Raw genomic sequence first — 57293 nt, 5'->3', positions numbered from 1 at the left:
ACGTTCAATTCGACGCTCCTCCAGATCGCGGTCGCCGTCGGCATCGGACTCATCATCTGGCTTGTGGCCTCGTTCCTCATCCGGCAGGTCGTCAAGCGCGTCCTCGCCGGAACCCAGCTCACGAAGCGACGTCTCTTCCGCTGGGCCGCGCCCGCCCTGCGGGCCATCGACACAGAACGCCGCGCCCAGCGGGCCAAGACGATCGGCTCCCTGCTCAATTCGGTCGTGATCGTCGTCATCACGACCATCGTCATCATCTACGTGCTCAAGGCCCTCGGCGTCGACATCGCTCCGCTCCTGACGAGCGTCGGCATCCTCGGCGTCGCGATCGGCTTCGGCGCCCAGCAGCTCATCCGCGACTTCCTCGCGGGCATCTTCATCACGCTCGAGGACCAGTACGGCATCGGGGACGTCATCTCGACGGGCGCCGGCGAGGTCGTCGGCACAGTCGAGAGCGTCGGGTTGCGCATCACGCGCGTGCGCGGCGAGGACGGCGCCATCTGGTATCTGCGCAATGGCGAGATCCTGCGGGTCGGCAACCGCTCGCAGGGAACCTACGTGCCTCCGGGCGAAAGCGGGCCGGCAGTCGGCGACGAGCCCGCCCCGCCAGGCCCCGACCAGCAGGGCCAGCACGCGGCTGAATGAAGCATGGCCAGCGACTAGCCTTGAAGAGGCGCGACATCGAGGGAGAGCGGAATCAGTGACCGAGAATGAGCACGGGCCGGAGGCTCCGCAGGGCCTCGCCCGCAGAAACCTCCTCAAGGTCAACGACCCCTTCGCGCGCGAGGACTTCGCCAACACGTTCTACGCCGAAATCGGAGGGCACGAAGCCTTCGTCAAGCTCGTCGACGTGTTCTATGAGGGCGTCGCGCAAGACCCCGTGCTCCGGCCCATGTACCCCGACGAGGACCTCGGGCCCGCCCGGCGACGCCTCACGATGTTCCTCGAACAGTACTGGGGCGGACCGAACACGTACAGCGAGGAGCGCGGGCACCCCCGTCTGCGCATGCGGCACATCCCGTTCAAGGTCAACCCCGACGCCCGCGACCGCTGGCTCCACCACATGCGCGCCGGCGTCGAGGCGCTGCATCTCTCCCCCCTGCACGAGGCGACCCTGTGGGACTACCTCGAACGGGCCGCACATTCGCTCGTCAACACCTTCGAGGACTGACGAGGCCGGATCGCGCTACGAGCCGAATTTCGCGGCGCGGGCCCGCGGCACGCGGCAGAGCACGTGGCCGCGGGGCGAGCTGAGCCGCACCCATGCGCCCGAGGCGAAGAGGCGCATCGTGTCGCCGGGCACGAGGAAACCGAGTGCCTCGGCCGCGAACGCCGCCCCCGAGGGGACGCCTTCGACGCCGTCGACCTCGCTCCCCCAGACCGTCGCGCGCGCGCCGTCGACCATCGCCTGCCCGGGCTGCTCGGGGACGAGCGACGCGACCCTCGCCATGCCCTCGGCGGCAGCAGCCGCGAGCACGTCGCTCGAGACGTCGCCCGCGGGGGCCCACGGACCGCGCGGCGGGCTCACCGCAGCCCACGCTACGTGGACGGACGACGGCGGGACGTCGAGGAGCGTCTCGTCGTCGCCCATGCGGGCCAAGCGGTCGGCGACGGAAGCCATGGACACCGTGGCATCGACGTCGGCCGGCCGCGCCAGTGGGATCGCCCGCATGCCGAGGACGGTCGGCGTCGCTTCCCCGAGCGCACGCGGCGAGAGCACGCACACGTAGGCGGCGAGGACCTGCCCAACCGTCTGAAGCCGGACGGCTCCCCCGGAGTCGACGGCACGCGCGCGGGCCAGGAAAGTCCTGAGGTCGGCAACCGCCTCGCGGTCCCCGAGATCGAGTGATGTCTGGAAGTCCGCCGCGCTCACGATGCGCCTCCTTCCGAAACGCTCACGGGAGCTGCCGCATCGGACGGGAGCGGCGGGCGGCGTCGGAACGGCACCGCGGGGCCGCTGTAGTCAGCGAAGGCCGCCCGTAGCTCGGCGGGAAGGCGGACGGGGCGCCCCGTCGAGCGGCTCACGAGCACCATCGAGGTCGCGGCATACGCGTAGACGGCGCTCCCATCGCGTTCGGCAACGGAGTACCCGAGGTCGAAGCTCGAGCCGCCGATCCTTGTGACCCAGAGATTCACGCCGATCGGCGTGGGGCGGTACATGAGCGGCGCGAGGTACTCGATCTCATGACGGCCGACGAGGGTGAAATTGTCGGCGGTCACGCAGTCGAACATTGTCGCGGGAGCGGCCGCATCGAACATCGTCGCGGTGCCGGCCGCCAGCGGCTCCCTGAGCCAGTGCACGCGGGCGTCCTCGAGGAACTGGAGGAATCGCACGTTGTTGACGTGGCCGTAGGAATCCACGTCGCCGAAGCGCATCTGGAGTGGGAGTTGGAAGGTGGACGGCATGGTTCCATCTTCCCGCACGGTCGGCGGCGGCCGCGAACCGTGGCTTGTTGAGCGGCTACCGGCGAGTTTAGGGTCGTGCCATGACGTCCCCCGCCCGCCAGACAGGCCCCACCGAATCCCTCCTGACGCTGCTCGACTTGGATGATCTGGGCGGCGCCCGCACTGACAAGGACGTGTTCGTGGGGCCGAGCGAGCGGCAGCCGAGGCACAGGGTCTTCGGCGGCCAGGTCCTCGCACAGACGCTCATGGCCGCTTCCCGGACGGTCCCGGCAGACAGGCTCGTCCATTCGATGCATGGCTATTTCCTGCGCGCGGGCGACGCCGATGAGTCGATCACGTTCGGCGTCGAGCGGCTGCGCGATGGACGTTCGTTCTCTGCCCGCCAGGTGCACGCCTATCAGGACGGGCGGCCGATCCTCTCGATGATCGCCTCGTTCCAGACCGAGTCCGAGGGCGTGGACCACCAGACGCCCATGCCCACGGACGTCCCAGACCCGGAATCCCTCCCGAGCACGGCGGACCTGCTCGGCAGCATCGACCATCCCATCGCGCAGTACTGGGCCTTCGACCGCCCGTTCGACGTGCGTCATGTCAGCCCCGCCGTGTACATCTCCGCGGCGGGCGAACGGGTCGCGCGGAACGCCGTCTGGATGAAGACGTTCGGCCCTATGCCCGACGATGAGCGCGTGCACCGGGCCGCACTCGCGTACGCGAGCGACTACACGCTCCTCGAACCGATCCTGCGCCGGCACGGCCTGAGCTGGGTCACGCCGGACATGAACGTCGCGAGCCTCGACCACGCGATGTGGTGGCACCGCCCCGTCCGTGTCGACGAATGGCTCCTCTACGTCCAGGAGTCCCCGAGCGCGCACGGCGCCCGCGGGCTGGGGGTGGGCCGCATCTTCACGCGCGACGGTGCGCACGTCGCGACCGTCGGCCAAGAGGGCATGATCAGGGTCCCCCTCCCCTAGCCTCCGCTCCCGTTCAAGGGTCACCTACCGCGGGTTCCCCACCGTCCAAGGGTCACCTCCGGCGGGTTCCCCACCGTCCAAGGGTCACCTACCGCGGGTGCGCACCCGCGTTAAGTGGCCCTTGGACGGAGGGCACCGGACGACGGCGGAGGCCCGCCCCCGCCGCGGGGGCCCGGCTCCGCCCGCGGGGGGATGCCGCCCTCGCGCCGGCCGCACCTAGGCGACCGCGCGAGCGCACGCGTCAGTCGCGCGTGAGCTTGCGGTGCGTCACACGGTGCGGCGCGGCGGCGTCCGGGCCGAGGCGCTCGATCTTGTTCTCCTCGTACGCCTCGAAGTTGCCTTCGAACCAGTACCACTTCGATTCGTCCTCGTCCGTGCCCTCGTAGGCGAGGATGTGGGTCGCGACGCGGTCCAGGAACCAGCGGTCGTGGGAGACCACGACGGCGCAGCCAGGGAACTCGAGGAGCGCGTTCTCGAGGCTCGAGAGGGTCTCGACGTCGAGGTCGTTGGTCGGCTCGTCGAGAAGGAGGAGGTTGCCGCCCTGCTTGAGCGTGAGCGCGAGGTTCAGACGGTTGCGCTCGCCGCCCGAGAGGACGCCGGCCTTCTTCTGCTGGTCCGGACCTTTGAAGCCGAACGCCGAGACGTACGCGCGGGACGGCATCTCGACCTGGCCGACCTGAATGTGGTCGAGCCCGTCCGAGACGACCTCCCAGAGCGTCTTGTTCGGGTCGATGCCGCCGCGGCTCTGGTCGACGTACGAGATCTTGACGGAGTCGCCGACCTTGAGGTCGCCGCCGTCCAGCGACTCCATGCCCACGATCGTCTTGAACAGCGTGGTCTTGCCCACGCCGTTCGGACCGATGACGCCGACGATGCCGTTGCGGGGCAGCGAGAACGAGAGCCCGTCGATGAGCACGCGGTCGCCGAAGCCCTTGCGGAGGTTCGAGGCCTCGATGACGAGCTGGCCGAGCCGTGGTCCCGGCGGGATCTGGATTTCTTCGAAGTCGAGCTTGCGCGTGCGCTCGGCCTCGGCAGCCATCTCCTCGTACTTGGCCAGACGGGCCTTCGACTTGGTCTGTCGGCCCTTCGCGTTCGAGCGGACCCACTCGAGCTCCTCAGCGAGGCGCTTCGCGAGCTTGGCGTCCTTCTTGCCCTGGACTTCGAGGCGGGCGCGCTTCTTCTCGAGATACGTCGAATAGTTGCCCTCGTACGGGTAGAGGCGGCCGCGGTCGACCTCACAGATCCACTGCGCGACGTGGTCGAGGAAGTAGCGGTCGTGGGTCACGGCGAGGACGGCGCCGTGGTACTTCGCGAGGTGCTGCTCGAGCCATTGAACGCTCTCGGCGTCCAGGTGGTTGGTCGGCTCGTCGAGGAGGAGGAGGTCCGGCTTCTGCAGGAGGAGCTTGCAGAGCGCGACGCGGCGGCGCTCACCACCTGAGAGGACGCGGACGTCGGCCTCGGGGGGCGGGCACCGGAGCGCGTCCATGGCCTGCTCGAGCTGGGAATCGAGGTCCCACGCGTCGGCCGTGTCGATGGCTTCCTGAAGCTTGCCCATCTCCTCGAGGAGAGAGTCGTAGTCCGCGTCCGGGCTCGCCATCTCCTCCGAGATCGCGTTGAAGCGCTCGAGCTTGGCGTGAATCTCCGCCACGCCCTCCTGGACGTTCCCGAGGACCGTCTTCTCCTCATTCAGCGGCGGTTCCTGGAGCAGAATGCCCACGCTGTATCCCGGGGAGAGCCGGGCCTCACCGTTGGACGGGGTGTCGAGCCCCGCCATGATCTTGAGAATCGTCGACTTTCCCGCGCCGTTCGGGCCCACGACGCCGATCTTGGCGCCGGGGAAGAACGACATGCTCACGTCGTCGAGGATCACCTTGTCGCCCACGGCCTTCCGGGCCTTGGTCATGGTGTAGATGAATTCCGCCATGGTCCTTAATCTATCGGCTCGTCTGGTCGAACTCACACCTGCTACACCGGCCCAAGGCCCGGAAGGCCTCGGGGTTGCACGTAGGGAAGCACGCGCTCGGCGAAGCGCTCCTTCGGTGGCAAGCGCATTCCGCCAGCGGGTATCCCGATGCCATAATCTGGCGAAGGATGAAGGAGGTGGCCCATGGCAGCCGTTACCCTGAGCGAGGTGGCGCGGGCGGCAGGCGTATCCCCGGCGACGGCGTCGCGGGTCCTCAACGGGTCCACGCGGATCCCCGGGGCAGAGGTCGCCGAGAGGGTCAGGGCCGCCGCGACGTCGCTGGGATACATTCCGAACGCACAAGCACAAGCCCTTGCACGGTCGAGCACGGGCCTCCTCGGCCTCATCGTGCACGATATCGCCGACCCCTATTTCTCCTCGATCGCCCGCGGGGTCCAGTCGGGGGCCCGCGAACTCGGCAAGACGCTGCTTCTCATCTGCACAGAGGGCACCCCAGCCGAGGAACGCCTCGCTGTCGAAGTCTTCACATCACGCCGCGCCGATGCGATCGTCCTGGCAGGCAGCCGTTCGTTGAAGGACGACGACGCCGCCGACAATGCCGCGCTCCTCCGCGAAGCCGAGCGCTACCTCGCCAACGGCGGCCGGCTTCTCCTCGTCGGACACCCGCTGGTCTCCGAGAGCCATCGCCCCGACGCCGGCCGAATGCCCGGCACGTCCGATTCCCCGAGGGCTACTGCACCGACCTTCGCGAACCCGCTTCTGCTCGCCATCCCGAACGAGACCCTCTCCCGCGAGCTCGCCCGCACACTTGCCGATCGCGGTTTCTCGCGATTTGCGATCGCCGCCGGCCCCGACGGCCTTCTTACCTCCGATCTGCGTGTAGCCGGCTTCCAGCGGGGCCTTGACGACAGCGGATTCCCTGAATCCGCCGTCTATCGGTCATCCTTCAACCGCGACGGCGGCTTCGAAGTCGGGCTGGCCCTCGAGGGGGCCGTTCGGGACGCCGCCGCCGAGGGCGGTCGCCTGTGTCTCTTCGCCGTGAACGACCGGATGGCAATGGGCCTCGTGGCTGCTCTGAGGCAGCGGGGCCTCGAAGCCCCCGCGGACTTCGCCATCGCCGGCTTCGATGACATCAACACCCTCGAAGACTTTGTTCCGGGCCTCACGACCGTCCGCCTGCCGCTCGAGGAGATCGGCCGCTCGGCCGCCCTTGCCGCGCTAACAGGCGAGACCCCGCCACCCGCCTACGGCGAGGTCGTCCTCCGCGAGAGTACGGCCGAGCCAGGCTGACCTGAATCCCGGCTTGAACGCCCGCCCGGCGAGCCAGCCCCGCCCGCGTCCTAAAACAAGTGCCGCCCACGAGGCCAGGTGAGCGAGCCCTCACACCGGGATCAGCATGTTCGCTCCCGACGGGGTTTCGGCGGAGCCGACGGCTCCCTCGGACCCCAGCCGCTCGTCGTCGTCCGAATCGCCAGCCGGGTCCCCGCCGTCGTCCGCGAACCCCGCGTCGTCGTCGCCCTCGATCTCTCCAGTGGTCTGATCAGGCGGCAGCTCTCCTGTGCGGAGATCGACCACTCCGACACCGTCGACAGCGACCCGCTGGACGGGCGCCTCACTGCGCTGCGAGTCCTGCTGGTTTCGGGAGAATTTCGCGGACCCCCAGTAGAGGTCGTGGCCGATGGATTCGGCCTCGACCTCCGCGGAATGGAAGATCCGGCCTTCCTTCTCCCATTGCTTGAGCCGGAGCCGCCCGACCACGATGACCCGCTGACCCTTCTTGAGGCTCCCGCACATGTTGCTCGCAAGCTGCCGGAAGCCGACAACCGTGTACCAGTTCGTGTGCCCGTCTACCCATGCCCCGGCCTCGCGGTCGTAGCGCCGCTCTGTGGCCGCGAGCCTGAAGCTCGAAACGATGTCTCCGCCGTGAGTCGTGTTCGTCCGCGGATCCGTCGCGACAAACCCTCGAACCGTCATAGTGTCGCCCATAGCCTGCCCTTTCTCGAAGTCGTTCCCTCCGCCCCCACCGGGCACTTCCAGCCTCCGACCGCAGGCATGCGAGCACCACCCCATCCCGGGCCCATGTGGATGACGCGCGGGGAGCAATCGTGTGGAGGGAAAGACGCCGAGTCAAGACTGTGCACACCGACCTGTCATGAGCCAATTCAGTGCACTCTGCATATAGGACGGGTTAACGTCTCTGTCTAGCCTGTTCGACACCAGTCCCCCCCAGCCCATAAGGACCCCCCATGGTGAGCACGGTTCACGCTGACGACTTCGCCCTCTCCCGCGTGGCATCGGGAGCCAGAAAGCCGTGGTTTGGCATCGCAGTGCAACGCTTCGGACAGGTTTCCGCCCTGTCGCAATTCCTCCTCGGCGCGACGCTCGGCTACAGCATGACGTTCGGGGAAGCCGCCCTCGCCCTGCTCTTCGGCTCGATCATCCTCGAGGTCATCATGTGCATCGTCGGGATCATCGGCCAGAAGGAAGGGCTCAACACCGCGCTCCTGGCCCGCTGGACCGGCTTCGGGGAGATCGGGGCCTCCCTCGTCGGCCTCGCCATCGGCATCAGCCTCATCGGATGGTTCGGAATCCAGTCCGCCATCTCCGCCAAGTCCCTCGACGCCCTCATGCCCGGGGCGCTCCCGATCTGGCTCTGGAGCCTGCTCTTCGGGCTCGCCGTGACCGCGATCGTCGCATGGGGCTTCGTCGGCATGCAGTGGCTCGCGAACGTCACGGTGCCGCTCTTCCTCGTTCTTGTCGGCTGGTCCGTGCTGAGCGAGCTCTCGCGCCACGACTTCGGGCAGCTCCTCACCGGACCGGCACCCGGCCCCGTCATGAGCGTCTGGCAAGGCACGGGCATCGTTGCCGGCGGGCTCATCGTCGGCGCGATCATCACCGCCGACATGACGCGCTACAACCGCTCAAAGGCCGACGTCGTGAAGCAGACCGTCGTCGGGGTGTCGCTCGGCGAGTTCGTCATCGGCCTCGCCGGCGTGCTCCTTGCCCATGCGGCGGCGAGCGGCGACATCGTCGCAATCGTGACGTCCTCGATCGGCTTCGTCGGGCTCATCATCGTCATCACGGGCACGCTCAAGATCAACGACTGGAACCTCTACTCGTCGACGCTCGGCCTCGTGAACTTCATCGCGACGACTTTCGGCCGCAATCTCCACCGCGTGACGACGACGATTGTCCTCGGCGTCGTCGGCTCGATCCTCGCGGCAGCGGGAATCCTGAGCCAGTTCACGGGATTCCTCCTCATCCTGGGCGTCGCGTTCCCGCCGATCGCCGGGATCATGGTCGCCGAGTACTTCGTCGTGAAGCGCTGGCGCGACGATCTCGACGTGTCGCGGGCCGCCGGGGTCCTCCCGCCCACCGCGCCGCGCATCGTCCCCGCCACCATCGTGATCTGGCTCGTCTCGGCGATCGTGGGCTACATGACCACGTGGGGCATCCCGGCCCTCCTGAGCCTCGTGCTGTCGATGGTGCTGTATATCGTCGCGGGCAAGCTCGGCTGGGTGGGCGGCGTCGGCATCGCCGAGACCAAGCAGACAGCAGCAGCAGCAGCGCCGGCCGACGCCATCGCCTAGCATCACACCACGACCGAAAGCGAGAATCATGCACATCGGCATCGACGTCGGCGGCACCAACACCGATGCCGTCCTCATGGACGGAACCAAGACCCTCGCGGGCGTCAAGCACTCGACGACCCCAGACGTCACGGGCGGGATCGTCCGCGCCATCGAGGACCTCCGGGCCCGGCACACGTTCGAGGGCAGCGACATCAGCGCCGTCATGATCGGGACGACGCACTTCATCAACGCCCTCGTGCAGGCCAAGCGCCTCGCGCCCACCGCAGCGCTGCGCCTGGGGCTCCCCGCGACGAAGGCGCTCCCGCCGCTCGTCGATTGGCCCGAGGTGCTCACGCACGCGATCGAGGGCCGCAGCTACCTCGCGCACGGCGGCTACGAGTTCGACGGCCGGCCCATCTCCCCGCTTGACCCCGAGGAGCTTCGCAAGCACGCGGCGGACATGAAGGCCCACGGTATCCGCTCGGTCGCGATCTCCTCGGTCTTCAGCCCCGTGAACCACGACCTCGAGGTCGAGGCCGCCCGCATCCTGGCCGAGGAGCTCGGGCCGGACGTCGCGATCTCGCTCTCGCACGAGATCGGCCGCATCGGGCTGCTCGAGCGCGAGAATGCGACGATCATCAACGCGGCGCTCCGCGAGCTCGCGTCCGAGATCGTGGACGGTCTCACGGCCGCCGTGCGCGCACAGGGCATCGACGCACAGATCTTCCTCAGCCAGAACGACGGGACGCTCATGGACGAGGACTACGTGCGCCTCTACCCCGTCGCGACGTTCGCCTCTGGTCCCACGAACTCGATGCGCGGCGCCGCCGTCACGAGCGGCCTCTCGACGTGCGCCGTCGTCGACGTCGGCGGCACGACCGCAGACATCGGCCTCCTCATCAACGGGTTCCCGCGGGAGACGGCCAACGAAGTCAAGGTGGCAGGCATCCGGACGAACTTCCGCATGCCGGATGTCCTCTCGATCGGCATCGGCGGCGGCAGCATCGTCGACCCGGACACGGCCGAAGTCGGCCCCGAGTCCGTGGGGTACCGGCTCACGACCGAGGCGCTCGTGTTCGGCGGCTCGACGCTCACGGCGACGGATATCGCCGTCGCAGCGGGCCGCGCGAGCATCGGCGACCCCGCCAAGGTGGCCCACCTCGACCCCTCACTCGTCCGGCGAGTCCTCGACCGCATCGCCGAGCGCGTCGCGGAAGCCGTCGACCGGATGCGGACCTCGCCCGAGCCGATCCCCGTCGTCGCCGTCGGCGGCGGCTCGATCCTACTGCCCGACGAGCTGTCGCTCTTCGGCGCGGTCCACCGGCCCGAGAACTATGCGGTGGCCAACGCGATCGGCGCGTCGATCGCCCAGGTCGGGGGCGAGATCGACAAGGTCTACGCCATCGAGCCGGGCCGGCGCGAGGCCATGCTTGCCGACGTGCGCGCCGAGGCCGCGGACAAGGCCGTCGCGGCGGGCGCCAAGCCGTCAACGGTCGAGATCGTCGACTTCGACGAGGTTCCCATCCCGTACCTTCCCGGCAACGCGACGCGCGTGCGCGTCAAGGCCGTCGGCGACCTCGACATGGGGGTGTGACATGATCCGCACGATCGGCGTGGCTGACATCGAAGACCTCGCGCGCGGAGCCGCCGTCCTCGGGACCGGCGGAGGCGGCGACCCGTACATCGGGGGCCTCCTCGCCGCCCAGGCCATCCGCGAGCACGGAGACGTGACCGTCGTGACACTCAACGAGGTGCCCGACGACGCCCTCGTCCTCACGGTCGCGATGATGGGGGCTCCAACGGTCATGGTCGAGAAGCTTCCGAGCCTCGACGAGGTGACAGCCCCGGTCCACGGCCTGGCCACCTACCTGGGGCGTCCGGTGACCCACATCGCGTGCGCCGAGGTCGGGGGCGTGAACTCGACCATCCCGATCGCCGCGGCCGCGGCACTCGGCCTGCCACTCCTCGACGCGGACGGCATGGGACGCGCCTTCCCAGAGCTGCAGATGGTCCTCCCGACCCTCTACGGGATCACGGCGTCCCCGCTCGCCTTCAGCGACGAGAAGGGGAACATCGGCGTCCTGCAGACGGTGGACAACACGTGGACCGAGCGCATAGCCCGCGTCGCGTGCGTCGAAATGGGCTGTTCGGTCATGATCTCCGGGTTCCGCATGTCCGGGAGCCAGTCCCGCGAGGCGCTCGTCCCCGGCTCGCTCACGCGGTGCATCGAGATCGGGCGGGGCATCGCGGCGGCGCGCCGCGAGAAGGCCGACGCGGTTGCGCGCACGGTCGAGCTGCTCGGGGGTCGCGAGATCTTCGCGGGCAAGGTCGTCGACGTCCACCGCGCGACGACGACGGGCTTCGCCCGGGGACGCGCCCGGATCGACGGTGGGGAAGCGCAGCTCACGCTCAGCTTCCAGAACGAGCACCTCATCGCCGAGGCCGACGGGACGACGCTCGCGACGACGCCAGACCTCATCATCGTGCTCGAGCACGATTCCGGGGAGCCCATCACGACCGAGGGCCTCCGCTACGGCCAGCGCGTGCGCGTCCTCGCCGCGCCGTCCGACGAGCGCTGGCATACGACGGCGGCGCTCGCCATGGTCGGCCCCCGGTACTTCGGGTACGACTTCCCCCCGCATCGATTCGACGGAACCCCCGAGGTCATCGCGGCTGCAGAGGCCGTCGCGTGAGCTGGCAGCTCACGGCCGCCGACCTCCCGGATCTGGCCCGAGGCGCCACCCTCCTCGGAACCGGCGGCGGAGGCGATCCCTACATCGGTTCGATGCTCGTGCGGCGCGTGCTCGGGGACGGCAGCATCACGGTGCTCGACCCCGAAGACCTCGACGACGATGCCTTCGTCATCCCGACCGCCCAGATGGGCGCCCCCACCGTCATGGTCGAGAAGATCCCTGCCGGCACCGAGCCCACGCTCGCGCTCAGGACCCTCGAGTCGCATCTCGGACGCGCCGCCGACGCGACCATGCCCATCGAATGCGGCGGGATCAACTCGATGATCCCGCTGGTCGTCGCAGCCGAGACCGGGCTTCCCGTGGTCGACGCGGACGGCATGGGCCGAGCGTTCCCCGAGCTGTCGATGGAGACCTTCGCGGTCTATGGGGTGCACGGATCGCCGCTCGCGCTCGCTGGCGAACGGGGCGAGCGGGTCATCATCGACACGGGCGACGACGATCGGCAGATGGAGTGGCTTGCGCGCGCCGTCACGATCCGCCTCGGAGGCGTCGGCCACATCGCCGAGTACGCCATGTCCGGCGCGGAGGTGAAGCGCACCGCCGTTCCCCGCACGCTCTCGATGGCCCTCGCCCTGGGTCGGGCCATCCGGCTCGCGCGGGAAGCCCACACGAGCCCGTTCGACGCGATCGCCGAGACGCTCGCGCCGACGCTCTATTCGCACGTGCGCGAACTGGTCGTCGGGAAGGTCACGGACGTCGAGCGGCGCACCACAGAGGGCTTCGCGAAGGGCCGCGCGGCCATCGCGCCGCTCGACGCGCCGGAGGAGACTTTCGAGATCCTCTTCCAGAACGAGAACCTCATCGCGCGCCGCGGCGGCGAACTCGTCGCGATCGTCCCGGACCTCATCTGCGTCGTCGACCACGAATCGGCGGAGCCCATCACGACCGAAGGCCTCCGCTACGGCCAGCGCGTCCGCGTCCTCGGCATCTCGACGCCTGCGATGATGCGCACGGCAGGGGCGCTCGCGGCCTTTGGCCCCGCGGCGTTCGGGCTCGACGAGGAGTTCGTGCCGGTGGAGGCCTCCCGCGCGATGCCGCACCTCTAGGCTGGGGGTGTGCCCACTGTCCTCGACCGGAGCCAGCTCCCCGCCCTCGCGCGCGGATTCTCGCTCCTGGGCTCTGGGGGCGGCGGCACGACGACGATGCTCGAGCTCATGCTCGGCCGCGCCGCGGCGTGGCCGATCTCGGTCGAAGATCCGCAGGATCTCGATCCGTCCACGCCGTGCCTCGGCGCGGCCTTCGTGGGATCGACGATGCTCTTGGGCGAGCGGCTCCCGGGCGACGCACCGTTCGCTCCCCTCATCGCCGCCGTCGAACGCTGGCTCGGGCAGCGGATCCCCGCGGTGTGCTCCCTCGAGGGCGGAGGGCTCAACGGGCTGGTCCCGCTCGCGTTCGCCGGCGAGCGCGTCGTCGTCGACGCCGACTGCACGGGTCGCGCCGTGCCGGGCCTCGACCAGATGTCGCTTTTCGTGGACCGTGTTCCGGGCGTCGTCGTCGCATGCGACACGGGTGCGGGCGGCGTCATGCTCGTGTCGACGCCGCGGGCGATCGACGCCGAGCGGATCATCCGCTCCGCGATCATCCAGGCCGGCGGCACGGGCGGCGCGGTGTTCGCCGGCTTCACGGTGGGTGACCTCCTCGAGCACGCCATCCTTGGCAACCTTCGCCGAGCGCTCAGCCTCGGGCAGGCCTACGCGGCGTCCGCCCAGATGCCCCTCCACCAGCTGGCCGCCGCCCTCGGAGGCCGTCTTCTCGGGCACGGACGCATCACGGCCGTCGAACCCGACGCGCGCGATCCCCACGTCAAATGCATCGAGCTCGCGGGGGCGAGGGGCGAAGTCCAGCGGATCGTCGCACGATCGGAGACGCTGGCCTTCCTCACCGACGGGCGGCTCGAGGCGTCGGCGCCGGCCGTCATCGCCGTCCTCGACGCGGTGTCCCGGGAAGTGCTCGAGGTGACTGACCTCACGTTCGCGCGCCCTGTCGCGGCGATCGAGCTTCCCGCGCCGCCGTGGTGGGCGGCCGAGCCCACACGGCTCCGCAAGGTCGTCCCCTCGGCCTACGGACTCGACGAACTGGATCCTCCCGCATGAGCGGGCCTCTCCGCCTCCGCGCACTCCTCGCGCACCCGGCCAACGGCCGCCTGCGCTTCGTTGCGGGGCCCGACGATGCCGCATGGGCTGGCGTCGTCGTCGGCGCCGACGAGAGCGAGCTGGCGAACGACGACGACGGGAGCCTCGCGATTCTCACGGCGGCGGCGCCGTCGGCGCCCTGGCAGCAGGACGCCCTCCTGCGACGCGTGCGCGACCGCGGCTACCGCGGCCTCGCGCTCCCCCACGCCGAGGACTTCGGATCGGGGGCACGCGCCATTGCGCTTCGCCTCGGGCTGACCCTCCTCGATGCGGCACGGCCCGTCGAGCTCGCCAAGGCCTGCTGGCAGCTCGTCGAGGCCCGGGACGCGCTCACTCTCGACTATGTGCGCCGCATTGCCCGCTCCTTCGCCTTCGCCGCTGACGACCTTCCCGGGCTGCTCCGCCATCTGGCGGCCAACCTCGGCCACGGACTCGCGGTCGTCGACGCGTCGGGGATTCTCCACGAGGCAGGCGGCCGGCTCGGGGACGCGCTCCGGGCAGGGATCGCGACCGGCACGTGGATCGACGTCGTCCGCTCCGGTGAATCCGCGGCCGCGTCGGTGCGGATCGACAGCCCCACGCGAACCGGGCTGCGCCTCGTGCTCTTCGGCGACGGACTCGACGACGCGCAGCTGCAGGCCCTCGCCGTCGCCGCCGAAATCGCGATGCCCGCAGTCGCGGCCCGGATCCTCATCGACGACGTCGCGGCGGTCAACGACGCGGCAGTCTCCTCGGGGCTGCTGCGCGACTTCCTCGACCTGCGCGGCGTGCCGAACGCCGAGGTCGAGCGGCGGATGCTCGACCGGGGGTGGCGCACGGGGGGCCATCACCTGGGCTTCCGCATCCTCGGGCGAAGCCGCCTCGATACGTTCCAGCTTCTGCGGCTCGTCTCGCGCGAAACGGGCGTCCTCGGCCTCGCGCCGGCCCACGCGACCACGAGCGGCCGTGGCGTGAGCGGCTGGATCACCTTCGCTGATCCGCCGGGCCCGAAGGACGTCGAAGCCGCTGTGTCTGCCCTCCGTGACCTCCACACGAGGGTGCGACGCTCGTTCAACGTCGCGACCGGCGTCGGCTCCGTTCACATCGGTTCTGCGGGCCTGTCCTCGACCCTGGGCGAAGCGAGCGACGCCGCGAGGATCGCGTCCGACAGGTCGGCCATGGGCTGGTTCGTGCGCGTCGACAGCCTCGGCCTTGACCAGCTCCTCCTCGCGTGGACCGGAAGCGATACGTTCCTTCCGGCGGCCGAATCACTGCTCGCGCCCCTGCGGACTGACCGGAACGATCTGCTCGCGACGCTGTCCGCCTATCTCGACCACGAGTCGAGCATCGCGGCGACGGCCGCCGCCCTTGGCCTCCACCGGAACACCGTTGCCGCGCGCGTCCACCGGATCGAGGAGCTGTTGGGCATCGACATGGCCAGTCCCGAGGCCCGGCTCGCGCTCCACCTCGCATGCCGCGCCGTGAAGAAATAGCGGGACACACCATGCCCCCGGCCCGTAGGCCAGGGGCATGGTCGGCGTCAGGCCACGCATGGAGGGCCCGGAGCACCGCACAGAAGCGCCCCAGGAGGGAGTCGAACCCCCGACCAGAGGATTAGAAGGCCCCTGCTCTATCCGCTGAGCTACTGGGGCAGGCGCAGCGCGCTGCTTGCCTGATCAGTCTAGCGCGACGCGGTGACCCGGCCCATCGCCGCGCCGGGGCCGAACAGCACGCGGGTCTTCCAGTCCCACAGCATGATGTAGGCCGCGAACGCGACGCTCAGGGCGATCGCGACGGCGCGGACGATGACGATGGGGATCCACTCGAACACGTCGAGCTGATCCGTCAGCGCGATTACCGTGAAGAAGAGGGTCACGAGATAGTAGGGGCGCAGGCGCCAGCCGTCGGTCACGCCCACGAGCGCGAAGAAGGCCATGAGCCACGTGACATACCAGGGCTGGATCATCGCGGCCGTCACGACGACGGCGGTGAACGCGAGCGCCATCCGGAGCATGATCGTCTCGCTCGTCCCCCTTAGGACGAACCACGCCGCGGCGACGATTCCCACGACGCGGCCAGCCGTCTTCACGGCCTCCGACACGACGTCCCCGGGGCCGCTGAACAATTGGACGACGGCGCCTGCCGTCGCCGCGAGCAGGCCGAACGGCGCGTACCAGATCCACACAGTGCCCGACGTCGTCATCGCGGGCAGCCATCCGAACCAGAAGCCCGTCAGGGCACCGACGGCGGCGAGCAGGCCGCCCGAAATTCCGGCAGTCGCCGCCCAGCAGGCGACCTTCCGGCCCCACCTCGCGTTCTGGCCCGCCCAGATGAGCCCGACGAACGGAAGCGCGATGAGGGTGATGGGCTTGATCCCGATCGAGAGCGTCACGAGGACGACGGCGACGACGGGGCGGCCGCGGACCGCCGCGAGAAGCCCGACGAGGAGCAGGGCGAGCATGAGCCCATCGTTGTGGATGCTCGCGATGAAGTTGATGACGAAGAGCGGGTTCGCGACCGTGAGCCACAGGGTCCGCGACGGGTCGAGGCCATAGTGCCGCGCGAGCCCCACGACGGCGACCGCGCACAGCGCCACACCCACTGCCGCGACGACGCGGAAAAGGACGATGGCGACCTCGAGATTCCCTCCGCTGAGCCACACGATGCCCTGCTCGATCCACAGGAACAGGGGGCCGTAGGGCGTCGGCGCCTCGGTCCAGAGCGAGTCGGGACCGAGGTTGTGGTAGTTGTTGAGCGCCGAGATGCCGTTCACGTACGGATCGAGCCCTGCCATCATGAGCCGGCCCTGCCCGATGTAGGCGTAGACGTCGCGGCTGAAGAGGGGGAACGTGAGCATGAGAGGCGCACACCACAGGGCCGCGATTCGGTACAGGACCGCGGGACGGACTGCACTCCAGTCCCCTACCCGCTGCTCGAGCCGCAGCCACGCGCGGACGAGGAGGAGGCCGCCGAACGCGACGAGGACCGTGCAGAGCACGACGAGCACGGGATTGTCCCGCAAGGCGATGAAGAACGGAACGCGGATGAGGGACGAGCCGCTGGCCATCCAGCCGACGCCGAGCCCGCCCAGCATCATGCACAGCGAGGCCGCGGTGCCCTGCCAGACCGCCACCGCCCCAGCCCCTGGGAGGGCAGCGATCGTCCGGGCACCGGGTGCGGCGCTCAGGCTGCTGCCAGCCGAAGGCTGAGGCATCGTCATTCCCTACTGTCGAGGAAGGCGTCGCGCGGTCTCACGCCCAGAGCGCGACGCGACCGCCCGGCGCCTTGCGCTCACCGCGCGGTGCTGCCAACGCCTCCGATCGCTTGGCGTGACATGGATTCGATGCTATCAGCAGCCGCCTGAGCGGGGCCTTCGAGGAAGGCTCAGGACAGGCCGCTGATAAACTGGCAGGCGGCCGCTCTGCCGTCCACGGCCCCCGCATGACTCTGAGGAGACCGCCATTCCCACCGAGACGCCCCGCCCCGCGGACCACAGCAATCAGGCCGCCGGGCCCCTCGAGGTGAAGCGGTGGCTCCTGACGCCGCGCGGTCTCCTCACCGGGTACCTCGTCGTGCACCTCGGCTACCTCGCATTCATGTCGATCTTCGTCTTCCAAGGCCAGGCCTTCAGCGACACGAACATCTACCGTGACTGGTCCGTGGGCGGATTCCCGCAGGACGTCCAGCCCTCGCCGTGGGTCTACCCCATCGCGGGGCTCCTCCCGATCTGGATCTCGGGCCTCCTCGGCGGCGGCCCGTTCCTCATCCTGTGGGTCCTGCTCACCTCGGTGCTCAACGGGGTCGCCCTCGGCGTCCTGAGCGGCTGGGGAAAGAAGCACGAAGGCATCCGCGCGGGCTGGTGGTGGCTCGTCTTCATCGCGATCATGGGCACGCTCGGCTTCGCGAGGGTCGACGGCGTCACCGCGCCGATCGTCCTGCTGGGTCTGAGCCTCGGCGTTGCGAGCCCGTTCGCCGCCTCGGCGATCCTGGCGTTCGCGACCTGGATGAAGGTCTGGCCGGCCGCGGCGCTCGTGCCGCTCTTCGCCGTCGTCCGCGACCGCTGGAAGGTCGTCGTCGGCGGAATCCTCGTGACGGCCGCCGTCGCCGCCGTCGCCGCAGCGCTCCATGTTTTCCCCCACCTCCTCGACTTCCTCACGACACAGGGATCCCGAGGCATGCAGCTCGAGGCGACGTTCACGACCCCGTGGCTGTGGATGTCAGTCCTCGGGATCGGCGGCGCCCGGATGTACATGAACACCGAGATCAACTCGATGCAGGTGGACGGTCCCGGCAGCACGATCGCCTCGGCCCTCATGCAGCCGCTCTTCGTCGTCATCGCGCTCGCGGTCGCGATCGTGATCTTCTGGGCCCTCCATGAGGGCAAGAAGCGCGGCCACGAGGATCGCGCCGAGCTCCTGCTCGCGGGAGCCCTGACGATGGTGAGCGCGTTCATCGTGTTCAACAAGGTCGGCTCGCCGCAGTTCATGGTCTGGCTCGGCCCCGTCGTCGCGCTCGGCCTCGCCCAGGACCGCACGGCGTGGCGCGTCCCGGCTCGTCTGCTCCTCGGCATCGCGGCGGCGACGTTCGTCGTCTACCCGCTCTTCTACGACGCCCTGAGCCACAACAACCCGATCATGGCCTTCGTGCTCAGCGTCCGGAATGTCCTGCTCGTCGCGCTCTTCGTGTGGGCGGCCATCCGCCTCGTCCGCCTTGGGCGGAAGGGCGCTCCGGCCGTCGATCAGGAACTGCGCGCAGCGAGGTTCTGACGGCCCGCGGGCCGTTCGAAGACGATCCGCCTCGTCTTGGGGTCAATGAGCACGAGGTACGCGAGGAAGGCGACCGCTGTGATGCCCGCGATGGCCTCGGGGGCGAGCGGCGTGTTCACGAAGCCGAAGACGTAGAGCTGGTCCTGCGCCCCGAAGACGACGAAGAACACGACGGTCAAGTACCAGAGCCTGATCTCCCAGTTGTCCCGGATCCCCGTCACGGCAAGGAACGGGATGAACCAGAGCACGTACCACGGCTGGATGATCGGGCCGAGGACCACGATGAACATGAACGCGAGGCCCAGGCGGCGGACCACCTTGTTGTTGTCGCCGCGCAGGATGAGCAGCACCGCGAGGCCGACCCCGATCCACTTGAGGACCGTGCGGAACACCTCGGCGATCGACCCGCCGTCGAGGCCGACCGTGCTCCCGAGCCACGCAATCACGTTGCTCGCGAAGCCCGACGGCGTGTAGGCGATGAAGCCGGGCGTCGGGTCGACGATCGCATTCACCCAGCCGAAGCCGAGCCCGTAGACGAGCGAGCTCGCCGCGAACAGGCCGAGGCTGACGAGCCCTGTGGCCGCCCAGCACAGGAACTTGCGGAGCCAGGTCGCACGGGGGCCAGCCCACAGGAGGCCCACGAAGGGAAGCACGACGGCCGTGATCGGCTTGATCCCGATCGACGCCGTCGCGAGGACGATCCCCAGGAACCAGTTCCCCCGCGCCGCGTAGTAGACGCCGGCGACGGCGAACCCGATCATGAGCGCCTCGTTGTGAGCGCTCGCGATGCAGCTGATGAGGAACAGCGGATTCGCGACCGTGAGCCACACGGCCCGCGCGCCGTCCACGCCGTGGAGCCGGGCGAGCTTGAAGCCGTAGAACGCACAGAGCGCAACGCCCGCGAGCGCCAGGACCCTGAAGAGCAGCACCGAGGTGTCGGGCTGGCCGCCCGTCAGCTGGACGACCCATCGCTCGAGCCAGAGGAAGTACGGTCCGTAGGGCGTTCGAGTCGACGCCCACGACGGGTCGGTCCCGAGCTCGAGCCAATTGTTGAGCGCCGAGATGCCGGTCGTGTAGGGATTCAGGCCCGCCGCCATGAGCCGGCCCTGACCGACGTAGGCGTAGACATCGCGTGAATAGATGGGCACAGTGAACGCGAGCGGAAGGCCCCAGAGGACGATCGCGACGGCGACCGGTCGGACCGTGCCGGACCCCCAGTAACGGAGGCGCTGCCCGAGCCTCAGCCACGACCGGGTCAGGAGCATCGCTCCCACGACGAGGGCGAGGATGCAGGATGTCACACCCCAGCTCTCCGTGCGGAGCGCGATGAAGAAGGGGCTGCGCGTGAGCGGAGACACGTCCGCGAGCCGGCCCACGCCGAACGAGCCGTAGACCATGAGCAGCGAGCCCACGAACCCCTGCCCGAGGGCCCAATGCGAGGGCTGGTTGACGCCGACCGGCGGAAGTGCGGTCCACAGCGACCTCAGCCACTCGAGAACCCTCCCGAGCAAGCCAAAGCGCGTTGCGGACACAGGTCACCCTTCGATCAGTGGCGGGAGGGCTTCAGTCTAGCATCGGGCCCTCTGCCGTCCCGCGGGGACGGCCTCAGGTAGATTGGCAGGGTGTCAAACCATGCTGAACGCATCGTCTGGATCGACTGCGAGATGACGGGCCTCGATATCGCCCGCGACGCCCTCATCGAGGTGGCCGTCCTCGTGACCGATGCCGAGCTCAACATCCTGGGCGACGGGGTCGACGTCGTCATCCGCCCCGCGGACGAGGCTCTCGCCGGCATGAACGACTTCGTGCGCGAGATGCACACGACCTCCAAGCTGCTCGACGAGCTGCCGGACGGCCTCACGCTCGAGGCCGCGCAGGCCCAGGTCCTGGCGTACATCCGCGCATGGGTCCCGGAGCCGAGGAAGGCCCAGCTTGGCGGTAACTCGGTGGGGACCGACCGCACGTTCCTCGCGCGCGACATGCCCGAGGTCGTCGAGCATCTGCACTACCGGATCGTGGACGTCTCGACGATCAAGGAGCTCGCGCGGCGCTGGTTCCCGCGCGCCTACTTCCAGGCGCCCGCCAAGACCGGCGGCCATCGGGCGCTCGGCGACATCCGCGATTCGATCGACGAACTCCGCTACTACCGCGAGGCAATCTTCGTCCCGCAGCCCGGTCCGGATTCGGCCAAGGCCCAGGAGATCTCCGCGCGCATCTCCGCCGCGTCGAGCGGCTCGGGGACCGCCACGGCGGACGTGTGACCCGCGCCTCGTCGGGGAAAAGTCGAGGCGATCGGCCTCAAGTGGCAAAAGCACTCGTAAACAACAGGTAGACTGTTACTCGTTGCCAGCGCAGAGGGTGCAGGGATTCTTGCGCGCTTCTCCGCGGGTTGCATGGTGGGTATAGCTCAGTTGGCAGAGCGTCTGGTTGTGGTCCAGAAGGTCGCGGGTTCAACCCCCGTTACTCACCCCGAGAGGGGTCATCCCCGCAAGAGGCCGCACGGTTCACCGTGCGGCCTCTTGCGCGTCGGCCCCGCTCGGCTGCCGTCCGGCTGCGCGCTCCAGCATTGTCCACGACCCCGAGGGATGCCCATGACTGTCCACCCCGTGACCATTTGGGGGGAGCCCGTCCTCCATCGGCGGGCCTCCGAGGTGACCGAGTTCGACGACGAGCTCCGCGGGCTCATCGACGACATGCACGCGACGAACGACGCGGCCAACGGCGTGGGGCTCGCGGCACCCCAGATCGGCGTCGGGCTCCGCCTCTTCGTGTACAAGTACCAGAACGACGACGGCGTGCCGCCGCGCGGCGCCGTCGTCAATCCTCGGCTGACCCTCTCCAAGATCCCGGGCTCGGCGCCCGACCCAGAGGAAGACGAAGAGGGCTGCCTCTCCTTCCCCGGGGAAAGCTATCCCCTCAAGCGGGCCGACTGGGCCCGGGTGGAGGGATTCGACGGCGAGGGCAAGCCCGTCGACTTCGTGGCCACGGGCTGGTTCGCCCGCGTGATGCAGCACGAATACGACCACCTCGACGGCAAGCTCTACGTCGACAGGCTCACGGACCGGTACTCCCGCAAGGCGAAGAAGGCCGCGAAGAACCACGGCTGGGGGGTGCCGGGCCTGACGTGGATGCCGGGGGTCGACCCGGATCCGTTCGGCCACTGAGCCCCGCCCCGCACGCCGGGAGTCACGGCAGAGAAAGGAGGGCGCCGCACCTGCTGGTGCGGCGCCCTCCGTCATGAACGTGTCGATTCGGCTACTGTTCCCTGCTCACCCGGACGAGGTCTTCCTCGGCAGTCCGCAACAGCTCTTCGAGCTGGGCGACCCGCTGGGGAGTGACCTCCCCGGCCTCGAGTTTGGCCTTCGCGTGGTCCAGGAGGAGCCGTGCCTGCTTTGCGTTGGCCTTGGCCACATCGAGGGCGTGTTCGAGCGTGCTCTCGTGCTCAGTCGCTTCCATAGCTGCATCTTGCCCCTGCTTGCTGGGCGAATCCAGTGACCTTACCGAGTTGTTGCGAAAAGGTCGCCAGCCCGAGCGGCGGCGTTCTCGGGGAACGACGGCGCGTGGACGCCTGCCATTTCCTCGAGCACCCGCACGACCTGGCAGGTGTAGCCGAACTCGTTGTCGTACCACACATAGAGCACGAGGTTCGTGCCGTTGCTGATCGTCGCGAGGCCGTCCACGATGCCGGCGCGGCGGGAGCCGACGAAGTCGGTCGAGACGACCTCGGGAGAGGCGATGTAGTCGATCTGCTTGCGCAGCTCCGAGTGGAGGGACACGTCGCGGAGGTACGCGTTGACCTCGTCCTTCGTCGTCTCCTTCTCGAGGCTCAGGTTGAGGATCGCCATCGAGACGTCCGGGGTGGGAACGCGGATGGCGTTGCCCGTGAGCTTGCCGGCGAGCTCCGGCAGGGCCTTCGCGACAGCCTTCGCGGCACCGGTCTCGGTGAGGACCATGTTGAGGGCGGCGGATCGGCCGCGGCGGTCGCCCTTGTGGAAGTTGTCGGTGAGGTTCTGGTCGTTGGTGAAGGAGTGGACCGTCTCGACGTGTCCGTGGAGCACGCCGTACTTGTCGTTGACGGCCTTGAGCACGGGCGTGATGGCATTGGTCGTGCACGAGGCCGCCGTGACGATGCGGTCCTCGGGCGCGATGTCGCCATGGTTGATGCCGTGGACGATGTTCGGGAGGGTCCCCTTGCCCGGGGCCGTGAGGAGGACGCGCGCGACGCCCTTGCTCTCGAGATGCTGCGAAAGGCCGGCTTCGTCGCGCCACTTGCCCGTGTTGTCGACGACGATCGCGTTGTCGATTCCGTACTGCGTGTAATCGACCGTCGCGGGGTTGTCCGAGTAGATGACCTGGATGAGGGTTCCGTTGGCGAGAATCGTGTTGTTCTGCTCGTCCACCGTGATGGTGCCCTCGAAGGGCCCGTGCACCGAGTCGCGGCGCAGGAGGCTCGCGCGCTTCACGAGGTCCTTGTCGGAGCCCTTGCGGACCACGATCGCCCGCAGGCGCAGGCCGTGGCCGCCGCCCGCGTGCTCGATGAGGATGCGGGCGACGAGGCGTCCGATGCGGCCGAAGCCGTAGAGGACGACGTCGGTGCTCGGCCGCGGATCGGCGCCCCGCTGGCCCACGATCGCCGCAAGCTCGTCGCGCAGGAACTGCTCGAGGGTCCGGCTCCCGCCCTCTTCGCGGAACCTCTCGTTGAGTCGGGCGATGTCGATCGACGCGGCGCCGAGCTCAAGCGTGTCGAGTGCCTTGAGGATCGGGAGGGTCTCCTCGAGATCGAGTTCCTCGCTGTCGATCTGGCGGGCCCAGCGGTGCGCCTTGAGGAGGCCGACGACCGACTGGTTGATGAGGCTCCGGCCGTGGACCGACGTCACGACGTTGTTCTCGCGGTACAGGCGCCCGATCAGAGGGATCATCTCTTCTGCTGCGGCCTCGCGGCCGATCCACGTGTCAAAGGCCGTTTCCATTTCGCGGGCGGACTCCGTCTTGCTCACACAGGTGCCTTTCTCTGCAGTGTCGCGCACACCGTTGTGCGCCGGACGCGCGGCGCCGAGTACCGGGGCCTGACGCGAAAAAAGCCGGTCTGCGATCGCAGAGCCGGCTCTTGAACATCCACGTTCAGGCTCAATTCTACCGGCCTAGCCCAGCATCAAATCCGGGATACCATGTGAACTCACTCACAGATGCCGGCGCGCGAAGGCTGGCGAGCCCCCACCGCCAGCCCTACACTGCGTTCAGCCGGGCGCCGGACCACAGGCCGTCGGCCCGCGTGAACCGCTCGGCGGGAAGAGCCATATGGACACCGGCCTGGAGCTCCCCGGATTCTTCAAGGACGCCGACGCCGCGTCCTTGGCAGCGCAGCGCACCTATCTCGCCCTCAATCGGACGCGGCTCTGGAGCGCGGTTGCGGGCGCACTTGGAGGCGCCATCACGTGGTCGGCGGCGGACCTCGATGCGGGGGCCCTCGTGGCCCTCGCCGGGTTCCTCGTCGCCCTCGTCGCGGAACTCGTCCTGGCCTACCTGCAGCCGGAACGAGACTGGTACTCAGGCCGAGCCCTCGCCGAGTCCATGAAGACCATGGCGTGGTGCTACGCCGTCGGCGGCGATCCGTTCGCGTCGGGCATCGACGACGCCGAGGCGCGGCGGATCCTGCGCCAGCGCGCCGAGCTGCTCCTCCAGAAGGGAGGCGACAAGATCTCGATGTCCACGGAAAGCCCTCTCGTCACCGCATGGATGACGGAGCTTCGGCACAGCGACTTCGAGACGCGGCGAGCCGCCTACCTCGAACACCGCACGCGTGACCAGCGCAACTGGTATGCCCGCAAGGCGCGGCAGGACAAGCGGAAAGCCGATGCATGGAGAACGGCGCTCGTCGCGGCCGAGATCATCGCAGTCACCGCCTCGACCCTGCGGGTCACGAAGGCGCTCGAAGTCGACCTTGCCGGCATCCTCGGCGCGGCCATCGGCGCAGGCGCGGCCTGGCTCGCCCTCAAGCAATACGCCCAGCTCTCGGCGGCCTACAGCCTCGCGAGCCGCGAGCTCTCGCTCCAAGAGGACCTCCTCTCGCAGGTGAACGAAAGCGAATGGGCCCACGCCGTGTCCGACGCCGAGGAGGCCATCAGCCGGGAACACACGATGTGGCTCGCGTCGCGCAACGAATGACGTTCCGCGCCGAATCGATCCGGGCAGCCTCTGGCGCACCCTTGAGCGGCGGCGTATCCTCATTACGACAGTCATTGGATTAACCCCCGGAGGCGATCTCCTCGGGGTTATCCCCGGAGTTGTTGCGGGGGATGGCGACTCCGGCCTCGTCAAGGAGATCCGCCATGGCCATCCCCGCCGGAGGCACCGGGCCACACAGGAGCCGGCTCGTCTTCATCTCCTACGCGCGCGCCGACCAGGATGCCGCGGATCGCATCCGCCAGGCCGTCGTCGCCATGCACCACGAGGCGTGGATCGACGGCAATCTCGAGGGCGGCCACGAGTGGTGGAACGAAATCCTGGACCAGCTTCGACGCTGTGACGCCGTGATCGTTGCCGTCTCGACCGAACTCCTGGAATCGGACGCGGCGAGGGCGGAGCGGGGCTACGCCCTTGCGCTTGGCAAGCCACTCATTCCGATCAAGGTGCGAGAGGTCCGCGACGACCTCCTTCCCCCGGATATCGCCGCACGGCAATACATCGACTTCACGCGCCCAACGCTCACGACCGGCATCGAGCTTGCCAACGTCCTGAACACCTTGCCGCGGGCCAACTCGCTGCCAACCGATTTGCCGCCCGCGCCACCCCTTCCCGCGTCCTACTTCGGCGGGATGTCCGAGATGCTCCATCGCTCCTCGCTCAACGACGACGAACAGCGCCTTGTCGTCGCGAAGCTCGCCGACGCCGTCCAGCGCCCCCGCGAACGCGACGCGGCACTCGAACTCCTCACCCTGCTCGAGAACCGGCGAGACCTCTACGCGAGCACGCAGCGGGAAATCGATCGGATCCGTCGCATCCCGGCGTTCGCCGAGCCGCAGCAGCAGCAGGTGACGGTCTCGAACCCGCCGCCTCTCAGACAGCAGCCACAGCGGCCACCGCGGCCGCGCTACGAGCCCCGCACCAACCCCGCAGGCAGCCTTCCGGCCCAGCATTGGGGGCTCAGCATCACGAGCATGCTGATCTCGATCCTGTCCTTCATTCCCCTCGGCATCGTGGCGGTCGTCATGTCCGCCCAGGTGACGTCGAGATGGAGCCGCGGAGACGCCGCGGGATCGGCGAACGCCTCGCGTCTCGCCGTCGTCTGGGGCTGGGTGGGCATCGGATGGGGCGCGCTCGCGCTCCTCTTCTACGTCTTCGTCGGGATCTACGCCGCGCAGAACAACTACACGGGCTATTGAGCCCGGAGGCGCGGCCGGCTGAGAAGTGCGAGGCCAGGCCGGCCTGTGAGCCGGGTTCTGTCTCCGCGCCCGGTTGCCCGGACGCGGGAGGCGATCATCCATCTAGGGCCGCCGTTGCCGACGGCCTCGAGCGGCCTACCCGGGCGCTTGGGCGGGCAGCCCTCAAACGCACCCTGTCTGGCCTTGCTCCGAGTGGGGTTTACCGAGCCTCCGCGGTCGCCCGCGGAGCTGGTGGTCTCTTACACCGCCGTTTCACCCTTACCCGGGCATACTGCCCGGGCGGTCTGTTTTCTGTGGCACTGGCCTGCGGGTTGCCCCGAGTGGGTGTTACCCACCACCCTGCCCTGCGGAGCCCGGACTTTCCTCGCGGCCCCTCCCCGAAAAGAGGCGCCCCGCGATCGCCCAGCCGACCTGACCTCGCCAAAGCATTCTAGCCGCTGTGGGCGCCCTTCCGGGGCCATGCAGAGGCGCAACGGGCCGACAGGAACAGTTAGGATTCCGTGGTGCTCATCCTCCTGCCGCCCTCTGAAGGCAAGACCCCCGCCTCTCGTGGCGCCGCCGTCGACCTCCCCACCCTGAGCTTTCCGGGCCTCGAGGTCGCGCGGCAGGAAATCATGGAAGCCCTCGCGGAGGTGAGCGGGCGGCACGACGCGCTCGAGGCGCTCGGCGTCGGCGCATCGTTGGCGGACGACGTCGACCGGAACCGGCGGCTTCACGCCGAACCGGCGGCCCCGGCCCACCGCGTCTACTCAGGCGTGCTGTACGAGGCGCTCGGCTACGGCTCCCTGACGCCCGCGCAGCGTCGCAAGGCCGATGAATGGATCGTCGTCATTTCCGCGCTATGGGGCGCCGTCGGCTTCGCGGACGCCGTTCCGGCCTATCGCCTCTCGATGTCGACCGCGCTCCCCGGCGTCGGGCGGCTCGCGTCCTATTGGAAGCCGCGGCTCGGGGAGGCGCTGGCCGAGCGCGCCGCTGAGGGACTCGTCGTCGACTGCCGGTCGAGCACGTATGCCTCCGCATACTCGCCGCCAGCCGAGCGCACCGTGACGGTCGACGTCGTCACCGAGCGCAACGGGAAGCGCACGGTCGTGAGCCACTTCGCCAAGCATCATCGCGGCGAATTCGTGCGGCACCTGCTCGCGCGCCGCGGGAAAGCGCCCTCTTCCCCCGCCGCTCTGCTCGCCGTCGCACGCGAACGCTGGAACGCCGAGCTCACGGACGGGACCGCCCGCAAGCCGCACTCGCTCGTCCTCGTGCTCGACGACTGAGAGAAATCCGCTCAGCTCCACTCGGGCGAGCGCACAAGGATGCACCCGGAATCGGGGCAGAACACGATGTCGTCCGCGGCCGCGGACCGGATCGTCGCGAGGTCGCCCGGGCTGAGCGCCATGCCCGAACCCTCCGAGGTCCCGTGGAACAGTCTCGCGGCGCCGACGCCCCGCTTCGCGAGCGTCTTCTCGTAGACCTCGACGAGCGTGTCCTCGATTCGGGCCGCGCAGTCTGCCCTGTCCCGGGCCACGTGCACGCGTTCTTCGGCGATCTCGGCGAGCTTGGCATCGAGTTCGGACCGTAGCCCAGCCGACGCGGTCTGTGCTTCGGCGAGCGCCGCAGCGGCGGTGGACTGCTCCGCGCGGAGCCCGTCGAGCCGCTCGAGGATCTCGAGCTCCGCGTCCTCGAGGTCGGAGCGCCGCGACGAGAGGGCCGCGATGTCCTGCTGAAGGGCCTGGAGGTCCTTCGAGAGCCCACCGGCGTAGAGGCGGGCCTCGTCCCTCTCGATGCGCGCGGCAACCTGGGCCACGCTGTCCTCGGCCTTGACGAGCGCAGCCTGGGCCTCGTCGACGGCGAGATCGGCGTCGCGTGCCGATCTGGAGGTGGCCGTGAGCGCATCGCTCGCCGAGGAGAGGCGGGGATCCTCTTCGAGCGCCTTGCGGCGCACGTCGAGCGAGCGCAGCTTCGCGTCGAGGGCCTGGAGGTCCAAGAGCTTGAGCTGTTCGGCGGCGGGCGCCTTCGGCATGATGCCTCCTTGCGGATCGTCGGCTCGTGGCTGCGACTCTATCCCTCGCTGGGCGTCAGGATGAAGTCCCACGGATCGGTATTGACGGTCGAGACCCTGATGTCCACGGCGTGGCCCTGATCGCGCAGCACGTTGTCGAGCGCCTGCGCTGCGGCGGGAAGCCACAGCCACTCGCTCGCAAAGTGGCTCACGTCGACGAGGTAGGGGCGGCCATCGGCGCTCGCCTCGCGCGCCTCGGAGGCCGGATGGTGGCGGAGATCGGCTGTCACGTAGACGTCCGCATTCGCGGCCCGCACCTTCTCGAGGAGGCTGTCGCCCGCTCCCCCGCAGATCGCAACACGCCGGACGAGCCCATCGCGATCCCCGGAGACGCGCACTCCCCCGGCAACGGCGGGCAGGAGCGCGAAGAGCTCGCCCGCGAAGTCGCCGAGGCTCGTGAGCTCCGGAAGGCTTCCTACGCGCCCGATGCCTTCCTCGGGCAGGCCGTTGGCCGACTTGGCGAGCGGCTCGACGTTCTCGAGCCCGAGGGCGTCGGCGAGGACGTCGGAGACGCCTCCGACCGCGCTGTCGCCATTGGTGTGGACCGTCAGGAGGGCGGTGCCTGACTCGATGAGCTTGTGCACGGCTCGGCCCTTGGGAGTATTCGCCGCGACCGAGTGGACGCCCCGAAGGAGGAGCGGATGGTGCGTGATGAGAAGGTCCGCTCCCCAGTTCACGGCTTCCTCGATGACCTCGAGCACGGGATCGACGGCGAAGAGGATCTTCGACACCTCATGCGCGGGGCGTCCCGTGACGAGCCCGACGGCGTCCCAGTCCTCGGCCAACGACTCGGGCCACAGCTCCTCGATGGCAAGGAGCACCTCGGCGAGCGTGACAGCGGGCGCCGGCCCGGCGCCGTCGTCCGTCGCGTCGAAGCCTTCGTCCACGCCCTCCGGGCGGTCTTCCGCAGCATTCGCGACCGGTTTGAGGGCGGGGTTCTCGCGGTCGCGGGTGGCGTTCTCGGACGCGGAGCTCTCGTCAGACAAAAGGCTCAGTCCTCTCTCGGGAATCTTCCGCTTGTCCCGGACATTGTAGGCAGCATGAAGACCTTCATCCTGGGCGGCGGATGCTTTTGGTGCCTCGACGCCGTGTACCAGAAGACCGTCGGCGTGAGCTCCGTCGTCTCGGGCTACATCGGTGGCCATCTCCCAAACCCGGACTACTACAGCGTCTGCAGCGGGATGACGGGCCACGCGGAGGTCGTCGCCGTCACTTTCGACGAGGCGGCCATTCCTTCCGGGACGGTGCTCGACCTCTTCTTCGCGATCCACGACCCGACGACGCCGAATCGCCAGGGATACGACGTCGGGACCCAATACCGCTCGTCGATGTTCTTTGTCGATGACGAGGAGAAGGTGCTCTTCGAGGAGGCGATCGAGCGGAATCAGCACCTCTGGGACCGGCCCATCGTGACCGAGGTGACGCGTGCGAGCACCTTCTATCCCGCGGAGGAATTCCATCAGAACTATTACGCGAAGAACCCGGACGCGGGGTATTGCCACGTCATCATCAATCCGAAGCTCGCCAAGGCGAGGAAATATTACTCGGCGTGGCTTGACGTGTAGCCGTCATTTCAGCACGTCGCTAGGCTGAGCGCGGCCCGCCCATGCTGCCGCGAAGGCAGCAGCACTCGACAACAAAGGAAGCCCATGCGCATCTACGACGATGTCACTCAGCTGGTCGGCAACACGCCCCTCGTCCGGCTCAACCGCCTCACGGAAGGCCTCGGCGCGGATGTAGCCGTCAAGCTCGAGTTCTACAACCCGGCCAACAGCGTCAAGGACCGGATCGGCGTCGCGATCATCGACGCCGCCGAGAAGTCGGGTGCGCTCAAGCCGGGCGGCACGATCGTCGAGGGCACGTCGGGCAACACGGGCATCGCCCTCGCGCTCGTTGGCGCGGCGCGCGGCTACAAGGTCATCCTCACGATGCCCGAGACGATGTCGACCGAGCGCCGGGTGCTGCTCCGCGCGTACGGCGCCGAGATCGTCCTCACGCCGGGCTCCGACGGCATGCGCGGCGCGGTCGAAAAGGCCCAGGAGATCGTCGCGAACACCGAGAACTCGATCTGGGCGCAGCAGTTCGCAAACCCGGCCAACCCCGCGATCCACCGCGCGACCACGGGCGAGGAGATCTGGAACGACACCGACGGCAAGGTCGACATCTTCGTGGGCGGCATCGGCACGGGCGGCACGATCACCGGCGCGGGGCAGCTCCTCAAGGAGCGCAACCCGAGCGTCAAGGTCGTCGCGGTCGAGCCGAAGGACTCCCCGATCCTCAACGGCGGCGCCCCCGGCCCGCACAAGATCCAGGGCATCGGCGCGAACTTCGTGCCCGAGGTGCTCGACACGAACGTCTACGACGAGGTCCTGGACGCGACGCTCGAGGACTCCGTCGCGACGGCGCGCGCGCTCGCGACCCAGGAGGGCATCCTGGGCGGCATCTCGGCCGGCGCTGCCGTGTGGGGCGCGCTCGAGCTCGCGAAGCGCCCCGAGAACGCGGGCAAGCTCATCGTCGCGATTGTCCCGGATTTCGGCGAGCGTTACATCTCCACTGTCCTCTTCGACGACATCCGCAGCTAGGAATCGCCTCGGCGCCCGGGCTGCGGTAGAAAGATCTCTGTGTCACTGATCAAGCGCACGTTCGCGCGGCTCCTCGAAGACCTCGAGTCCGCGAGGGCCCACGACCCCGCAGCCCGGGGCAACGTCGAGAATTTCCTCGCCTATTCGGGACTCCACGCCATCTGGATCCACCGGCTCACCCACAAGATGTGGCAGAAGCCCGAGCTTCGCTTCCCCGCGCGGCTCATCTCCCAGGCCGGACGGTTCCTCACCGGGATCGAGATCCATCCCGGGGCGACGATCGGCCGGCGGTTCTTCATCGACCACGGCATGGGCGTGGTCATCGGAGAGACCTCCGAGATCGGCGAGGACGTCATGATCTACCACGGCGTCACCCTCGGCGGGCGATCGCTCGCCAAGGTCAAGCGCCACCCGACCATCGGGGACGGGGTGACGATCGGGGCGGGTGCCAAGGTTCTCGGGCCGATCACGATCGGTGCGGGGAGCGCCGTTGGCGCCAACGCGGTCGTCGTCAAGGACGCGCCGCCGAACTCGATCGTGACGGGCATCCCGGCCACGTGGCGGCATCGTGACTCCGAGAAGGAGACGAAGCCCGCGGTCGACCCGGCGGAGTACTACTACATCTGAGCGCGGGCGGGGGCCCACAGCGGCAAGGGCCCCGACCTTTGTTACCGGCGAGGTCGCGCGTTTGTTCCCTGTGGCTGCACGCGACGTTCACCCGCAGTTACCCCGCCGTCGTCGCCGAATTGGGATCCTCGGCGCATGACCACAACGCCCCCAGAGAACTCCCCCGTCACCCGCCGTCGTCTGCTCATCGGCGCCGGCCTCGCAGCCGCCGTCGGCGCCGTCTCCATCGCTGCGCCCGCCGACGCAGCACCCGCCTCCCCTGCCACGCCCGGCAAGGACCTGCCCGGCTCGCTCTCGGCCACCAACCCGGCCGCCGTTCCGACCGTCGACGGCCTGCACCTCCAGTTCGGCGCCGACGCGTCGAGCGAGGTCGTCGTCTCATGGCACACGCTGCAGCCGGTCGAGGGCGCCCGCGCGCTCCTCGGTGACGGCGCAGGCAATTTCGAGAAGGCGGTCGCGGCCACGACGCGAACCTACGTCGACGCGAAGTCGGGGCGCACGGTCTACGCCCACCACGCAGCCCTCAAGGACCTCAACGCCGCGACGGGATACCTCTACGCGGCGGTCCACGCCGGCGCGACCCCCGAATTCGGCACGTTCACGACGGGCCCCCGCGGCCGCGCGCGCGTGACGTTCACGAGCTTCGGCGACCAAGGCACCCCGACGCTCGGCAAGAAGACCGGCATGAGCGGCATCAAGCAGCTGTGGGAGAACGACAACCTCGGCTCCCCCGCCGCCGGGGACACGACAGGCGGCGTCGAGCGCGTACAGCCCATGTTCCATCTCTTCAACGGCGACCTGTGCTACGCAAACCTCGCCACCGACCGCGTGCGCACATGGTGGGACTTCTGGACCAACAACTCGCGCAGCGCCCGCAACCGCCCCTGGATGCCGTCGGCCGGCAACCACGAGAACGAGCGCGGCAATGGACCGATCGGCTACGCCGCCTACCAGACGTACTTCGAGGTCCCGGCTCCCGCTGGTCAGAGCAGCCAATGGCGCGGCCTCTGGTACAGCTTCACGGTCGGCGCGGTCCGCGTGATCTCGATCGCGAATGACGATGTCTGCTATCAGGACGGTGGCGACCACTACGTCCGCGGGTACTCGAACGGCGAGCAGAGGGCGTGGCTCGAGAGCGCGCTCAAGGATGCCCGCTCGAACGAGGACATCGACTGGGTCGTCGTCTGCATGCACCAGTGCGTGGTCAGCACGGCGAACAACTTCAACGGCGCCGACCTCGGGATCCGCCAGGAATTCGTGCCGCTGTTCGACAAGTACGGCGTCGACCTCGTCGTGTGCGGCCACGAGCACCACTACGAGCGCTCGCACCCGATCCGTGGCCAGATGCAGAACCAGACGCTCACGCCCATCACGGCGGACACGAACGCCCAGGTCATCGACACCACCAAGGGCACGGTCCACATGATCCTGGGCGGCGGCGGCACCTCGGTCCCGTCGAACAGCCTGTTCTACAACCCCCCGCAGTGCCGCGTGATCGTCGGCGTGCAGGCGCCCGGTGCCAACGGGAAGCGTGCCCCGATCTACGTGCAGGACGCCAACACGGATTGGTCGTCGGTGCGCGACGTCGCCAACTCGTACGGCTTCGGCGCTTTCGAGGTGGACCCGGGCACTCCCGGCGGTGAGACGACCATGAAGGTCACATACCTCAACGTGACGGGCCTGGGCGGCGGGCTCGAGACGTTCGAGACCTTTACGCTGCGGAGGCCGCGCTCGGACTCGCGGAACGGCAGCGAGGCCCGCGAGAATGTCCAGGTCGGCCAGGGCGCCGGCAACTAGCGGCCCGAGACACAAACGACGACGGCGCCGCTCACCTCGTAAGGCGGGCGGCGCCGTCGTCGTTCGTTCTGTTCGCGCCTCTACGCGATCGAAGCGTGAGCTCTCGGCCGGATCGCCTCGGCATTCATGCGAGAGCTCACGCCTGGAAGGATCAGTGCGTGTCGACCGCGGAGATCTCGGAGTGGTCCTCGCCCCACAGCGTGTGGAACGTGCCTTCGCCGTCGACGCGCTGGTAGGTGTGGGCGCCGAAGAGGTCGCGCTGGCCCTGGATGACGGCGGCCGGGAGGCGCTTGCGGCGCAGGCCGTCGTAGTACGCGAGCGACGACGAGAAGACGGGAACCGGGATGCCGAGCTGGACTGCGGTCGCCACGACACGGCGCCACGCCGGAACTGCGTCGCCGACGGACTTGACGAAGGCCGGGGCGAACAGGAGGTTCGCGGGCTTCTCGTCGCCCTTGTAGGCCTCCATGATGTCCTTGAGCAGCTCGGCGCGGATGATGCAGCCCGCGCGCCACAGGGACGCGATCTCGTCGAGCTTGAGGTCCCAGCCATACTCCTTGGCCGCGCTCGAAAGCATGTCGAGGCCCTGCGCGTAGCTCACGAGCTTCGACGCGTAGAGCGCCTGGCGCACGTCCTCGACGAAGTTCTCGGGGAGGCTGACCTCGGCCTCGTGGCCTGCGAGCGTCTCCTGAGCGATCGCGCGCTGGCCCGCCTGCGAGGAAATCCCGCGGGCGAAGACGGACTCGGCGATGCCAGAGACCGGGGAGCCGAGGTCGAGGGCGGACTGAACCGTCCACCGGCCCGTGCCCTTCTGGCCTGCGGCATCAACCACGACGTCGACGAACGGCTTGCCCGTCTTCGCGTCGACGTGGCGGAGCACCTCGGCCGTGATCTCGATGAGGAACGACGAGAGCTCGCCCTTGTTCCATTCGTCGAAGATGGCGGCCTGCTCGGCCGGCTCGATCCCGGCGCTGCGGAGGAGGTCGTAGGCCTCGCCGATGACCTGCATGTCCGCGTACTCGATGCCGTTGTGGACCATCTTGACGAAGTGGCCCGCGCCGTCGGTGCCGATCCACGCGCAGCACGGCGTGCCGTCGGCGGCCTTCGCGGCGATCTTCTCGAGCAGCGGGCCGAGCGCGTCGTAGGACTCCTTCGAGCCGCCGGGCATGATGGACGGGCCGTTGAGCGCGCCCTCCTCGCCGCCAGAGACGCCGACGCCCACGAAGTGGAGGCCCTTCTCCGCGAGCGCGGCCTCGCGGCGGCGCGTGTCCTCGTAGTGCGAGTTGCCGGCGTCGATCACGATGTCGCCCTCTTCGAGGAGCGGCACGAGCTGGTCTACGACGGCGTCGACGGGCGCGCCGGCCTTGACCATGATGAGCACACGGCGCGGCTTCTCGAGCGAGCCGACGAGTTCCGGGAGTGTCTCCGTGCGGATGAAGTTGCCCTCGTCGCCGTGCTTCGCGAGCAGCGTGTCGGTCTTCTCCACCGAGCGGTTGTGCAGCGCGACGGTGTAGCCGTTGCGTGCAAGGTTTCGGGCGAGATTCGCGCCCATCACCGCGAGGCCAGTGACGCCGATCTGTGCAGACATGTACTCTCCGTTTCTCGTGCCCGGCCCGCGACGGTCCGCGGAACCGCGGCCATTGCAAGTGCCTCAGTCCACGCTAGTCGACAAGCGCTTGGCGTGCCGCTTCTTGACGGCCTATTTCGGTGAACCTAACTTTTTGGTGCGCCCCGGCGGCAGCGGCCGTGAAGCGAACGAAACGCGGCCGACACACGAACGCCGAAAAGCCGCCGTCGCGCAGCTCACACGACGACGGTCATGCCGCCGTCGACGAAGATCGTCTGGCCGTTGACGAAGTCGGACGCATCGGAGGCGAGCCAGACGACCGGCCCCGCGATGTCCTCGACCGTTCCCCAGCGCCGGGCGGGCGTGCGCCCGAGGATCCACGAATTGAACTCGGGGTCGTCGACGAGGTTCTGCGTCATCTCCGTGTGGATGTAGCCGGGAGCGATGCCGTTGATCTGGAGGCCCGAGGACGCCCATTCGGCAGCCATGGCGCGCGTGAGGTTGCGGAGGCCGCCCTTTGCCGACGTGTAGGCCCCGATGGACGGGCGCGCGAGATCCGTCTGGACCGAGCAGATGTTGATGATCTTGCCGGTTCCCCGCTCGGCCATGCCGCGCGCGGCCTCACGCCCCACGAGGAAGGCACTCGTGAGATCCGTGCGGATGACCCGGTCCCAGTCCGCAGGGTCGAGATCGAAGAGCGGCACGCGGTGCTGAATGCCCGCATTGTTCACGAGGATCCGCAGGGGCCCCGCCTTGGCCTCGGCCTCGGCGACGCCCGCCGCCGCGCCGTCGGGATCCGTGACATCGAACGCGACGGCGTGGACGCGGTCGTCGCCGAAGTCCGTGGCGAGCTTGCGGCGCGCCTCCTCGGCACGCTCGGGATCGCGGCCGTGGACGACGATCGTGGCCCCGGCAGCCGCGAGGCCGCGCGCGAGGGCGTTGCCGATGCCGCGGCTCGAACCGGTGACGAGGGCGGTCCTGCCGGTGAGGTCGAAGAGCGGGCTCATGAGAGGGATTCCTTCTGGGGGGACGTGGATGTGAGGCCCGAGCGGCGGCGCGCGAGCTCGTGGACGGCGGCGAGATCGAGGTCCCCGAGGCCCTCGTCGACGAGGTCGCCGTACAGGGCGAGCGCAGCGCGAGCGAGCGGAAGGGCCGCGTGAGACGCGGACGCCGCGGCGTCGACGAAGCCCAGATCCTTGAGCATGAACTTGGCCGGCCCTGTGGGCGCGTAGTCGAGCGCGATCATGCGGGGGGCTAGCTGGTCCATCACCCGGCTGCCCGCGAGGCCTCCCGAGAGCACTCCGAAAAGCTCGGCGACGTCGAGGCCCTCGGCTTCCGCGAGCACGGCGGCTTCGGCGAGCGCCGCCGCCGTCGCGCCGACGATGAGCTGGTTGCAGGCTTTCGCGAGCGAGCCGGCGCCGAGGGCGCCGAGGTGCACGACGCTCCTGCCCATCGCTCCGAAGAGCGGTGAAAGCGCCGCAAAGTCGTCGGCTTCGGCGCCGACCATGATGGCGAGCTTTGCTTCGATGGCACCGATCCTGCCGCCGCTCACGGGAGCGTCGACGACGACGGCGCGGCCCCCGCTTGAGGCGGAGACGTCGGCACCGAACTTCTTGACGTCTACCGGAGAGACGCTGCTCATGACGACGACGCGGGTCCTCGCCGCCAGGGGCGCGGCAGCCCATGCTTCGAGCAGGGGCGCGGCCGCTTCCTCGATCATCGGCAGATCGGGGAGCATGAACACGATCGTCTCGGCGCCCGCGAGGTCGGCGACCGTCTCGACCGGCTCGCCGCCGGCCGCGGTGAACGGCTCGTAGGCTGCCGCCGATCGATTCCATCCCTTGACGGGCCAGCCGGCCGCCAGGAGGTTGGCGGCCATGGGGCCGCCCATGAGGCCAAGACCGACGAATCCGACCGTCGGGCGCGCGTCGCTGCCGAGTGCCACGTTGCTCTCCTCTCGTTCTGCTGTTCAGTATATTAGCCGTCATTCAGTAGAATGGACACATGACTCACGACTCCCTACCCCACGCCCCGGCGTCGCTCGCCGACGGGCCGCTCAAGGTGGCCATCGCCGTCCCCCTCGAGACTGAGCACGTCGAGGCGATCCGGGCGATCGACCCCCGCGTCACGGTCCTCTACGAGCCCGATCTCCTTCCCCCCGAGCGCTTCCCGGCAGACCACTCGGGGGATCCAGACTTCGCCCGCACCCCGGCTGCAGAGGCGCGCTACTGGGAGCTCGTCAACTCGGCCGACGTGCTCTACGGGTTCCCGAACGAATCGCCCGCCGGGTTCGCCCGCGTCGTCGCGGAGAACCCGCGCCTCCGATGGGTCCACGCGATGGCCGCGGGCGCGGGCGGGGCCGTCAAGGCGAGCGGCGTCTCCCGCGACGAGCTCGAGCGGGTCGCGGTGACGACGTCGGCCGGCGTCCATGCGCTTCCCCTCGCCGAATTCGCCGTCATGGGCATCCTCAACGGCCTCAAGCGAACGGCCGAGCTTGCCGCCGACCAGCGCACGAAGCGCTGGCCCGAGCTGCGGGTCCCGACGCGCCTCGCCTCAGGTTCGCATGTCGTCATTGCGGGCCTCGGCGAGATCGGCCTCGAGACCGCACGGCTGGCCCGCGCCCTCGGGATGCGCGTGAGCGGAACCAAGCGTCACGCCGAGCCGATTCCGGGCATCGAGGAAGTTGCCACGGCAGACCGCCTCCCCGAGCTCGTCCGGACGGCCGACGCCGTCGTCAACACGCTCCCGGGCACGCCCTTCACCGAACGGCTCATCGGTCGCGAGGTGTTCGCCGCCATGCGCCCCGGGACCATCCTGGTCAACGTCGGCCGCGGCACCGTGGTCGACGAAGCCGCGCTGCTCGAAGCGCTCGAGGACGGGACGATCGGCTACGCATGCCTTGACGTCTTCGCCGTCGAGCCGCTTCCCGCCGATTCACCGCTGTGGCATCATCCGCGTGTCTTCGTCTCGCCCCACACCTCGGCGCTGAGCTCCGCGGAGAACCGGCTCATCGCCGAGCGCTTCGCCGGCAATCTCCGCAGGTTCCTCGACGGCGAGCAGCTCCCGCATCGCGTGGATCCGGTCCACTTCTACTGAGTCGCGGCCAGCATGCCGAAGGGGCCCCGCCGCCGGCGGGGCCCCTTCGCTGTGTCCTGCGACTCAGGCACCGTCCTCGAGCGCCGTCAGATCGCGGCCCTTGGTCTCGCGGATCGTGAACGTCGTCGCAAACGTGATGAGCGCAAGGGCGAGCGAGAAGCCGGCGAGGACCATCCACGAGTTCTTGGTCGCCGCCAGCAGGATCCCGATCAGGAAGGGAACCAGGCCGGAAGCGATCATCGCCGAGATCTCCCGGCTGAGGGCGACACCCGTGAAGCGGCGGGTCGCGCCGAACATCTCCGGGAGCAGCGAGCACTGGGGACCGAGGGTCGACTGCACGCCAATGCCCGTTCCGACGGCGATGACGACATACACGAGCCACGGCTGCCCGAGGGTGACCAGGTAGAAGGCAGGGATCGCGATGATCGCCTGGAAGAGCGCGCCATAGCGGTACACCTTCACGCGGCCGAAACGATCCGAGAGGGCACCGAACGTCACGACGGCAACCGCGGCAACGCCGGCCGCGACGAGCAGTGCGGCGGGACCGATGGCCTTGTCCCCCTTGAACGCGGCGACCGTTCCGAGGAAGCCCACGACGACGGCCGAGTAGATCGATGAGTTGCCGTTCTCCGCCAGGCGGATGCCGATGCCCTTGAGGACGGTCCGCCACGACGTGCGCAGGACCGCGCCGATCGGGTTCTTGACGACCTCCTGATGCTTCTCGATCTCCTGGAACACCGGCGTCTCCTTGAGCCGAAGCCGGATCAGGACGGCCGTGATGATGAGGACGACCGAGCAGAGGAACGGCACACGCCAGAGCCAGTCCTTGACGATCTGCTGATTCGCAAGGCCGAGCAGCGTGAAGGTACCGGCGCCGAGGAAGGTGCCGAGCTGAATCCCGACGAACGGGAGGGCGGCGAAGAAGCCGCGGCGCTTCGCGGGCGCCACCTCGGAGATAAGCGTGGTCGCGCCGGCCTGCTCGGCACCCGCGCCGAGGCCTTGGAGGATGCGCAGCGCGATGAGGAGGATAGGGGCCGCAGCGCCGATCTGGCTGTAGGTGGGCAGGACGCCGATGAGGAAGCTCGCAGAACCCATGAGGAGGATCGTGCTCAGGAGCACGACCTTGCGCCCCCAGCGGTCGCCGATGAACCCGAAGATGAAGCCGCCGAGAGGCCGTGCGGCGTACGCGATGCCGAACGCGGCGAAGCTCGCGATCATGCTCGCATCGCCGAACGGCGCGAAGAACAGCGGCCCGAAGACGAGCGCAGTTGCGAGGCCGAAGATGTAGAAGTCGTAGTACTCGAGGGCAGATCCGATCGAGCTTGCCAGCGTCGCGCTGCGCAGCTGGACAGGATCGACCGCTTCATCGCGCCGCTGACCCGCAGCGAGGGCGCCGTCGAAGGGGCTGGTGTGCATCTGTACTCCTTTGGACACGCCGGCAGACATAGCGCGGCGGGGACGCATCAGGTCGGCGTGACGCCGATCACCGTACTGAATAGCGTACAGAATCCTGAACGATTGTCCAGTGGAGTGAACTCAATTCAAAGGACTGCCCTCAGCCCATCGGGTTGCCGAGCGCCCTCGCGAGCTCCTTGAGCTCGGCGATCATCGACGTCTTCTGCCCTTCCGTGAAAGTCGCCTTGAGGGCGGTGACACTCACCCCGAGGTTTGGCCCGTGGGCCCCGCGCGTCGGCACGGGGACGGCGAGGCACACGACGCCGATCGTCGATTCCTCGTCCTCGAACGCATATCCCTGCTCCTTGATGCGGCGCAGCTCGGCCTTGAACGCCTTACCGGTCGCGATCGAATACGGCGTGAGGGTGGGGAGCTCGGCATCATCGGGATACATCTCTTCCCAATCATGCTCGTGGAGGCGTGCGACGAGCGCCTTGCCCACGCCGCACAGCGATGCGGGCATCTTGTCGCCGATCGTGGACGTCAGGCGCACGGCGGGATGCCCCTCATAGCGCGCAAGATAGATCACGTGGTCCCCATCGAGGAGCGCGATCCGCACCGTTTCATGCGCGAGCGTCGGCGCCTGGGCACAGAACTGGTAGAACTCGCGGATCTCGTCTCGCCGGCTCAAGTACGAGGCCCCCAGCTCGACGAGCTTGCGTCCGAGCGAGAAGTCGCCGCCGTCACGCGCGACGAGGCCCGTATCCTCAAGTGCCTGGAGGATGTTCGACGTCGACGACTTCGGGATGCCCAGCTCGCGCGCCAGATCACTGAGCGTCGCCCGCCCGCTCGGCGAGGAGGCGAGAACGTCGAGGACTGCGGCGGCACGCGTGACCGCGGGGGCAGGCGACGACGGCGACGGCGATTCGTCGCGGGCGCGCTCCACTGCGGGGGTGACTGCTGACTTGCTCGGTGCCACTGCACTCCTAACGTCTGCGGGATGCCCGCGTGCTGTCCAAAATGCTGGACATAGAACATGGTACTGTGCACGGCCCTGTCAGGCGCGGAACAGTGCACGACGGCGACCGGCAGGCCAGACTTGATCCTTCACCTAATGTTCACCTAGGATCCTCTCTCAGAGCCTCCCACCGCGGCATCCCCCCAATGGCTGCGGCGGGAGGCTCTTTCCATGCCCGCCGTCGGGCACGCGAACGCCGGAGGGCGCCCCTGCGAGGCGTCAGGACTCGACGACGTGGGGTCAGGGCGCGCCGAGGGCGAGCTGCACGACCCGGACGACGACGAGGATGATCGCCACGATCAGGTAGATCCACAGGACGCTCAGCCCCGCGCGTCGGGCGAGCGAGAGCTGCGGGCGCTCGAGGAGGGCGAGCGGAGGCATGCGCCACGTGAGCTGCTGCGAGCGGTCGACGGCGGTCGGGGCCACCGCCTTGCCCTGCACCCGGGCGCGGATCCTGACGACGGCGACCGCGAGGGCACCTGCGATCGCGAGCAGCGCGCCGCCGCCGAGGATCGCGAGGATCGTGGTGCCGTCGATGCCCGGGAAGAGCACTGCGGACGTGAGGACGATCGAAAGGATCACGAGGACGGAGATGACGGCGGAGGTGAAGGCGTTCATCGCCTTGCCGTTGATCCACGGGCCCATCACGGCGTTGTCGTTGCACAGGAGGAGCAGGAACAGCGTCGCCGACGGAAGCAACACGCCGGCGAGGACCTGGACACCGACGGTGAGCAGGCCCAGGGGGCTGCCCGGGATGATCACGATGACGGCCGAGAGCAGGATGATCCCGGCGAAGGCCGCGTAGAAGCCCTTGGCCTCGCTCACCTTGCGGTGCAGGGAGTGCCTGAGGCCGAGGACGTCCCCGAGCGCGTACGAGGTCGAGAGTCCCACCGCCGCGGCGCCGATGATCGAGGCGTCGATGAGGGCGAGCGCGAACAGGATGCCGGCGAGGTGGCTCACGTACTTCTCGAGGCCCTGCGCGACGCCGGCGGCATCGGTGGCCTGCCCGAACTCGGGCTTGCCAGCGAAGGTGAAGGCGGTGAAGGCGATGATCGCCGCCGCGCCGATCACGACGATGGCGATGCCGATCCACAGGTCGGCCTTCTCGTACTTCAGGTAGCGCGGGGTGATGCGCTTGTCGATCACGTAGGACTGCTGGAAGAACAGCTGCCACGGGGCGATGGTCGTGCCGACGATCGCAATGATCAGGAGTGTCACGTCCGCGACGCTCGAGCCCGCGGGAATGCCGGGCACGACGAAGTCGTGCCCGATCTGGCCGTAGTCGGGGCCGCTCATGAAGAAGATGGGCACAAGCAGGAACGAGCCGAACACGAGCGCCATGCAGACGCGCTCGAAGCGCTGGAACGAGCCGGTGCTGGTCGCCGCGATCACGGTGAGCGCGGCGAGGATGACCCCGGGGACCTTGGGCACGCCGAGGTAGCCGAGGCCGAGGCTGATGCCGATGAACTCCGTGATGATCGTGAGCGCGTTGAGGATGAACAGGTCGATCACACTGAACGCGCCCCAGAACTTGCCGAAGCGCTCGAGGATGAGCCGGGCGTGGCCGACGCCGGTCACCGCTCCAAGCCGAATCACCATCTCCTGGTTCACGAACAGGACGGGCACCAGGAGCAGCAGCGTCCACAGGAGGCTTGTGCCGTAGTTCTGCCCAGCCTGGGAGTACGTGCCGAAGGCGCCGGCGTCATTGTCGCCAGCCATGACGATGAGGCCCGGTCCGACGATGGCCAGGAGGGTCTTGAGGCGCGCCTTCCAGCTCTTCGGCGTCGGCGTTTCCTCGAGGCGGATGGTTCCGAAGGCGCCCTGGATATCCCCGACGTGCGCGGAATCGAGCGCGGCGGAAGAAGCTGCACTCGGTATCGGGCGCGGCCTCGGCCTGTTCGCGGGCCTACGTGTGGCTGGCGGGCGAGCGTGGTTCGGTGGTGTCTTGATCATGGGGACCTGCTTCCTCCCGGCGGCAGCCGGGGCTCGTGAAGCGGGCACGCCGAACTCACTCGGACTGGGACGGAGTCGGCGCGCGAGGCGGTGAGGGACGAATTGTCCTGAGCGGAATGCTCAGAGCGCGGAACGGGAGGCACCACTATCGCCACTTGGCACAGCGTGTCACCTCCCGGAATCGTTCTTCACGTGCCTCCGGAGGCCCCGGGCAGAAAACCCGGGGTGCCCTTCCTCGTAAGACCTTTGGCACTCCGCGTCGTGACCCTCCGTAAGAGGGAGCCAATCGGGGTTGCCCCTTAGCCCGGGGCAGCCTGTCCTGACCGGTGGCGTCTCTCGACGTTTACGGTCGCTGGCATGTTTACGCGAAGGAGCCTCAGCTAACGAACGGCACCTTGCGCGTCAAGCATAGGCAGGACGGCACCCATCTTCAAGGCGAGGGAGGGCGCTTCTCCTGCGGCCGCCCCCCGGCATCACACAGCACAACGCCCGCCGGTCGGAGTGGGTCCGAGCAGCGGGCATTGTGGGATGTGGGTCCTACCGGGATCGAACCGATGACATCCACGGTGTAAGCGTGGCGCTCTACCAGCTGAGCTAAAGACCCGTGCCGGCGGGCCGGCGATCCCCCACTCTACCCGAGCGCAAGGACCCCGGCGAACTCTCGTGAGGGGCGCCGTCGTCGTCCGGGGTCAGCCGCGCACCCCGGCGCCCACCGCGGAGAGCGCGTCCCTGTACTCGGCCAGGCTTCGCGCCTGCCCGCGGGGGTTGACGACTCGATAGCGCACGATCCCCTCTGCGTCGAGAATGAACGTGCCGCGAAGGGCCATTCCGCTCGACTCGTCGAAAACTCCGTAGCGCCGCGCCACCTCGCCGTGGGGCCAGAAATCGGCCAGAAGGGTGAAGTCGTAGCCTTCCGACTCGGCGTAGGCGCGCAGCGCGAACTTGCTGTCCACGGAGATCGCGAGAACCTGGGCATCCACGTCGGCGAAAGGCGCCCAATTGTCACGGATCTCGCACAGTTCGGACGTGCAGATGCCGGAGAACGCGAACGGGAAGAAGAGCACGACCGTGGGCCTGCCGCGAAGGGACGAAAGCCGGACCGGCTCGCCGAATTGATTGACGAGGTCGAAATCGGGGGCTTCGGCCCCGACTTCCGGGGCTGCGGAGGCGTTCGCCATTCGGTCGATCACTTCTTTCGGGCGAGTCGGGTCGCATGCCAGTCTTTCGAGACGCCGGCGGTCGACGTCGAATGCAAGCCCGCCGTGGGAGCCGACTCCTGAACCTCGACTGGGGGAACGTAGCCCTCGCGGCCCTGCTTCGGGGTGAGGAGCCACACCACTCCGTGCTCGTCGAGAGTCGTCTGGGCGTCGACGAGCATGTCCACGAGGTCACCGTCTCCATCGCGCCACCACACCACGACGGCGTCGACCACGTCGTGGTCGTCCTCGTCGAGGAGCTCGGCGCCGACGAACTCCTCGATCGCGTCGCGGAGGTCGAAGTCGACATCCTCGTCGTATCCGAACTCTTGGATCAGGTCTCCATCCTTGAAACCCAATCGCTCCGCCACATTGCTTCCCGCGGCGGTGTCGGTCTCGCCCACGTTCTTCCTCCTCGCCCAGAGCGCATGTATCCCTCGTAATCCAGCATCGTGGACCCGGGTTTTCCCCGTGCTGCAGGGAATGTACCTATAAGCCAACACCGTTTGGCCCGTAGCATCAAGCGCACGCGCTGCAAGGGCGGGCTGTCGCCGCTAGAGTGACTTCAGAGCGCGCCGCTGCTCCGGCCGGTGAACCCGGCCGCTGGGGAGAGCGCTTACACGAAATCGGGGCCTGAATGGTGAGCCCCAGCGACGATATCGCCCGACGTCCGGCTGCCACCCGCTCCGGTCCAGCGGGCTTGAAGAGAGGTTTGGACGTGTCTGTAGGAGAAGAAACCTCGCACATCCTGAGCGGTCTGACGAATCAACTGCCCGACCGCGACCCGGAAGAGACCGCCGAATGGATCGAGTCTCTCGACGCCCTGATCGAACAGCACGGCACCGAGCGCGCGCAGTACATCATGCGCAGCCTGCTCCAGCGCGCCGGCTCACGCAGTGTGGGCGTCCCGATGGTGACGACGACGGACTTCGTCAACACGATTCCTGCCGACCAGGAGCCCGAATACCCGGGCAATGAAGAATTCGAGCGCCGCTACCGCGCCTACATGCGGTGGAATGCGGCAATCATGGTGCACCGCGCGCAGCGCCCCGGCATCGGGGTCGGCGGGCACATCTCGACCTACGCCGGCGCCGCGACGCTGTACGAGGTGGGGTTCAACCACTTCTTCCGCGGCAAGGACCACTCCGGCGGCGGCGACCAGGTGTTCTTCCAGGGCCACGCCTCCCCCGGCATGTACGCGCGCGCATTCATGGAAGGGCGGCTGAGCGAGGAAGACCTCGACGGCTTCCGCCAGGAGAAGTCGCACCAGGGCCACGCCCTCTCGTCCTACCCGCACCCGCGCATGATGCCCGAGTTCTGGGAGTTCCCGACCGTGTCCATGGGCATCGGCCCGATGAACGCGATCTACCAGGCCCAGACCAACCGCTACCTCCACAATCGTGGCCTCAAGGACACCTCGGACCAGCAAGTGTGGGCGTTCCTCGGCGACGGCGAGATGGACGAGCCCGAGAGCCGCGGCCTACTCCAGCTCGCGGCGAACGAGAACCTCGACAACCTCACGTTCGTCGTCAACTGCAACCTCCAGCGCCTCGACGGGCCCGTGCGCGGCAACGGCAAGATCATCCAGGAGCTCGAGGCCTTCTTCCGCGGCGCGGGCTGGAACGTCATCAAGGTCATCTGGGGCCGTGAGTGGGACGCCCTGCTCCGCAAGGACTCCAACGGCCAGCTCGTCAAGGTCATGAACGAGACGCTCGACGGCGACTACCAGACCTACAAGGCCGAGTCCGGCGGGTTCGTCCGCGAGCACTTCTTCGGCAAGACGCCGGAGACGAAGGAACTCGTCGCGGACCTCACGGACGAGGAGATCTGGAACCTCAAGCGCGGCGGCCACGACTACTGGAAGGTCTACGCCGCCTACAAGGCCGCGACCGAGTTCAAGGGCAAGCCGAGCGTCATCCTGGCCATGACGGTCAAGGGCTACGGCCTCGGTCCGCATTTCGAGGGCCGCAACGCGACCCACCAGATGAAGAAGATGACGCTGCAGGACCTCAAGGACTTCCGCGATCACCTCCGCATCCCGATCACGGACGAGCAGCTCGAGGCCGATCCGTACCAGCCGCCGTATTACCACCCCGGCATGGACGTTCCCGAGATCCAGTACATGATGGAGCGCCGCCGGGCCCTCGGCGGATTCCTGCCCGAACGCCGCGACCAGAAGAAGGCCGTCGCTCTCCCAGACGAGAAGTCGTTCGAGGTCGCGCGGCGCGGTTCGGGGAAGCAGCAGGCCGCGACCACGATGGCCTTCGTGCGCCTGCTCAAGGACCTCATGCGGGACAAGGAGTTCGGCAAGCGCATCGTGCCGATCGTCCCCGACGAAGCGCGGACCTTCGGCATGGACGCGTTCTTCCCGACCGCGAAGATCTACAACCCGAAGGGCCAGAACTACCTCTCGGTGGACCGCGACCTCGTGCTCGCGTACAAGGAAGCACCCGAGGGCCAGATCCTGCACGCGGGCATCAATGAGGCGGGCTCGACGGCCGCGTTCACGGCCACGGGCACGTCCTACGCGACGCACGGCGAGGCGCTCGTGCCGATCTACGTGTTCTACTCGATGTTCGGCTTCCAGCGCACCGGCGACTCGTTCTGGGCCGCCGCCGACCAGCTCACGCGCGGCTTCATCATCGGCGCTACCGCGGGCCGCACGACCCTCACGGGCGAAGGCACCCAGCACGCGGACGGGCACTCGCCGATCCTGGCGTCCACGAACCCCGCCGTGGTCTCCTACGACCCCGCGTACGGGTACGAGATCGGCCACATCGTGCGGGCGGGCCTCGAGCGCATGTACGGCGGCGCCCATCCCGATCCGAACGTCATGTACTACATCACCGTGTACAACGAGCCGATCGTCCAGCCGGCTGAGCCCGAAGAGCTCGACGTCGACGGCCTCCTCAAGGGCATCTACCTCCTTGCGCCCGCGAAGATCGACGGCCCGCGCACGCAGCTCCTCGCCTCGGGCGTCGCGATCCCGTGGGCTCTCGAGGCCCAGCAGATCCTCGCCGAAGAATGGGGAGTCTCGGCCGACGTGTGGAGCGTGACCTCGTGGACCGAACTCCGCCGCGACGGGCTCGCCGCGGAGCAGGAGGCGTTCCTCAATCCCGGCCAGAAGCCACGCATGCCGTTCGTGACGCAGCAGCTCGCGGGTGCGACAGGACCGATCGTCGCCGTCACGGACTACATGAAGGCCGTGCCGGACCAGATCCGCCAGTTCCTGCCGAACGAGTTCGCGACGCTCGGCGCCGACGAGTTCGGCTTCGCCGACACGCGCGCCGCGGCCCGCCGGTACTTCCACATCGACAGCCACTCGGTCGTGGTCCGCGCGCTCCAGATGCTCGCGCGCCGCGGAGAAGTCGACGCCGACGCGCCTCGCCAGGCATTCGAGCGGTACCACCTGCTCGACGTCAACGCTGGGACGACCGGCAACGCGGGCGGAGAGAGCTAGTCTCCCGTCCGGCTCCAGAACCACAGACGACGGCGGCGCTCCCCGAAGCGGGGGCGCCGCCGTCGTCGTCCCTCGCCCCGCCGACAGGAGGCAGGGAGGCCCCTTGTAGCCTTCGCACAAATTCCGGTCGCGGGGAGGCACAACCTATGCTCTTCACATGCAGCCCTCGCCGCCCGCCCCCGGAGGTGCCCGCAAGGCCCGCCTGAGCGTCTCCCCCGCAAAGGCCGAGACACTCAAGAAGCTCCGCAGCAGCGTCGGCCAGCTCTCAACGACCACGACGCGGGAGCTCGAGCGTTCCCTTCCGTGGTACAGCCGCCTGAGCGCCGACGAACGCTCGGCGCTGGGCCTCGTCGCGCAGAACGGCATCGCGGCGTTCGTCACCTGGTACGAGCGGCCGACTCTTCCGTCGTGGGTCCTCTCCGATGTCTTCGGCAACGCCCCGACCGAGCTCACCCGCTCAATCAGCCTCCAGAAGGCGCTTCAGCTGATCCGCATCGTGGTCGAGGTTGTCGAGGATCAGGTGCCCAACCTTGCCCTCGAGGAGGACCAGCCGGCGCTCCGTGAAGCCGTGCTCCGGTACTCGCGCGAGGTCGCGTTCGCGGCCGCGGACGTCTACGCGCGCGCCGCGGAGACGCGCGGCTCGTGGGACACGCGGCTCGAAGCGCTCATCGTCGACGCGATCCTGCGCGGCGAGAACACCGACGCCCTCCGCTCGCGCATTGCCGCCCTCGGCTGGAAGGCGCAGGAGCGGTTCACGGTCATGGTCGGCAGCTCGCCGCTCGAACCGAGCCCGAGCTACGTAGGCGAGGTGCGGCGCATCGCGGGCCGGTACGCTCAAGACGCGCTCGTGGGCATCCAAGGCGACCGCCTCATTCTCATCCTCGGAGGCATTGACGAGGACGAAGCCGCGTACGCGAAGCTCAGCGAGCTCTTCGCCCCCGGCCCCGTCGTCTTCGGGCCTCAGGCGGAAAGCCTGCCCGAGATCAGCGCCTCGGCGCAGGCGGCGTTCGCGGGCCTCTCGGCGGCGCGTGCATGGCCCAACGCTCCCCGCCCGGTCGCGGCCGACGACCTCCTTCCGGAGCGCGTCGTCGCAGGCGACGACGCGGCGCGGCGCGCCCTCGTCCAGAAGATCTACCGCCCGCTGCTCGCCGCCTCCAACGGGCTGATCGAGACGCTCAGCGCGTATCTCGAGCTGGGGCATTCCCTCGAGGCGACGGCCCGCGAGCTCTTCGTGCATGCGAACACCGTCCGGTACCGGCTCCGGCGCGTGTGCGACGTGACGGGATGGGATCCGCTGCTTCCGCGCGAGGCATTCGTGCTCCAGACTGCACTCGTCGTGGGGCGCCTCGCGGCGACTCCGAACGGGCGCGAACGCGGCGGCCGACAGGGCGGGTAGGGCGGGACCACGGTCCCCCGAGAGCTGGCGAACCGCGGCGCGCGGACTTCTGACACAACCGCGAAACACCGCTCGTCGCAGAGTGCCCCGTTGTAGACTTCCTACAATCCGGGTTCTGGAGCTTGGTGCGCGCAGGCACCGCTGGAACCGCCTACCCTTTGGAAAGCTGGATAACGTGCTAGCAATTGTCTGCCCTGGACAGGGCTCCCAGACGCCGGGCTTCCTTGCCCCGTGGCTTGAGCTGCCATCTGCCGCAGAGCATCTCGGCGAACTCGGCGAGGTCGTCGGCCTCGATCTCGTGGCTCATGGAACGACGTCAGACGAAGAGACGATCAAGGACACGGCTGTCGCGCAGCCCCTCATCGTTGCCGCAGGCCTCGTCGCCGCGCGCTCCCTGTTCGACGTCGAGCTATCGACCCTCCCCGTCGTCCTCGCAGGGCACTCCGTCGGCGAGATCACGGCTTCGGCCCTCGCCGGCGTCCTGAGCGAATCTGACGCCATGACGTTCGTCGGCCTGCGCGCCCGCGAGATGGCAAAGGCCGCCGCCGCGACGCCGACTGGCATGAGCGCGGTCGTCGGCGGCGACCCGGATGAAGTCCTCGCGGCGATCAAGGCGAGCGGCGCCTCGCCCGCCAACGTCAATGGCGGCGGGCAGATCGTGGCCGCAGGGACGCTCGAGGAGCTTGCGGCCCTCGCCGAGAACCCGCCCGCAAAGGCCCGCGTGATCCCGCTCAAGGTCGCCGGCGCGTTCCACACCCGGCACATGGCCCCCGCGGTCTCGGCGCTCGAAGAGCTCCGCCCGACGCTCGCGGTCGCCAACCCCGCGGTTCCGCTCCTCTCCAACTTCGACGGCCAGAAGGTGACGCAGGGCGACGCCGCGGTCGAGAGCCTCGTCGCCCAGGTCTCGCGGCCCGTCCGGTGGGACCTCTGCATGGAGACCATGAAGTCCCTCGGCGTGACGGGCCTCATCGAGCTGGCTCCCGCGGGCACCCTCGCTGGCCTCGCGAAGCGCGGACTCCCCGGCATCAAGACCGTCGCCGTCAAGACCCCGGCCGACCTCACGGCCGCCCTCGAGCTGTTCGCTGCGGACGCCGAGCAGAACCCGTCACCCGAAGAGGAAACCGTATGACCACGATCGAGCTGCGGCAGGCCCCCACCCGCGCCCATTCGCGCATTCTGGGCGTCGGCGCGTACCGGCCCTCCGTCGTCGTCACGAACGACGACGTGTGCCAGTGGATCGACTCGTCCGACGAGTGGATCCGTCAGCGCACCGGCATCGTGACGCGCCACCGCGCCCCCGCTGAGGTCGAGCTCATCGACATGGCCGAGGGAGCCGCGCGCGAGGCCCTCGAGAAGGCAGGCATCGAAGGCTCCCAGCTCGGCGCCGTCATCGTCTCCACCGTCACGCACCCCTACGCGACGCCGTCGGCCGCCTCGCTCCTGTGCGACCGGATCGGCGCCACCCCGGCCCCGGCGTACGACATCTCGGCGGCCTGCGCCGGCTATTGCTACGGGGTCGCGCAGGCTGACGCGCTTGTCCGCTCCGGCGCGGCCGAGTACGTGCTCGTGGTCGGCGCCGAGAAGCTCAGCGACTTCATCGACAACAGCGAGCGGAGCATCTCGTTCCTTCTCGGCGACGGCGCCGGCGCCGTGGTCGTGGGCCCCTCCGAGACCCCCGGCATCGGCCCGTCGGTGTGGGGCTCGGACGGCAGCAAGTGGAACACGATCGGCATGACCCACTCGCTCCTCGACGTGCGGGATCTTTCGGAAGAGGCCGAGCGGGACGGCGCCGGCAAGGCCGCAGCTGTCCTCGGCACCGAGGCGAAGATCTGGCCCACGCTCCGACAGGACGGCCAGTCGGTATTCCGCTGGGCGGTGTGGGAGATGGCCAAGGTTGCCAAGCAGGCTCTCGAGGCCGCGGGAGTCAAGCCCGAGGACCTCGGAGCCTTCGTGCCGCACCAGGCGAACATGCGTATCATCGACGAGATGGTCAAGCAGCTCAAGCTGCCTGAGAGCGTCGTCGTCGCCCGCGACATCGCGGATGCCGGCAACACCTCGGCGGCATCGATCCCGCTCGCCACGCACCGGCTCCTCACGGAGAACCCCGATCTGAGCGGCAAGCTCTCCCTCCAGATCGGCTTCGGGGCCGGGCTCGTGTTCGGGGCCCAGGTCATCGCCCTTCCTTAGTCCCCCAGCGGACCGGGCCTCGCGCCCGTTGCGCTTTGAGCCAAGCCGCACAAGTGGCTTGCCCAGCCAGCCCGGCGCAAGCCGGCTAACCGAGAAAAGGAGCCGACATGGCTAGCAACGAAGAGATCCTCGCCGGTCTGGCCGAGATCATCAACGAAGAGACCGGCCTCTCCACCGAGGCCGTACAGCTCGAGAAGTCCTTCACCGACGACCTCGACATCGACTCGATCTCGATGATGACCATCGTCGTCAACGCCGAGGAGAAGTTCGGCGTGCGCATCCCCGACGAGGAGGTCAAGAACCTCTCGACCGTCGGCGACGCCGTGGACTTCATCTCCAAGGCCCAGGCCTGACCTGCCTTCTGCGACGGCCGGTACCGAACGGTGCCGGCCGTCTTCTCCACCCAGACAGCCGTCACCGGCTCTCGACCCCCGAAAGAGTGAACCATGGCCCGCAAAGTTGTCATCACCGGCCTCGGCGCCACCACCCCGATCGGCGGCGACGTTCCCACTCTGTGGCAGAACGCGCTCAAGGGCGTCTCCGGCGTCGTCAGGCTGACCGATGACTGGGTCGAGGAGTTCGACCTGCCGGTCAAGATCGCGGCGAAGCTCTCCGTTCCTGCCGAGGAAGTCCTCGGGCGCGTCGAGATGAAGCGTATGGACCCCTCCACGCAGTACGGCGTCATCGCGGCGCGCGAAGCGTGGAAGGACTCGGGCATCGAGGAGATCGACCACGATCGGCTCGCCGTCGCCTTCGCGACCGGCATCGGCGGCGTCTGGACGCTCCTCAACGGGTGGGACACGCTCAAGGAGAAGGGACCGCGCCGGGTCCTCCCGATGACGGTTCCGATGCTCATGCCCAACGGCGTGGCGGCGGCTGTGAGCCTCGACCTCGGCGCGCGAGCAGGGGCGCACACCCCGGTCTCGGCGTGTGCGTCGGGAACCGAGGCGATGGCGGTCGGCCAGGAGCTCATTCGCTCGGGCAAGGCCGACGTCGTCATGGTCGGCGGTGCCGAGGCGGCCATCCACCCGATGCCGATCGCGGCCTTCGCGTCGATGCAGGCGCTGTCCAAGCGCAACGACGATCCCGAGCGCGCGTCGCGCCCCTACGACCTCGACCGCGACGGCTTCGTGATGGGCGAAGGGGCCGGCGCCCTCGTCCTCGAGGCCGAGGAGCACGCGCTCGCGCGCGGAGCTCGGATCTACGCCGAGCTCGCGGGAACGTCCGTCACGGCTGACGCGTACCACATCACCGCCCCGGATCCCGAAGGCCTTGGCGCCACCCGCGCGCTCAAGGCGGCGATGTTCGACGCGCGGATCCAGGCCGAGGACATCGTGCACGTCAACGCGCACGCGACGTCGACGCCCGTGGGCGACAAGCCCGAGTACACGGCGCTCAAGGCAGCGCTCGGCTCCCACGTCGACAACGTGGCGGTCTCCGCCACGAAGTCGCAGATGGGTCACCTGCTCGGGGCCTCCGGCGCGGTCGAGGCGGTCCTCACCGTGCTCGCCGTGCGCGACCGCAAGGCGCCGGTGACCATCAACCTCGATCACCAGGATCCCGAGATCCCGCTCAACGTCGTGACGACGGCGCGCGATCTCCCGCAGGGCGACATCGTGGCGCTGAGCAACTCGTTCGGCTTCGGCGGCCACAACGCCGTCATCGTCGTGCGCAATCACTGACGCAGCATCGTAGAGAAGCACGTGTGGGGCCCGCCATTCGGCGGGCCCCACACGTGTCTGCGATGGAAGTTTGACGTCAGGTCCCGTGGCGTGCCCTGCCTAACCGACCTGATGGAGCCAGCGGACGGGGGCTCCCTCGGCCGCGTGACGGAACGGCTCGAGTTCCTCGTCCCACGCCTCGCCGAGGGCAAGGGACAGCTCGTGGAAGACGACCGAGGGGTCGCCGGCCCCGGATTCGTACGCGTACCGAATGCGATCCTCGGACACCATGATGTTGCCGTGGACATCGGTCGTCGCGTGGAAGATCCCGAGCTCCGGTGTGTGTGACCAGCGGGCACCGTCGACGCCCGGGCTAGGCTCCTCGGTGATCTCGTAGCGAAGGTGCGCCCATCCCCGGAGGGACGAGGCGAGCTGTGCGCCCGTGCCGGGAGCACCCACCCACGAGAGCTCAGCCCGGAACATTCCGGGCGCAGCAGGCTGAGCGGTCCACTCGAGATCCGTTCGCTTTTCCACGACGGAACCGATGGCCCACTCGACGTGCGGGCATAGCGCACTCGGTGACGAGTGCACGAACAGCAGACCACGGGTCATCACTGCAGACATTCCATCCTCCATCGCTGTCGGTACGTCTTCCCCTACGACCGTCAGCACCCGGAGTGCGTGACCAATGGCGGTTTCAATTGTGAGCGGCTCGTCGGTGCAGGGCACCGGACGAGGCCGCCGTCGGCACCCATTCTGCCGGACCATTGCACATTCCGCCAGCAGCGCGCCGCGACGCGCCGAGGGAAAGACCAAACGTTGCCTTCTCGTCATGGAAGGCCCGAGCGGCCACGCCGTGATCCAGGCAGGCGAGCCGTGGGCCTGGACTGCGGGGCTACGCGCGCGGATGGGCCTGGACGTAGCTCGAGCGGAGACGCTCGACGGAGACGTGAGTGTAGAGCTGGGTCGTCGCGAGGCTCGAGTGGCCAAGCAGCTCTTGCACCGAACGGAGATCAGCCCCGCCGTCGAGGAGGTGCGTCGCCGCGGTGTGGCGGAGCGCGTGGGGTCCCCGCGCAGCGGTGTCCCCCAGGCCGCGGAGAGACGCATCGACCGTATCCCTCGCTTGGCGCTGCCCCAACCGCGCGCCACGCCGACCCAGGAACAGGGCGGACCCGCTAGTCTCGATCGCGAGCGCGCGGCGGGCCCCCAGCCACCGAACCAACGCGTTGGCGGCAGGGACGCCGAACGGCACCGTGCGCTCCTTGTTGCCCTTCCCGAGGACACGGATCGTGAGGGCCTGGAGGTCAACGTCATCGATATCCAAACCGACAAGCTCGGAAACGCGAATTCCGGTTGCGTACAGCACCTCGACGAGGGCGGCGTCTCGCATCGCCACGGGGTCGCCGTCGTCCGCTGCATCGGCAAGGCCGGACAGCATGCGGCGTGTCTGCTCTTCGTGCAGCACCTCGGGAAGGTGTTGGTGGCGTTTGGGAGAAGCAAGCCGAAGCGACGGATCCGTCTCAAGGAGGCCTTCACGGACGGCCCACCCGGCAAAGGAACGCACTGCGGCGGTACGGCGGGCTAGCGTTGACCGCGAGAGGCCCGACTCGCTTTGGCGCCCGAGCCAGCGCCGCAACAGTGCAAGGTCGATGTCGCTCAGCTCGCGGGCTCCGTCCTGTTCGGCGGAACTGAGCATCGAGACCAAGTCGCCCTCGTAGGCACGAACCGTGTGGGCGGAGCGGCCACGCCCCAGCTCGAGATGGCGCAGGAAGCCCTCAAAGGGGCCCCTCAGTCCCGCAGCCAACGGCGTCGCATCGTGCACGTTCCCACTCTCGCGGCCTCGCCGGTCTGGAACAAGCCGACACTCCCACGACACCGGTCGATCGCGCGCCGGCGGGCTCGTGCGGGCTCAGGCGCGCTCAGGCGCGCGCGGGCGGGCTCGGGCGGGCTCGTGCGCAGGCCCGGCCTCGGATCATGCGCCCTCCTTCGTGCGCTTCCAGCCCTCTCCTGCCCGAGTGCAAAGGCCGAGGAGCTGAAGCCTGCCCAGACCGGCGCGCACCTGCCCGGGGCTCAGCCCGGCGACGGAGGCGATGCTGTCCACAGACGCCCCGCTGCGCAAGGGAAGGGAGTCGAGGACGAGCACATCCTCAATGGACAGCCCGTCATGAACGGCTTTTCTGCCCGTTTCCTCCTCGGGAAGCCCTTCACCCGCTGGCGCGAGCAGCTCCCACACCTCCTGGGCATCGGTGACGCAGACGGCCGCGCCGTTGCGCAGGAGGCGATGGCATCCCACGGAGTTGATGCTGTAAACCGGACCGGGCACCGCGGCGATGAGACGGCCGAGGTCCACCGCGTGATTCACCGTGCTGAGGGCACCCGACCGCGCTTGGGCTTCGACCACGACGGTGACGCCGGCGAGGGCCGCGATGAGCCGGTTCCTGCGCAGGAACCTGTGTCGGGTCGGGGCGCCTCCTGGCGGCACCTCGGAGACCAAGAGGCCGCGACGTGCGACAGCCCGCAAGAGCTCCTCGTTGCCCGATGGATAGTACCGATCGAGTCCTCCCGCCATGACGGCGACGGTCGGGAGCGCCGAGCCAGACGACGCGAGAGCCGCTCGATGGGCCTGGGCATCGATGCCGTACGCTCCCCCACTGACGACCGTGACTCCGCGGTCCGCGAGCCCCTTCGAGATCTCGCCCGCGACTTCCAGGCCGTAACTGGTGGCCGCCCGTGACCCCACCACGGCCACGCTGCGTCTCGGTGTTGCGACGCGTTCTTCCCCCCGCACCCAGAGCCCGATCGGAGCCTGCTCGCCGAGGTCGTCGAACCCCTCAGGCCACTCGGCGTCCTCAGGGATGACGAGCCTCCCTCCGAAGCGGGCGATGGTCTCGAGATCACGCTCCGGCGCGAGGTGGGCTACCCGGCCTCGCCACCGCTCCTGCGCCGTAGCGACTCCCTCCCAACGCTTCGCCCCGCCCTCGACGACGCGTTGGCCGATCTCGGCATCGAGGCCTTGGTCGGCGCGAGTTCGGCCGGTCGCCACGGCGAGCGCCGCGACCGGACCGAGCGCTGCCACGAGCGCCGCACCCGTCCGATCGCCCGGTTCAATCAGGCGGGTCAGCGCCGCACGAGCGATCCTCGCGTCCCCCAGGCCTCCTTCGATCGGAACCCCTAGGCCAGCTCCCCTAAACTGAACGCCTCCCATCAGCGACCCCCCTCTATCGTTCGGAAAACCAACGCCTGTCCCACATCGTCATCGTCCGGCACGTCGTGCCCGGCGAGGTCGGCGATCGACCAGGCCACGCGAAGAACCCGGTCGTATCCTCGGGCCGTCAGAGTGCCCCGCTCGAGTGCTTGCTCAAGGGTGCGGATGGCCGACGGAGGTGGCCGAAACGGCCCCCTGAGGAGGCGTCCCGGGATCTCGGCATTGGTGTGGAGGCCATAGGGCGCGAGCCGCTCGGTCTGGCGCTCGCGCGCCGCCCTGACCCTGGCCGCCACGACCGCTGAGGCCTCGGCTGGCTCGTTCGAGGCCAGGTCGTAGGTCGAAGGCTGTCTCACGCCCACCTGAATGTCGACGCGATCGAGCAGCGGTCCCGAGAGCCGCGCGAGGTAGCGGCGGCGCGCCTGGGGCGTGCACGTGCACTGCAGGCCTTTCCCCGACGATTGCCCGCAAGGGCAAGGATTGGCCGCGAGCACGAGCTGAAAACGCGCCGGGTAGGTGGCGTGCCCCGCCGATCGATGGATCGACACCTCTCCGCTCTCGAGCGGCTGGCGAAGCGAATCAAGCGTCCGGCCCCCAAACTCCGGCGCCTCGTCGAGGAAGAGGATGCCTCTGTGGGCCCGCGAGGCTGCGCCTGGGCGCGGGATTCCCGAGCCGCCGCCGATGATCGCGACCTGGCTCGCGGTGTGGTGGGGGCTCTCGAAGGGCGGTCGGCGCACGAGTTCCCGTGTCGCGCTCGGGAGCTTCGAGAGGGAGTGAATCGCAGTGACCTCCATGGCAGCCTCGTCGTCCAGGTCAGGCAGGATCCCCGGCAGACGCTCGGCCAGCATGGTCTTTCCCACCCCGGGCGGGCCGAGCATGAAGAGATGATGCCCGCCCGCCGCGGCAACCTCGAGCGCCGCCCGCGCGTCGGCCTGGCCTGCAACGTCGCGGAGGTCGGGGCTCCCGCTCTCTGGGATCGCCCCGCCCTCGCTTCCCGCATCCGCGCGGCGAACGACCGCCTCGGCCATAGCCGCGTCGGAGCCGGGCTCCGGAAGGAGCACCTTGAGCGGATCCGCCCCGAGGTCGAGCACGAGCCCGCCCAGGCTCTCATACTCATGGACCCGCGCCCCCGGAACGAGCCTCGCCTCGGGGCCATTGGCCGCTGCCACGACGATGTCGGGGTGCCCAGCGCGCACGGCCGCCATCACGGCAGGAAGAATGCCCTGCACCGGACGAAGACGCCCGTCGAGCCCCAGCTCGGCGATGAACACTGTCTCAGCTGGGACGCGGATGTCCCCCGCGGCGGCGAGTGCCGCCACCGTGATCGCGAGATCGAACGCCGTGCCCCTCTTCGACAGGGCCGCCGGCAGGAGATTGACCGTGATCTTCCGGCGGCTCAGCGGAATGCCTGAGTTCTGCGCCGCCGACCGCACCCGCTCCTTGGCCTCGTTCAACGCCGAATCTGGAAGCCCCAGCAGGACGAACGCCGGGAGGGTCTGGCCGATATCGGCCTCGACCTCGACGAGATACCCATTGAGCCCCACGAGACCGATCCCGAGAGCCCTCCCGACCCCACTCACGCATGCCGCCCATCCAGCCCCGGACGGCCTATCCGCCACCGAGTGCAGTCCCCAAAACAGCACGGTCGGGCGGGTGCCGTCGCTTCTCTTTCCCCCATGAGTCCACCCTGCCGGGTACGATGCGAGGCTGTCGCGCTGATGGGTCCCCATGTGGATGGAGCGCCCAAAAAACCTCTGTGGAGGACGATTGGCGAACTGGCATCAGCCTGCCGCGAATCGACAGCGCACATCCGGTAGGCCTACGTTTTCGGTCATGTCCAACAAGCCCCTTGATATTTATCCATCGAAGCGCGTTAATCGTCGCCATGAACCCCAAAGCCATCCTCGCGAGCATCTTCACGCCCTGGACGGCTGCGCGTTGCCCCGGCCTTGCTGACACCCGGCACATCATCGGATCGTGGGCCGCCCGAAGTCTGCTGCTGTACTTCGTCGTCGAGCGCGTCGCGGCCGTCGCATGGGTAGATCCGACGAGGCAACCGCCCCTCAACTACGTGACCTACGACTACTGGCAGTACTTCATCAGCGACCTCGGGGCCCGCGGCTGCCAGCCTCGGGATGTCGGCAGCGTCTACGCGCGCAACATCTGCTCTCCCCTGTTTCCGATGATGGACCTGTCGCTCATCTCCCTGGGGGCCGGG

At 68.7% G+C, this 57293-nt stretch carries 50 protein-coding genes, 3 tRNA genes, 1 other RNA gene and 1 riboswitch (2 of these 55 running past the window's edge); of the genes, 29 read left to right on the top strand and 25 right to left on the bottom strand.

Annotated elements, in window-relative coordinates; translation table 11 throughout:
* Window positions 1–645, top strand: partial view of a mechanosensitive ion channel family protein gene (locus RBS12_RS08340; protein ID WP_307965670.1) — the 3' portion only. 6 nt of this gene lie to the left of the window's left edge; 645 of the gene's 651 nt are visible here — the last part of the coding sequence; its start codon lies beyond the left edge, outside the window; its stop codon occupies window positions 643–645.
* 55 nt (window positions 646–700) lie between these two features.
* Window positions 701–1171 (top strand): globin, encoded by a 471-nt coding sequence (locus RBS12_RS08335; RefSeq protein WP_307965599.1) that lies wholly within the window; start codon window positions 701–703, stop codon window positions 1169–1171.
* A gap of 15 nt (window positions 1172–1186) precedes the next feature.
* On the opposite strand, the gene RBS12_RS08330 is transcribed toward RBS12_RS08335, so the two are convergent.
* Window positions 1187–1873 (bottom strand): hypothetical protein, encoded by a 687-nt coding sequence (locus tag RBS12_RS08330; RefSeq protein ID WP_307965598.1) that lies wholly within the window; start codon window positions 1871–1873, stop codon window positions 1187–1189.
* The gene (locus RBS12_RS08325) at window positions 1870–2406 is read right to left on the bottom strand and encodes a thioesterase family protein (RefSeq protein WP_307965597.1); all 537 of its coding nucleotides are present in this window, start codon (window positions 2404–2406) and stop codon (window positions 1870–1872) included. The genes RBS12_RS08330 and RBS12_RS08325 overlap by 4 nt, the downstream gene beginning before the upstream one ends.
* Window positions 2407–2486: 80 nt before the next feature.
* Between RBS12_RS08325 and RBS12_RS08320 the strand changes: the two genes are divergently transcribed.
* Window positions 2487–3377 carry an acyl-CoA thioesterase II gene (locus RBS12_RS08320; protein ID WP_307965596.1) on the top strand — a complete coding sequence of 297 codons (891 nt, stop codon included), beginning with the start codon at window positions 2487–2489 and terminating at the stop codon, window positions 3375–3377.
* 241 nt (window positions 3378–3618) lie between these two features.
* Here the strand turns inward: RBS12_RS08320 and ettA are convergent, their stop codons facing one another.
* Window positions 3619–5301 carry an energy-dependent translational throttle protein EttA gene (gene ettA, locus RBS12_RS08315; RefSeq protein ID WP_307965595.1) on the bottom strand — a complete coding sequence of 561 codons (1683 nt, stop codon included), beginning with the start codon at window positions 5299–5301 and terminating at the stop codon, window positions 3619–3621.
* Between the two features lie 183 nt (window positions 5302–5484).
* Here ettA and RBS12_RS08310 point away from each other — a divergent pair, with 183 nt between their 5' ends.
* Window positions 5485–6591 (top strand): LacI family DNA-binding transcriptional regulator, encoded by a 1107-nt coding sequence (locus RBS12_RS08310; protein WP_307965594.1) that lies wholly within the window; start codon window positions 5485–5487, stop codon window positions 6589–6591.
* A 90-nt stretch (window positions 6592–6681) separates the two neighbouring features.
* Here the strand turns inward: RBS12_RS08310 and RBS12_RS08305 are convergent, their stop codons facing one another.
* On the bottom strand, window positions 6682–7287 hold the full coding sequence (locus RBS12_RS08305) for a single-stranded DNA-binding protein (RefSeq protein WP_307965593.1): 606 nt from the start codon (window positions 7285–7287) through the stop codon (window positions 6682–6684).
* A gap of 260 nt (window positions 7288–7547) precedes the next feature.
* On the opposite strand from RBS12_RS08305, the gene RBS12_RS08300 reads away from it, so the two are divergent.
* The 6 genes from RBS12_RS08300 to RBS12_RS08275 are packed head-to-tail and all read left to right on the top strand — an operon-like array spanning window position 7548 to window position 15230.
* A complete protein-coding gene (locus RBS12_RS08300) occupies window positions 7548–8891 on the top strand; it encodes a cytosine permease (protein WP_307965592.1) in 1344 nt (447 codons plus the stop codon).
* A 28-nt stretch (window positions 8892–8919) separates the two neighbouring features.
* On the top strand, window positions 8920–10467 hold the full coding sequence (locus RBS12_RS08295; protein ID WP_307965591.1) for a hydantoinase/oxoprolinase family protein: 1548 nt from the start codon (window positions 8920–8922) through the stop codon (window positions 10465–10467).
* A gap of 1 nt (window position 10468) precedes the next feature.
* Window positions 10469–11566, top strand: coding sequence for a DUF917 domain-containing protein (locus RBS12_RS08290; RefSeq protein ID WP_307965590.1), 1098 nt, complete (start codon window positions 10469–10471; stop codon window positions 11564–11566).
* Window positions 11563–12672, top strand: a complete 1110-nt coding sequence (locus RBS12_RS08285) for a DUF917 domain-containing protein (RefSeq protein WP_307965589.1) — start codon at window positions 11563–11565, stop codon at window positions 12670–12672. The genes RBS12_RS08290 and RBS12_RS08285 overlap by 4 nt, the downstream gene beginning before the upstream one ends.
* A 9-nt stretch (window positions 12673–12681) precedes the next feature.
* Window positions 12682–13719 (top strand): DUF917 family protein, encoded by a 1038-nt coding sequence (locus RBS12_RS08280; RefSeq protein ID WP_307965588.1) that lies wholly within the window; start codon window positions 12682–12684, stop codon window positions 13717–13719.
* Window positions 13716–15230 carry a helix-turn-helix domain-containing protein gene (locus tag RBS12_RS08275; RefSeq protein WP_307965587.1) on the top strand — a complete coding sequence of 505 codons (1515 nt, stop codon included), beginning with the start codon at window positions 13716–13718 and terminating at the stop codon, window positions 15228–15230. Before RBS12_RS08280 ends, RBS12_RS08275 begins: the two co-directional genes overlap by 4 nt.
* A gap of 86 nt (window positions 15231–15316) precedes the next feature.
* Here RBS12_RS08275 and RBS12_RS08270 read toward each other — a convergent pair.
* Both RBS12_RS08270 and mptB (RBS12_RS08265) read right to left on the bottom strand, forming a co-directional pair.
* Window positions 15317–15389, bottom strand: a tRNA-Arg gene (locus RBS12_RS08270).
* 29 nt (window positions 15390–15418) lie between these two features.
* Entirely contained in the window at window positions 15419–16951 is a 1533-nt protein-coding gene (mptB, locus tag RBS12_RS08265) for a polyprenol phosphomannose-dependent alpha 1,6 mannosyltransferase MptB (protein ID WP_307965586.1), read from the bottom strand.
* Between the two features lie 307 nt (window positions 16952–17258).
* Between mptB (RBS12_RS08265) and RBS12_RS08260 the strand changes: the two genes are divergently transcribed.
* Window positions 17259–18503 carry a glycosyltransferase family 87 protein gene (locus RBS12_RS08260; protein ID WP_307965585.1) on the top strand — a complete coding sequence of 415 codons (1245 nt, stop codon included), beginning with the start codon at window positions 17259–17261 and terminating at the stop codon, window positions 18501–18503.
* On the opposite strand, the gene mptB (RBS12_RS08255) is transcribed toward RBS12_RS08260, so the two are convergent.
* Window positions 18476–20035 (bottom strand): polyprenol phosphomannose-dependent alpha 1,6 mannosyltransferase MptB, encoded by a 1560-nt coding sequence (gene mptB, locus RBS12_RS08255; RefSeq protein ID WP_307965584.1) that lies wholly within the window; start codon window positions 20033–20035, stop codon window positions 18476–18478. The genes RBS12_RS08260 and mptB (RBS12_RS08255) overlap by 28 nt on opposite strands.
* Before the next feature lie 90 nt (window positions 20036–20125).
* Here mptB (RBS12_RS08255) and orn point away from each other — a divergent pair, with 90 nt between their 5' ends.
* The 3 genes from orn to def all read left to right on the top strand — a co-directional run bounded on the left by orn (window position 20126) and on the right by def (window position 21667).
* Window positions 20126–20764, top strand: a complete 639-nt coding sequence (gene orn, locus RBS12_RS08250; protein ID WP_307965583.1) for an oligoribonuclease — start codon at window positions 20126–20128, stop codon at window positions 20762–20764.
* Between the two features lie 135 nt (window positions 20765–20899).
* Window positions 20900–20972: transfer RNA gene (locus RBS12_RS08245), tRNA-His, on the top strand.
* Between the two features lie 122 nt (window positions 20973–21094).
* Window positions 21095–21667 (top strand): peptide deformylase, encoded by a 573-nt coding sequence (def, locus tag RBS12_RS08240; protein ID WP_307965582.1) that lies wholly within the window; start codon window positions 21095–21097, stop codon window positions 21665–21667.
* 91 nt (window positions 21668–21758) lie between these two features.
* On the opposite strand, the gene RBS12_RS08235 is transcribed toward def, so the two are convergent.
* The gene (locus RBS12_RS08235) at window positions 21759–21959 is read right to left on the bottom strand and encodes a hypothetical protein (RefSeq protein WP_307965581.1); all 201 of its coding nucleotides are present in this window, start codon (window positions 21957–21959) and stop codon (window positions 21759–21761) included.
* Window positions 21960–22000: 41 nt separating this feature from the next.
* Window positions 22001–23473 (bottom strand): glyceraldehyde-3-phosphate dehydrogenase, encoded by a 1473-nt coding sequence (locus RBS12_RS08230; RefSeq protein WP_307965669.1) that lies wholly within the window; start codon window positions 23471–23473, stop codon window positions 22001–22003.
* A 328-nt stretch (window positions 23474–23801) separates the two neighbouring features.
* On the opposite strand from RBS12_RS08230, the gene RBS12_RS08225 reads away from it, so the two are divergent.
* Both RBS12_RS08225 and RBS12_RS08220 read left to right on the top strand, forming a co-directional pair.
* Window positions 23802–24668, top strand: coding sequence for a DUF4231 domain-containing protein (locus RBS12_RS08225; protein WP_307965579.1), 867 nt, complete (start codon window positions 23802–23804; stop codon window positions 24666–24668).
* Between the two features lie 164 nt (window positions 24669–24832).
* On the top strand, window positions 24833–25885 hold the full coding sequence (locus RBS12_RS08220; protein ID WP_307965578.1) for a TIR domain-containing protein: 1053 nt from the start codon (window positions 24833–24835) through the stop codon (window positions 25883–25885).
* Between the two features lie 30 nt (window positions 25886–25915).
* Here the strand turns inward: RBS12_RS08220 and rnpB are convergent.
* Window positions 25916–26299: RNase P RNA component class A (gene rnpB / locus RBS12_RS08215), an RNA gene on the bottom strand.
* A gap of 89 nt (window positions 26300–26388) precedes the next feature.
* Between rnpB and RBS12_RS08210 the strand changes: the two genes are divergently transcribed.
* Window positions 26389–27153 (top strand): peroxide stress protein YaaA, encoded by a 765-nt coding sequence (locus RBS12_RS08210; RefSeq protein WP_307965577.1) that lies wholly within the window; start codon window positions 26389–26391, stop codon window positions 27151–27153.
* A gap of 11 nt (window positions 27154–27164) precedes the next feature.
* Here the strand turns inward: RBS12_RS08210 and RBS12_RS08205 are convergent, their stop codons facing one another.
* Together RBS12_RS08205 and RBS12_RS08200 are read right to left on the bottom strand one after the other, a co-directional pair.
* Window positions 27165–27899 carry a C4-type zinc ribbon domain-containing protein gene (locus tag RBS12_RS08205; RefSeq protein ID WP_307965576.1) on the bottom strand — a complete coding sequence of 245 codons (735 nt, stop codon included), beginning with the start codon at window positions 27897–27899 and terminating at the stop codon, window positions 27165–27167.
* A gap of 38 nt (window positions 27900–27937) precedes the next feature.
* Window positions 27938–28924, bottom strand: coding sequence for a Nif3-like dinuclear metal center hexameric protein (locus RBS12_RS08200; RefSeq protein ID WP_373886497.1), 987 nt, complete (start codon window positions 28922–28924; stop codon window positions 27938–27940).
* Window positions 28925–28978: 54 nt separating this feature from the next.
* Between RBS12_RS08200 and msrA the strand changes: the two genes are divergently transcribed.
* The 4 genes from msrA (at window position 28979) to RBS12_RS08180 (ending at window position 32944) form a co-directional block, all read left to right on the top strand.
* Window positions 28979–29503 carry a peptide-methionine (S)-S-oxide reductase MsrA gene (msrA, locus tag RBS12_RS08195; RefSeq protein WP_307965575.1) on the top strand — a complete coding sequence of 175 codons (525 nt, stop codon included), beginning with the start codon at window positions 28979–28981 and terminating at the stop codon, window positions 29501–29503.
* 84 nt (window positions 29504–29587) lie between these two features.
* The gene (gene cysK / locus RBS12_RS08190; protein WP_307965574.1) at window positions 29588–30520 is read left to right on the top strand and encodes a cysteine synthase A; all 933 of its coding nucleotides are present in this window, start codon (window positions 29588–29590) and stop codon (window positions 30518–30520) included.
* A 48-nt stretch (window positions 30521–30568) separates the two neighbouring features.
* Window positions 30569–31147 carry a serine O-acetyltransferase EpsC gene (gene epsC, locus RBS12_RS08185; RefSeq protein ID WP_307965667.1) on the top strand — a complete coding sequence of 193 codons (579 nt, stop codon included), beginning with the start codon at window positions 30569–30571 and terminating at the stop codon, window positions 31145–31147.
* Between the two features lie 135 nt (window positions 31148–31282).
* Complete coding sequence (locus RBS12_RS08180; RefSeq protein WP_307965573.1) at window positions 31283–32944, top strand: metallophosphoesterase family protein; 1662 nt, start codon at window positions 31283–31285, stop codon at window positions 32942–32944.
* Window positions 32945–33095: 151 nt separating this feature from the next.
* Here the strand turns inward: RBS12_RS08180 and gndA are convergent, their stop codons facing one another.
* The 3 genes from gndA to RBS12_RS08165 form a co-directional block, all read right to left on the bottom strand.
* Window positions 33096–34532 carry an NADP-dependent phosphogluconate dehydrogenase gene (gene gndA / locus RBS12_RS08175; RefSeq protein WP_307965572.1) on the bottom strand — a complete coding sequence of 479 codons (1437 nt, stop codon included), beginning with the start codon at window positions 34530–34532 and terminating at the stop codon, window positions 33096–33098.
* A 215-nt stretch (window positions 34533–34747) separates the two neighbouring features.
* Window positions 34748–35518, bottom strand: a complete 771-nt coding sequence (locus RBS12_RS08170) for a glucose 1-dehydrogenase (RefSeq protein WP_307965571.1) — start codon at window positions 35516–35518, stop codon at window positions 34748–34750.
* A complete protein-coding gene (locus RBS12_RS08165; protein ID WP_307965570.1) occupies window positions 35515–36456 on the bottom strand; it encodes an NAD(P)-dependent oxidoreductase in 942 nt (313 codons plus the stop codon). The genes RBS12_RS08170 and RBS12_RS08165 overlap by 4 nt, the downstream gene beginning before the upstream one ends.
* 59 nt (window positions 36457–36515) lie before the next feature.
* Between RBS12_RS08165 and RBS12_RS08160 the strand changes: the two genes are divergently transcribed.
* Window positions 36516–37607 carry a D-2-hydroxyacid dehydrogenase gene (locus RBS12_RS08160; protein ID WP_307965569.1) on the top strand — a complete coding sequence of 364 codons (1092 nt, stop codon included), beginning with the start codon at window positions 36516–36518 and terminating at the stop codon, window positions 37605–37607.
* A gap of 63 nt (window positions 37608–37670) precedes the next feature.
* On the opposite strand, the gene RBS12_RS08155 is transcribed toward RBS12_RS08160, so the two are convergent.
* From RBS12_RS08155 to RBS12_RS08130, 6 genes are all read right to left on the bottom strand, one after another.
* Complete coding sequence (locus RBS12_RS08155; protein ID WP_307965568.1) at window positions 37671–39023, bottom strand: MFS transporter; 1353 nt, start codon at window positions 39021–39023, stop codon at window positions 37671–37673.
* Window positions 39024–39162: 139 nt separating this feature from the next.
* Window positions 39163–39948 carry an IclR family transcriptional regulator gene (locus RBS12_RS08150; RefSeq protein WP_307965666.1) on the bottom strand — a complete coding sequence of 262 codons (786 nt, stop codon included), beginning with the start codon at window positions 39946–39948 and terminating at the stop codon, window positions 39163–39165.
* A 312-nt stretch (window positions 39949–40260) separates the two neighbouring features.
* Window positions 40261–41973, bottom strand: coding sequence for a divalent metal cation transporter (locus RBS12_RS08145; protein ID WP_307965567.1), 1713 nt, complete (start codon window positions 41971–41973; stop codon window positions 40261–40263).
* 224 nt (window positions 41974–42197) lie between these two features.
* Window positions 42198–42368, bottom strand: a riboswitch (M-box (ykoK) riboswitch).
* 136 nt (window positions 42369–42504) lie between these two features.
* Window positions 42505–42577, bottom strand: a tRNA-Val gene (locus tag RBS12_RS08140).
* A gap of 85 nt (window positions 42578–42662) precedes the next feature.
* Window positions 42663–43151 carry a peroxiredoxin gene (locus tag RBS12_RS08135; protein WP_307965566.1) on the bottom strand — a complete coding sequence of 163 codons (489 nt, stop codon included), beginning with the start codon at window positions 43149–43151 and terminating at the stop codon, window positions 42663–42665.
* 8 nt (window positions 43152–43159) lie between these two features.
* Window positions 43160–43573, bottom strand: a complete 414-nt coding sequence (locus tag RBS12_RS08130; RefSeq protein ID WP_307965565.1) for a DUF3052 domain-containing protein — start codon at window positions 43571–43573, stop codon at window positions 43160–43162.
* A 314-nt stretch (window positions 43574–43887) separates the two neighbouring features.
* On the opposite strand from RBS12_RS08130, the gene aceE reads away from it, so the two are divergent.
* The 6 genes from aceE (at window position 43888) to fabF (ending at window position 51894) form a co-directional block, all read left to right on the top strand.
* On the top strand, window positions 43888–46629 hold the full coding sequence (gene aceE, locus RBS12_RS08125; protein WP_307965564.1) for a pyruvate dehydrogenase (acetyl-transferring), homodimeric type: 2742 nt from the start codon (window positions 43888–43890) through the stop codon (window positions 46627–46629).
* Window positions 46630–46786: 157 nt separating this feature from the next.
* Window positions 46787–48025 carry a helix-turn-helix domain-containing protein gene (locus tag RBS12_RS08120; RefSeq protein WP_307965563.1) on the top strand — a complete coding sequence of 413 codons (1239 nt, stop codon included), beginning with the start codon at window positions 46787–46789 and terminating at the stop codon, window positions 48023–48025.
* Window positions 48026–48200: 175 nt separating this feature from the next.
* Window positions 48201–49154, top strand: a complete 954-nt coding sequence (locus RBS12_RS08115; RefSeq protein ID WP_307965562.1) for an ACP S-malonyltransferase — start codon at window positions 48201–48203, stop codon at window positions 49152–49154.
* A complete protein-coding gene (locus tag RBS12_RS08110) occupies window positions 49151–50212 on the top strand; it encodes a beta-ketoacyl-ACP synthase III (RefSeq protein ID WP_307965561.1) in 1062 nt (353 codons plus the stop codon). The genes RBS12_RS08115 and RBS12_RS08110 overlap by 4 nt, the downstream gene beginning before the upstream one ends.
* A 107-nt stretch (window positions 50213–50319) precedes the next feature.
* Complete coding sequence (locus RBS12_RS08105) at window positions 50320–50565, top strand: acyl carrier protein (RefSeq protein WP_307965560.1); 246 nt, start codon at window positions 50320–50322, stop codon at window positions 50563–50565.
* Between the two features lie 93 nt (window positions 50566–50658).
* The gene (gene fabF / locus RBS12_RS08100; protein WP_307965559.1) at window positions 50659–51894 is read left to right on the top strand and encodes a beta-ketoacyl-ACP synthase II; all 1236 of its coding nucleotides are present in this window, start codon (window positions 50659–50661) and stop codon (window positions 51892–51894) included.
* Window positions 51895–51993: 99 nt separating this feature from the next.
* Here the strand turns inward: fabF and RBS12_RS08095 are convergent, their stop codons facing one another.
* From RBS12_RS08095 to RBS12_RS08080, 4 genes are all read right to left on the bottom strand, one after another.
* A complete protein-coding gene (locus RBS12_RS08095) occupies window positions 51994–52497 on the bottom strand; it encodes a DUF3145 domain-containing protein (RefSeq protein WP_307965558.1) in 504 nt (167 codons plus the stop codon).
* A gap of 271 nt (window positions 52498–52768) precedes the next feature.
* Window positions 52769–53695, bottom strand: coding sequence for a tyrosine recombinase XerC (locus RBS12_RS08090; protein ID WP_307965557.1), 927 nt, complete (start codon window positions 53693–53695; stop codon window positions 52769–52771).
* A gap of 150 nt (window positions 53696–53845) precedes the next feature.
* Entirely contained in the window at window positions 53846–54949 is a 1104-nt protein-coding gene (dprA, locus tag RBS12_RS08085; protein ID WP_307965556.1) for a DNA-processing protein DprA, read from the bottom strand.
* Window positions 54950–55077: 128 nt separating this feature from the next.
* Window positions 55078–56655: a YifB family Mg chelatase-like AAA ATPase gene (locus RBS12_RS08080; RefSeq protein WP_307965555.1), complete on the bottom strand. Its 1578-nt coding sequence runs from the start codon at window positions 56653–56655 to the stop codon at window positions 55078–55080.
* A 305-nt stretch (window positions 56656–56960) separates the two neighbouring features.
* Here RBS12_RS08080 and RBS12_RS08075 point away from each other — a divergent pair, with 305 nt between their 5' ends.
* On the top strand, window positions 56961–57293 hold the beginning of the coding sequence (locus RBS12_RS08075; RefSeq protein WP_307965554.1) for a hypothetical protein. Its footprint extends 729 nt past the window's final position; the window shows 333 of its 1062 coding nt (coding positions 1–333); the start codon lies at window positions 56961–56963; its stop codon lies off the right edge, out of view.

It is taken from the genome of Sinomonas sp. ASV322 (genome assembly GCF_030908245.1).
Lineage (GTDB): Bacteria > Actinomycetota > Actinomycetes > Actinomycetales > Micrococcaceae > Sinomonas.
Note: the sequence above shows the minus strand (reverse complement) of the source record. Positions and strands in the feature narration are given on the sequence as shown.

What these genes read in the sequence shown, in the direction of transcription:
- RBS12_RS08325 (WP_307965597.1), bottom strand. Translation starts at nt 2,406, where the DNA reads ATGCCGTCCACCTTCCAACTCCCACTCCAGATGCGCTTCGGCGACGTG.
- RBS12_RS08320 (WP_307965596.1), top strand. Translation starts at nt 2,487, where the DNA reads ATGACGTCCCCCGCCCGCCAGACAGGCCCCACCGAATCCCTCCTGACG.
- ettA (WP_307965595.1), bottom strand. Translation starts at nt 5,301, where the DNA reads ATGGCGGAATTCATCTACACCATGACCAAGGCCCGGAAGGCCGTGGGC.
- RBS12_RS08310 (WP_307965594.1), top strand. Translation starts at nt 5,485, where the DNA reads ATGGCAGCCGTTACCCTGAGCGAGGTGGCGCGGGCGGCAGGCGTATCC.
- RBS12_RS08305 (WP_307965593.1), bottom strand. Translation starts at nt 7,287, where the DNA reads ATGGGCGACACTATGACGGTTCGAGGGTTTGTCGCGACGGATCCGCGG.
- RBS12_RS08300 (WP_307965592.1), top strand. Translation starts at nt 7,548, where the DNA reads ATGGTGAGCACGGTTCACGCTGACGACTTCGCCCTCTCCCGCGTGGCA.
- RBS12_RS08295 (WP_307965591.1), top strand. Translation starts at nt 8,920, where the DNA reads ATGCACATCGGCATCGACGTCGGCGGCACCAACACCGATGCCGTCCTC.
- RBS12_RS08290 (WP_307965590.1), top strand. Translation starts at nt 10,469, where the DNA reads ATGATCCGCACGATCGGCGTGGCTGACATCGAAGACCTCGCGCGCGGA.
- RBS12_RS08275 (WP_307965587.1), top strand. Translation starts at nt 13,716, where the DNA reads ATGAGCGGGCCTCTCCGCCTCCGCGCACTCCTCGCGCACCCGGCCAAC.
- mptB (WP_307965586.1), bottom strand. Translation starts at nt 16,951, where the DNA reads ATGCCTCAGCCTTCGGCTGGCAGCAGCCTGAGCGCCGCACCCGGTGCC.
- def (WP_307965582.1), top strand. Translation starts at nt 21,095, where the DNA reads ATGACTGTCCACCCCGTGACCATTTGGGGGGAGCCCGTCCTCCATCGG.
- RBS12_RS08235 (WP_307965581.1), bottom strand. Translation starts at nt 21,959, where the DNA reads ATGGAAGCGACTGAGCACGAGAGCACGCTCGAACACGCCCTCGATGTG.
- RBS12_RS08230 (WP_307965669.1), bottom strand. Translation starts at nt 23,473, where the DNA reads ATGGAAACGGCCTTTGACACGTGGATCGGCCGCGAGGCCGCAGCAGAA.
- RBS12_RS08225 (WP_307965579.1), top strand. Translation starts at nt 23,802, where the DNA reads ATGGACACCGGCCTGGAGCTCCCCGGATTCTTCAAGGACGCCGACGCC.
- RBS12_RS08220 (WP_307965578.1), top strand. Translation starts at nt 24,833, where the DNA reads ATGGCCATCCCCGCCGGAGGCACCGGGCCACACAGGAGCCGGCTCGTC.
- RBS12_RS08205 (WP_307965576.1), bottom strand. Translation starts at nt 27,899, where the DNA reads ATGCCGAAGGCGCCCGCCGCCGAACAGCTCAAGCTCTTGGACCTCCAG.
- msrA (WP_307965575.1), top strand. Translation starts at nt 28,979, where the DNA reads ATGAAGACCTTCATCCTGGGCGGCGGATGCTTTTGGTGCCTCGACGCC.
- cysK (WP_307965574.1), top strand. Translation starts at nt 29,588, where the DNA reads ATGCGCATCTACGACGATGTCACTCAGCTGGTCGGCAACACGCCCCTC.
- RBS12_RS08180 (WP_307965573.1), top strand. Translation starts at nt 31,283, where the DNA reads ATGACCACAACGCCCCCAGAGAACTCCCCCGTCACCCGCCGTCGTCTG.
- gndA (WP_307965572.1), bottom strand. Translation starts at nt 34,532, where the DNA reads ATGTCTGCACAGATCGGCGTCACTGGCCTCGCGGTGATGGGCGCGAAT.
- RBS12_RS08170 (WP_307965571.1), bottom strand. Translation starts at nt 35,518, where the DNA reads ATGAGCCCGCTCTTCGACCTCACCGGCAGGACCGCCCTCGTCACCGGT.
- RBS12_RS08160 (WP_307965569.1), top strand. Translation starts at nt 36,516, where the DNA reads ATGACTCACGACTCCCTACCCCACGCCCCGGCGTCGCTCGCCGACGGG.
- RBS12_RS08155 (WP_307965568.1), bottom strand. Translation starts at nt 39,023, where the DNA reads ATGCACACCAGCCCCTTCGACGGCGCCCTCGCTGCGGGTCAGCGGCGC.
- RBS12_RS08145 (WP_307965567.1), bottom strand. Translation starts at nt 41,973, where the DNA reads ATGATCAAGACACCACCGAACCACGCTCGCCCGCCAGCCACACGTAGG.
- RBS12_RS08135 (WP_307965566.1), bottom strand. Translation starts at nt 43,151, where the DNA reads ATGGCGAACGCCTCCGCAGCCCCGGAAGTCGGGGCCGAAGCCCCCGAT.
- RBS12_RS08120 (WP_307965563.1), top strand. Translation starts at nt 46,787, where the DNA reads ATGCAGCCCTCGCCGCCCGCCCCCGGAGGTGCCCGCAAGGCCCGCCTG.
- RBS12_RS08110 (WP_307965561.1), top strand. Translation starts at nt 49,151, where the DNA reads ATGACCACGATCGAGCTGCGGCAGGCCCCCACCCGCGCCCATTCGCGC.
- RBS12_RS08105 (WP_307965560.1), top strand. Translation starts at nt 50,320, where the DNA reads ATGGCTAGCAACGAAGAGATCCTCGCCGGTCTGGCCGAGATCATCAAC.
- fabF (WP_307965559.1), top strand. Translation starts at nt 50,659, where the DNA reads ATGGCCCGCAAAGTTGTCATCACCGGCCTCGGCGCCACCACCCCGATC.
- RBS12_RS08095 (WP_307965558.1), bottom strand. Translation starts at nt 52,497, where the DNA reads ATGTCTGCAGTGATGACCCGTGGTCTGCTGTTCGTGCACTCGTCACCG.